The following is a 56370-nucleotide window of genomic DNA, read 5'->3' on the forward strand; positions in this document are numbered from 1 at the left end:
GCGCCGCTTTCGTCGGCGATCTGCTTGAGCAGGCGCGCGTCCTTGATGTTCTCCATAAACACCGCTTTGACCTTGTCCTTGCGAATCTGCGTAATCAGCGCGGCGACTTCGGCTGCGGAAGGCTCCCGCTCGGTGGACAAACCTTGGGGGGCGAGGAACTGAATGCCATAGGCCTGGCCCAGGTAACCGAAGGCATCATGGGAGGTGACGATGCGGCGATTACCCGGCGGTAGCGCGCCGAACTTGGCTTTGGCTTCGGCCAGCAGGCGGTAGATTTGTTTCAGATAGGCTTGGCTGTTGCGCTGGTAATCGGCTTGGTTGGCCGGGTCGGCGGCTATCAGCGCCTTGGTGATGTTGTTCACATAGATTTCGGCGTTGGCCAGGTTGTGCCAGGCGTGCGGGTCGGGGATGGTTTCGCCGTCTTCTTCCATGGTGTGAGAGATCACGCCTTTGCTGGCGGTGACCACGGTGGCCCGGGTTTCGGTACTCGCCACCAGGCGGTCCAGCCACGGCTCGAAGCCCAGGCCGTTCTTGATAATCAGCTTGGCTTTAAGCAGCGCCTTGGCATCGTCCGGGGTGGGCTCGTAGGTATGGGCGTCGGCGTCGGGGCCGACCATATTGCTGATCTGGATGTGATCGCCACCAATCTGGTGGGTGATGTCATCGAGAATACTGAAACTGGTGACCACTTTGAGTTTGTCGGCGGCCTGGGCCATCGACAGCGGTAGCAGCAAACTGAACAGCACGAGTAGAGCGCGCATCGGCAAACACCTCATTGGGATGACAGGAGGGGCGGGCGGCGCAGCAAGCCGTGCACCGGACCGAAGACCACAGACAACAAGTACCCGGCGCCCGCCACCAGCACGATTGCTGGGCCGCTGGGCAACGAGTAGTAGAACGACAGCAACAAGCCAAGCCATACCGACAGGCATCCCAGCACCGCCGATACCGCGATCAACACCGGCAGGCGCCGGCTCCAGAACCGTGAAGCGATGGCCGGCAGCATCATCAACCCCACCACCATCAGCGCGCCGATGGCCTGGAAACCGATCACCAGGTTCAGCACCACCAGGGTCAAAAACAGCCCGTGAGCCAGAGGGCCGAGGCGGCTGACGGTTTGCAGGAACAGTGGGTCGAGTGTGTCCAGCAGCAGCGGTTTGTAGATCAGCGCCATGGCGATCAGGCTGAACCCTGACACCCACAGCATGCCGGTAAGGGTGGTTTCATCCACCGCCAGGGCAGAACCGAATAACAGGTGCAACAGGTCCAGGCGTTTGCCGGCGATGCCGAGGATCAACACGCCGGCGGCGAGGGAAATGGGGTAGATGGCGGCGAGGCTGGCGTCCTCGCGCAGGCCGGTGCGGCGGGTGATCCACGCCGACAATCCGGCCATGCCCAGGCCGGCACCGAGTCCGCCGAGGGTCAGCGCCGGCAGGCTCAAACCGGCGAACCAAAACCCCAGAGCAGCGCCGGGCAGGATGCCGTGGGCCACGGCGTCACCGATCAGGCTCATGCGCCGCAGAATCAGGAACACGCCCAGCGGCGCGGTGCTGCACGCCAGCACCAGCCCGCCAATCAGTGCGCGGCGCATAAACACGAAGTCAAAGAATGGCATCCACAGGTGGGCGGCGAAGTGCATCAGGCCACCTGCATTTGGGGCTGGGGTCGGATCAGCTCTTTGCTCGGGCCCAACAAGCAGCCGGTGCCTTTGATCTGCAACACGGTTTGAGTGTGACGGCGCACGGATGCCAGGTCATGGCAGACCACCACCAAGGTGCGGCCCGACGCGTGCCAGGCATGGATGTGTTTCCAGCACAGCGCCTGGCCCTCTTCATCAAGGGCGGCGTGGGGTTCGTCGAGCAGCAGCACCGGCGACTCCGACAGGCTCATGCGTGCCAGCAGCGCACGCTGCAACTGGCCGCCGGACAAGGCCATTAACGGGCGCTGTTCCAGGCCGCTGAGGCACCAGTCTTCAAGTACGGCTTGCAGGCGCTGGCTGCGCTGTTGCGGGCTGAGTTGCAAACCCCAGAAACCGGCGGCGACCAGTTCTTGCAGGCTGATGGGAAACTGCCGGTCCAAGTGCTGTTGCTGCGGCAGGAACGCCAGGCCGCCACGTCGCGGCACGTTCACGCTGACCTTACCGGTCAACGGCTTTTGCAGGCCCGCAATGACTTTGAGCAGGCTGCTCTTGCCGGTGCCATTGGCGCCGATCACGCCGGTGAGGCTGCCTTTTTCAAGGGTGAAATCCACAGGTGGCGTCAGCGGTTGGCCGGGCGCGCCCCAGCGCAAAGCGGTGCAGGTGATCATGCAGAGTGTCTCGTCCAGCGGCTTTCAGCCACGGCATCGTGCGCGTGCAGGCTTTCGGCGTGGATCACTTTGAGGTGAAAGGCGTTGATCGCGTCCGAGCGTTTCAAGGCGAGGTTTACGCGGCGGGCGGCGTCTTCGCAGAACATCAGGTTCTGCCCGTTGGCGAGGGCGAAGGCTTGCTCGTCGGCGCGTTTCACCGCGGTTTGCACGGCGGTGCCGAGTGCGGCTTCGACGTCGTTGATCAGTTCGACCAAGGGCAGCTGCTCACCTTGTAGGTGCACATGTAGTTGCGCGCTGCTGCGCTGGCTGTGGGGTGTGGCGACAATCCCCTTGGCGCTGCCGAGCCAGGTCAGTACGTCTGCATGCTGCAAAGCTGTGTTGGCGAAATCCTCGATAAATTGCTGCTGAATCAACTGCCTGGCGAGCGCGGCCGAGCATGGGCAGGTCGAGGAGTACGCGACGTCAATTTTTAGTTCCACGTGGAACATCTGGTTTTCCAACTGCGCTTCGATGCTGACCGGATAGCTTTTCCAGCCGGTCAGAGGGCTGACCAACGCTGGGCGCTTGAGCAGCAAATCAGTGTGGATGCGCAGGTAAGCGTTCTTAGATAAACCTTCATGACTGTCGAGAAAACGCTGCAGTACAGTGCGCAGAAGTGCAGGGGTGAGGGGCTGCTGGTCGAGCATCTCCAGTGCCAGGTACAGGCGTGACATGTGGATGCCGCGTGCGGTGCCGTCGTCGAGGCTGACACCCGCGTCGGCGGTGGCGGCCAGGCGCTGGCCGTCTATCAGAATTGGCAGGGCAATGCCGCACATGCCGACCCAGTCGAGTGGCAAGGCTTGGCGTGAAGCCTGCGCGGCAATGTCCGGCAAGGTCAGCGCGTTCATAAGCAGGTCCATCGTTGGAAATAATTCGACATGTTATAGTATAACAATCAAATCGACGATGAATTTTCTACGCCAGCCTTTGTTCAGCCATGTCGAGCAGGGACGCTCCTTTATTCGCGGTATTTGTCATGCACAGACGTCAGCTTCTTAACCTGCTCTTGGCCAGCCCCCTTTTCGTCCTGCCGTTCACGGTTCACGCCACGCAAATCCGCAACGCGCGCTTATGGCGTTCGGACGACAAGCTACGGCTGGTGTTCGACCTTAGTGGCCCGGTGCAGTACAAGACCTTCTCGCTGACCGCGCCGGAGCGTTTGATCATCGACCTGAGCGGCGCCGGGCTCAGTGGGGATTTTTCGCAGATGGTGCTGAAAAACAGCGGCATCACTTCGATTCGTTCGGGACATTTCGGCCAGAACGACACGCGCATCGTGCTGGACCTGGCGGCGCCGATGCAGCTCAACAGCTTTGTGCTGCCGCCCCAGGATGGCCAAGGGCACCGTCTGGTGCTGGACCTGACCCGCGCGACCCAGGCGCCCCGTCAAATCGCAGCTGAATCGGCGCCGTTAGTGGCTTCGGTGGACAAAGCCCATCCCAAGCGCGACATCATCGTAGTGGTCGACCCCGGTCACGGCGGCAAAGACCCCGGCGCCATTGGCTCCAAGGGCCAGCGCGAAAAAGATGTGGTGTTGTCCATCGCCCAACTGCTGGCCAAGCGCTTGAAGCGCGAAAAGGGCTTTGATGTGAAGCTGGTACGCAACGACGACTTCTTCGTGCCGCTGCGCAAGCGCGTGGACATCGCCCGTCGACACAAAGCCGATATGTTCATCTCCGTACACGCCGACGCCGCGCCACGCCTGACCGCGTCGGGGGCTTCGGTGTATGCGTTGTCCGAAGGCGGCGCCACCTCCGCCACGGCGCGCTTTATGGCTCAGCGCGAAAACGGCGCGGACCTGCTGGGCGCCACCACGCTGCTCAATCTCAAGGACAAAGACCCGATGCTCGCCGGGGTGATTCTTGATATGTCGATGAACGCCACCATCGCTTCCAGCCTGCAATTGGGCAGTTCGGTGCTGGGCAGCTTGCAGAGCATCACGTCGTTGCATCAGAAGCGTGTGGAACAGGCGGGGTTTGCGGTGCTCAAGTCACCGGATGTGCCGTCGATTCTGGTGGAGACCGGGTTTATCTCCAATGCCCGGGACGCGCAGCGGCTGGTGACTGCACGTCACCAGCAGGCTGTGGCTGACGGATTATTCGAGGGCCTGAGAAATTATTTCCAGAAGAATCCGCCGATCAACAGCTACATGGGCTGGGTGCAAGACCAGAAAAACGCCCGTGCTTAGCAGCCGGTGAGACGGCTGCAGGTGAAGGTGGCGCCGGCGCCCCCGGAACTGGAGAAGCGGTTGATCGTGGTCCAACCGACTCTGCGTGTGTAACCGACCCACGCTTCACCGTCCGACGCCAGGCCGGTAAAGAACGTCAATTGCCCGTAACGGCTGTTGGTCTGCGCCCAGTAGCGTTTACCGATTACCTCAAAGCCACGCAAATATGTGGTGCTGCCAATCGTCGCTACGCTGTAGGCGTTGCCCAACGGGTCTACGCAGGCCAGCAGGTTGGCGCTGCGCGTGCAGTTAGCCAACAGGCTCGGTGTTTGGGCATTGGCCTGGGTCGCGAAAATCAGCAGCAGGCCATACAGCAGATAGTTCATGGGCGTTCTCGACATCAGCAGGCGCCAGCATTGCCGTCTTCATCACGTTGAGCAAGCGGGGGTTGGCTTATTTGTGTTGTTATACTATAGCATTAATAACAGCCCGATTCGAACGGGCGACCTGATGAGAATGACCTGATGCCCAATCGACTCCCCGTTACCGTGCTGTCCGGCTTCCTCGGCGCCGGTAAAAGTACGCTGCTCAACTACATCCTGCGCAACCGCGACAACCTGCGGGTGGCGGTGATCGTCAACGACATGAGTGAAATCAACATCGACGGCAGCGAAGTGCAGCGCGATGTCACCCTCAACCGCGCCGAAGAAAAACTGGTGGAGATGAGCAACGGCTGCATCTGCTGCACCTTGCGTGAAGACCTGCTGGAAGAAGTCGCCAAGCTCGCCAGGGACGGGCGCTTCGATTACCTGCTGATCGAATCCACGGGTATTTCCGAGCCTCTGCCGGTGGCCGAAACCTTCACCTTCCGCGATGAAAACCAGCAAAGCCTGGCCGATATCGCACGTTTGGACACCATGGTCACCGTGGTCGACGGCATCAACTTCCTGCTCGACTACCAAGCTGCCGAAAGCCTGGCCTCGCGCGGTGAGACGTTGGGTGAAGAGGACGAGCGCTCGATCACCGACCTGCTGATTGAGCAGATCGAGTTCGCCGACGTGATTCTGATCAGCAAGATCGACCTGATCAGCCAGCACGAGCGCGAGGAGTTGATGGCGATCCTTGAGCGCCTCAACGCTCACGCCAAGATCATCCCGATGGTGATGGGCGAGGTGCCTCTGGACCAGATCCTCAACACCGGCCGCTTCGACTTCGAGCGCGCCGCCCAGGCGCCCGGCTGGTTGCAGGAATTGCGCGGCGAGCATGTGCCGGAAACCGAAGAGTACGGTATCGCGTCCACCGCTTATCGTGCGCGGCGCCCGTTCCATCCGCAGCGTTTCTACGACTTTATTGACCGCCCCTGGGTCAACGGCAAATTGCTGCGTTCCAAAGGCTTTTTCTGGCTGGCCAGCAAGCATCAGGATGCGGGCAGTTGGTCCCAGGCCGGTGGCTTGATGCGCCATGGATTCGCCGGGCGCTGGTGGCGTTTCGTGCCGAAAAACCAGTGGCCGCAGGATGAAGAAAGCGTCGCGGCAATCATGGGCAATTGGCAACTGAGCAACGGCGATTGCCGTCAGGAACTGGTGTTTATCGGGCAACACATCGACTTTGCCCAGCTACGCGCCGAGTTGGATGCGTGCTTGCTCACCGATGCAGAAATGGCCCTGGGTGTCGATGGATGGCGCTTGCTGGCCGATCCTTTTGGCCCTTGGTACGACGAGGTGGCCTGATGCTCGCTGCACTGCCGCCCTTGCGCCCGCTGATTCGCCAAACCCGCGGCGAAACCCCGTTGGCGCTGTCTGAAATCCTCGAAGATGGCGTAAATCTGGCGCTGTGGCAGCGGCAATTACCCCTGCACATTGCCGAATTCGGCGCCTTGCTGGTTTCGCTCAACGAGCCCGTAGCCGATTCGTTGGTGGCGGAACTGGGCAGTGATGATGCGGTGCCGAATTTGCAGGGATTGGCGGCCAATTGCCGCGATCTTGAAGGCTATGAGGGATTTATTGCCGATGTGTCCTGGTTGACCAGCGCCTTTGCCTGCCTGCTCGGCGCCCGACGCATTGGCGTGCGCCTGCGCTTGCTGGATAAAGCCATGTGCCCACGGTTTCACGTCGACCACGTACCGGTGCGGCTGATCACCACCTATGCCGGGATCGGCAGCCAGTGGTTGCGGGAGGGGGTCATGGACCGGCGTCACTTGGGACAACCCGAAGCCGAACCCACCGCACGTGTTGAGCAGATCCATTGTGGCGAAGTGGCCTTGCTCAAAGGCAGCAAGTGGCACGGTAACGAAGGCCACGGTTTGATCCATCGTTCGCCGGCGCTCAAAGAAGGCGAGCGCCGGTTGATCCTGACGCTGGATTGGCTGGCATAACCGCGTAGGATCAAGCGCTCTACACGGCCTGAATGATGCCCTCCATGCTGCAGAACATTCCCACTCATGTGATAGCCGGGCCACTAGGTGCCGGCAAGACTAGCCTGATCAGGCAACTGCTGGCCCAACGCCCGGAAGATGAGCGCTGGGCAGTATTGATCAATGAGTTCGGCCAGATCGGCCTGGACGCCGCGCTGCTGACCCAGGATGACGACGGTATTGCCTTGGGCGAGGTCGCCGGTGGCTGCCTGTGTTGTGTGAACGGTGCACCGTTCCAGGTAGGTCTTAGCCGTTTGTTGCGTAAGGCCAAGCCGCATCGTTTGTTTATCGAGCCATCGGGGTTGGGCCATCCGGCGCAGTTGCTCAAGCAGTTGCGCCAAGTGCCGTGGCAGGGCGTGTTGACGGTCCAGCCTTGTGTGCTGGTCCTGGATGCCCAGGCCCTGGCCAGAGGCAACCCCTTGCCGCCGGCACAGCAGGAAACACTGACCAATGCTGGGCTGCTGGTCTTGAACAAGGAGGAGGGGCTGGACGCGGTGCAGCGTCAGGCGATTGAGGCCCGGTTACCCGATTGCCCGCGTTACTGGACCCATCAGGCGCATCTGCCATTGGCCCTGCTGCCGGGGTTGGATCAGCACGCGGGCGAGGCTGTGGATAACGGTCATGAGTCCCCAGGCTTGGCGCATATACCAGCGATCTGGAGCGATCCGGCCGTGCCGATTTGCCTGAGCCACGCCCAGGACGGCGGCTGGAGTGTGGGTTGGCGTTGGCATCCTAGCCAGCAATTCGACACTCAACGCGTGGCGGCGTGGCTGGCAGACCTCGCGTGGCGGCGCGCCAAGCTGGTTATCCACAGCCGCGACGGTTGGGTCAGCGCCAATGCTCTGGATAACTGCTCGCTCGCGTGGCTGCCCAGCGAATGGCGCCGTGATTCTCGTCTTGAATTGATCTTCAGCACGCCACAGGACGTGGCGGCATTGCAGGCCGGGTTGGCGGCCTGCCGTTATTGACGGTGCTTGGTGCTGTGGTCCTGGCGCCATTGGCTCAGCTCGATGATCTCGGCGCTAGGCAAAGGTGTCTTGATCTCGAACGGGTAGGGCGCCAGTTCAATCTGCGCGCTATGGGCGCCGAACTGAGTGATGGTGCCGGGGTGGCGGGTTTCGCCGGTCACGGTGAACTCGAAATTGTAGACCCGCGCCAAACGCCGCCGCCCATTGGCATCCTTTACAAAGCCGATGCGCTTGAGCGCTACCGCGCCGTCCAGCAGCTCGATGTCGAGCTTGGCGCAATGCTGCTTGACCCGCTCCAACGCGCGCTCGCGCAAGCCGTGGTTGTGCCACACCCAGGCGGCACCGGTCGCCAGCAGCATCAACACAAACATGTTTCCCAGGGTCAGCATGCGATGAACTCCAACAAAGTGAGAGCAGCTTAACTGTGTCGCCGGTCTGTCGTACAGGCTGCGTTTAGTCGCATACTGCGCGGCCAGAATCCAAACGGCTTTACGGAAATCCCCTGCATGAAACGCACCCCTCATCTGCTTGCGATCCAGTCTCATGTGGTCTTTGGCCACGCCGGAAACAGCGCCGCCGTGTTCCCCATGCAGCGGGTCGGGGTAAACGTCTGGCCGCTCAACACGGTGCAGTTCTCCAACCACACCCAGTATGGACAGTGGGCGGGAGAAGTGTTGGCGCCGCAGCAAATTCCTGCGTTGGTGGAAGGCATTGCCGCCATCGGCGAGCTGGGTAACTGCGATGCCATCCTGTCCGGTTACCTGGGCAGTGCGGACCAGGGCCGGGCGATCCTCAGCGGCGTGGCGCGCATCAAGGCAGTCAATCCCAAGGCGCTTTACTTATGCGACCCGGTAATGGGGCATCCGGAAAAAGGCTGCATCGTGCCCCAGGAAGTCAGCGATTTCCTGCTTGATGAAGCCGCGGCCATGGCCGACTTCCTGTGCCCCAACCAACTGGAACTGGACAGTTTTGCCGGGCGCAAACCGCGCTCGCTGTTCGATTGCCTGGCCATGGCCAAGGCGTTGCTAGCCCGTGGGCCCAAGGCGGTTCTGGTCAAGCATTTGGATTACCCGGGCAAGTTGCCGGACGGCTTCGAGATGCTGCTGGTAACCGCCGACGCCAGTTGGCACCTGCGCCGGCCGTTGCTGGCCTTCCCGCGCCAGCCGGTGGGGGTGGGAGACCTGACATCCGGGTTGTTCCTGGCGCGTGTGTTGTTGGGGGACAGCTTACTGGCGGCCTTTGAGTTTACCGCTGCGGCCGTCCACGAAGTACTGCTGGAGACCCAGGCTTGCGCCAGTTATGAATTGGAGCTGGTGCGCGCCCAGGACCGTATCGCCCATCCTCGCGTTCGCTTCGAAGCGACACCCATCACTCTGTAAGCACACCTGACCCAATGTGGGAGCAAGCCCGCTCCCACATTGTTGTTGGGTTTACGGCCTCAACCTTACGGCGCGTCGGCCTTGATTTCCTGATAGCGCTTTTCCAGCTCCTGGCGAATCTGCCGACGTTGTTGAGCCTGCACAAAGCGCCGCTTGCTTTCACTGTTATGCGGTTGCAACGGCGGGACGGCAGCCGGTTTGCGCTGGTCGTCCACCGCCACCATGGTAAAGAAGCAGCTGTTGGTATGCCGCACCGAGCGCTCGCGAATGTTCTCGGTCACCACCTTGATGCCCACTTCCATGGAGGTATTGCCGGTGTAATTGACCGAAGCGAGAAAGGTCACCAGCTCGCCGACATGGATCGGCTCGCGGAAAATCACCTGATCCACCGATAACGTCACCACATAGCGCCCGGCGTAACGGCTGGCGCAGGCGTAGGCCACTTCGTCGAGGTACTTGAGCAAGGTGCCGCCATGGACATTGCCTGAGAAGTTGGCCATATCAGGGGTCATCAAGACCGTCATCGACAGCTGGGCGTTTCCGGGTTCCATAGCTCACTCACGGGTTATAGGCATTGGTGGGGAAAGCACCTCTGCGGGTGCTGGACTCTTTACTGCGCTAGCCCTAACGGGACGCCGGCGGGCGGCTTGCCGTCACGCGTGGGCCGATCTGTTTCCATATATTGCACCGGCTTTTCGCCGGAAGTCGCGGTGTTAACCTTCAAAAGCCCGTCTCAGGGCATTTCTTACGATTTAGGTGGACTTTTCCTTCAGCTTTTTAAGGCCAGTTAACGCTGCGAGCTGAAGTGGGAAAAGCGCCGGTACCCTCAAGGAGCCCCTCGCCATGCACGCCATCAGCTTTATCCAGGACTTGGCTGTGATCATGTTGGTGGCAGGGGTGGTTACCATCCTGTTTCATCGGCTTAAGCAGCCTGTGGTGCTGGGGTATATCGTCGCCGGCTTTATCATCGGCCCCCACACGCCGCCCTTCGGGCTGATCCACGACGAAGACACCATCAAGACACTGGCCGAGCTGGGGGTGATCTTCCTGATGTTCTGCCTGGGCCTGGAGTTCAGCCTACGCAAGTTGTTCAAGGTGGGTGCCACTGCGTTTATCGCGGCGTTCCTGGAAATCATCCTGATGATCTGGATCGGCTACGAAATCGGCCGCTGGTTCGACTGGAGCACCATGGACTCGCTGTTCCTCGGCGCGATCCTGGCCATCTCTTCCACCACCATCATCGTCAAAGCCCTCAATGACCTGAAGATGAAAGACCAGCGCTTCGCCCAACTGATTTTCGGCGTGCTGATAGTGGAAGACATCCTCGGGATCGGCATCATCGCGCTGTTGTCGAGCATCGCCGTCAGCGGCACGGTCAGCTCCGGCGAGGTGTTTTCCACGGTCGGCAAGCTCTCGCTGTTCATGGTCGTCGCGCTGGTGATCGGTATTCTGCTGGTGCCGCGCCTGCTGGCCTATGTGGCCAAGTTCGAAAGCAACGAGATGTTGCTGATTACCGTGTTGGGCCTGTGCTTCGGGTTCTGCCTGCTGGTGGTGAAGCTGGAATACAGCATGGTGCTGGGCGCGTTCCTGATTGGCGCGATCATGGCCGAGTCGCGGCAGTTGCTTAAGATTGAGCGCCTGATCGAGCCGGTTCGCGACATGTTCAGTGCGATTTTCTTTGTCGCCATCGGTCTGATGATCGACCCTCGGATCCTGCTTCAGTACGCCTGGCCTATCGCTGTGATCACCGTCGCGGTGGTGCTGGGCAAGATGCTCTCCTGTGGCCTGGGGGCGTTTATCGCGGGTAACGATGGGCGTACGTCATTGCGGGTCGGCATGGGCCTGTCACAGATAGGCGAGTTTTCCTTCATCATCGCGGCGTTAGGAATGACGTTGCAGGTGACCAGCGACTTTCTGTATCCGGTGGCGGTGGCGGTCTCGGCCATTACCACTTTGCTCACCCCCTATCTGATTCGTGGGGCCGACCCGTTGTCATTGAAGATGGCGGCAGTGATGCCTCGGCGCATGAGCCGGGTGTTCGGTATGTATGGCGAATGGTTGCGCAGCATTCAGCCTCAGGGAGAGGGCGCGATGCTGGCGGCGATGATCCGCAAAATCGTCCTGCAAGTAGGGGTGAATCTGGCGCTGGTGGTGGCGATCTTCTTTGCCGGCAGCTATTTCGCCGCACATATCGGCGGGTATCTGGAGGGTTGGATCAGCGATCCCAGCTGGCAAAAGGCATTGATCTGGGGCGGGGCGCTGCTGTTGTCGCTGCCGTTTTTGATCGCGGCGTACCGCAAGCTCAAAGCCCTGTCGATGTTGCTGGCGGAGATGAGCGTCAAGCCGGAAATGGCCGGACGGCATACCCAGCGTGTGCGGCGGGTGATTGCCGAGCTGATTCCGATTCTGTCGCTGCTGGTGATCTTTCTGCTTTTGGCCGCGTTGTCGGCCAGTATCCTGCCGACCAACAAGTTGCTGGTGCTGGTCGCGGTGGTTGCGGCGGCGGTGGCGGCGGTGCTCTGGCGCTGGTTCATCCGCGTGCATACGCGGATGCAGGTCGCGTTGTTGGAAACGCTGGACAACCATAACGATACGCCGGAGCACTAAAGCGCCGAGTACGGGACTCAGCTTTCCAGCCAGACGTCCCGCGCCCAGTGCCAGACCGATTCCCAGGTTTCTTCCTGGACAAGTTCCTCTTCGGCTGACCACAGCACCACAGTGCCGTCTTCCTCAACGCAGTAGTAGTCGTCGCCGTCCTGGCAGATCGGGATCAGGCTACGCTCCACACCGGCATCCCAGGCATTGGCGGCCACGTCCGGCAGGTAGGTATGAGATTGAGGGTCGGTGACGGTCACCGGCTCCAGGCTGCCGTAGACCACGTCGCTGACGGTCAGCAGAAATTCGCGGAAGACAAAGGGGATATCGATGAACAGCTGTTCTTCGATTTCCACCAGCAGGTCTTCGTCAGGCAGTTCCAGCGGAACCGGAACCGGTTCGTTGGCTTCACGCAGTTGTTCGATGATTTCTTCCACGGCCGGGATCCTCTTGCTGATGGCGCGGGTTGATAGGGGCGTTTTATACAGTAGCTCGCTATAAGTGCAACCGTGAAATAGAAAACCCCGGACAGGTCCGGGGTTTCTTTGTTGCGGGCTCAAGCGAGCGGGGATCAGCCGTTCTGGCGGATACCGGCGACCAGCCAAGGCTGGTTATCGCCCTGGGCGCGTTCCATGTTCCAGCTTTCGCTGAACGCTTCGCCCTGGTCGAAACGCGAGGTTTTCGACACACCGCTGAAAGTCAGGGTGGCGATGGTCTTGTCGGCGCGATCATCCACACCGTCAAGCTGGACGCGCAGGTCGTCGATATAGGTCGACTGGAAACCGTCGCCCAAATCGGCGCGTTCGCGCTTGAGGAACTCCAGCAGTTGTGGGGTCACGAACTCGGCGATCTTGTCCATTTCGTTGGCGTCCCAGTGCTGCTGCAGGGACTGGAAGTGGCTGCGGGCCGCTTCGATAAAACGCTCTTCGTTGAACCAGGCCGGTGCATTGATCACCGGACGGGCGGCAGGCGCTGCCGAACCACCGAAGATCGAGCCCATGGCCGGCTTCTGCTCGAACACTTCACGCTGCATCGGCGCGCCGGCCGGAGCCAGGTGCTCCTGCTGCTTGCGGCGACGGGCGGCGATAAAGCGGAAGATCACGAAGGCGATGACCGCGAGGATCAGGATGTCGAAGATCTGCATGCCCTGGAAGCCGCCACCCATGAACATGGACGCCAGCAGGCCACCGGCTGCGATACCGGCCAGAGGGCCCAACCAGCGCGAAGCGCCGCCGGCCTTGGCCGCAGCGCCTGCTGCACCGGCCGCGCCTGCGGTGGCTGCTGCACCGCCCGCACCGGCGGATGGGGCCATTTGGCTGGTCTGGTGAGTGGGGGCTGCGCCCGAACTTTTGCCGCCACCGAAGCGTTTGGCGTTGGCGTCGAGGCTCATCGTCAGGCCGATGCACAACGCCATGGCGATGCTAAGAAAACGTTTCATAAAGGGAATTCCCATTTGTGGATTGCACGCGCGCCATGTTGCACAGGTGTAATGACAGTGGCTAGCGACATAATGTTTCGGGCTTTTGCGTAGGACTGAATCCGAAAGATCTGTAGGACTAATTACAGATATGGGCCCGCGCTCGTTAAAAACAAGGATAACGAGCGGCAAGCCCGCAGTTCAGATCGCTTCGAGTTTGGCGTAACCCATCATCAGCCACTTGCTGCCTTCGGCGAAGTTCACCTGCACGCGGGCCTGGGCACCGGCGCCTTCGAAGTTGAGGATCACGCCTTCGCCGAAGATCGCATGCTTGACCTGCTGGCCAAGGCTGAACGGCGTTTCCGGAATCTCAGAACCGGCGAACATGTTGCTGGAGTTCTGCTGCTGGCCACCGCCGAATGGGCGACTGACGCTGTTGGACAAGCGCACTTCCTGGATCAGACCTTTTGGCACTTCGCGTACGAAGCGCGACACCTTGTTGTAGGTTTCGCTCCCGTACAGCCGTCGGGTCTCGGCGTAGGTCATCACCAGGTTCTGCATGGCCCGGGTAATGCCCACGTAGGCCAGGCGGCGTTCTTCCTCAAGGCGGCCGGGTTCTTCCAGGCTCATCTTGTGTGGGAACAGGCCTTCTTCCATGCCCACCAGGAACACGTACGGGAATTCCAGGCCCTTGGCGCTGTGCAGAGTCATCAGCTGAATGCTGTCTTCGTGCTCGTCGGCCTGGGTATCGCCGGCTTCCAGGGACGCATGGCCGAGGAATGCGGCGAGCGGGGTCAGTTCTTCGTCTTCCTCAGTGTTCTCGAATGCACGAGCCGCGCTGACCAGTTCCTCAAGGTTTTCCACCCGGGCCTGGCCTTTCTCGCCTTTTTCCGCTTCGTGATAGGCGATCAATCCGGACTGCTCGATGACGGTCTGGGTCATCAAGTGCAGGGGCATTTCCGCGCACTTGGCCGCGAGGTTCTCGATCAGTTCGACAAACACGCCCAGCGCCCCGGCTGCGCGACCGGTCAAACCCTTGTTGGCGATCAGCAGGCGCATGGCCTCCCACATCGACACATCGGCGTGGCGGGCATGCTCGCGGATCGCTTCAACGGTTTTCTCACCAATGCCACGGGCCGGGATATTGATCACCCGCTCCAACGCCGCGTCGTTACCACGGCCTTCCAGCAAGCGCAGGTAGGCCATGGCGTTCTTGATTTCCGCACGTTCGAAGAAGCGCTGGCCGCCATAAATGCGGTAGGGGATGCGCTCGCGCAACAAGGCTTCTTCCAGCACCCGCGATTGGGCGTTGGAGCGGTACAGAATGGCGATATCGCTGCGGGCGATGCCGGTTTTCAGGGCGCTTTCGATGGTTTCGACCACATAGCGCGCTTCATCGTGTTCGTTGAATGCGGCGTACAGGTTGATCGCTTCGCCTTCGCCGCCGTCGGTCCACAATTCCTTGCCCAGACGCCCGGTGTTGTTGGCGATCAAGGCGTTGGCGGCCTTGAGAATGCCGGCAGTGGAGCGGTAGTTCTGCTCCAGGCGGATAGTGACCGCGTCCGGGAAATCCTCGGAATACTGATAGATGTTCTCGATTTTCGCGCCGCGCCAGCCGTAGATCGACTGATCGTCGTCGCCCACCACCATCAGGCTGTCGCCGCCCTTGGCCAGCAGGCGCAACCACGCGTACTGCACGGCGTTAGTGTCCTGGAACTCGTCCACCAGAATGTGCCGGAAGCGCTTCTGGTAATGGGCCAGCAAGCCCGGGTTGTCGCGCCACAGGTCAAGGGCGCGCAGCAGCAATTCGGAGAAGTCGATCACGCCGGCGCGTACGCAAGCAGCCTCGTAGGCTTCATAAATGCTGCGCATGGTGGCCAGGAACAGGTCGCCACTGGCCTGAATATGTTGCGGGCGCAGCCCTTCGTCTTTCTGGCCGTTGATAAACCACTGGGCCTGACGCGCGGGCCAGCGTTGTTCATCGAGGCCCAACTCGCGAATCACGCGCTTGACCAGGCGTTGCTGGTCGTCGCTGTCCAGAATCTGGAAGGTCTGGCTCAGGCCTGCTTCCTGCCAGTGGGCACGCAACAGGCGATGCGCCAGGCCGTGGAAGGTGCCGACCCACATACCGGCCGGGCTGATGCCCATCAGCTGCTCGATGCGATGGCGCATCTCGGCGGCGGCCTTGTTGGTGAACGTCACCGACAGGATGGAGTGCGGCGATGCGTTCTCGACCTGGATCAACCAGGCGATACGGTGCACCAGCACTCGGGTTTTACCGGAGCCAGCACCGGCCAGGACCAACTGACGGCCAACGGGGGCCGCTACGGCCTGGCGTTGGGCATCGTTGAGGGAATTAAGCAAAAGAGAGAGATCATCGCGCATCGGCGCATTCTATGGCCCTCGGGGGAGTGGGGCAAATGCCAATGCCGGGCGGTCGGGACAAAACCATCGGCATGCTCCTTAGGGCGGTGAGGCGGATGACCGGTTAGTCAGGCGCCGCAGCCCGCGCGGTGTCTCGCTCAAGCCGTCTGGCCCAAAGGTTTGCGCGGCGCAGCCGTGAGGTTTTTATGACGTGGAGCAGTTTGGCCAGAGCGCTTGCTTGTGTATGCTCCGTCGACGTTTCGGGCTCACCATTATAAGAACACTGCCTATGACCCTCAGCACTGACCTGCCCAGCTCCTCGGCCGCGCCCGCGCCCGCGCAGGTTATTCACAAACAGTACGCCACCGAAATGGCCGTCGAGCGCACACGCCTGTTGTATCAGGGGTCGCTGCTGCCGACCTTGTTGATGCTGGTCAACGGGGTGGTGTGTGCCTGGTTGTTGTGGAACCCCGCCCAATACCTGCTCGACAGCATCTGGCTGGTGTGGCTGCTGGCGTTGGTGGCGCTGCGCGTGATCCAGGTGGCGGCGTTCGATTCGGCCATGCCCAGCCGTCAGGCCAGGCCGATTTGGCGACGCATGTTCATGCTCGGTTCGGCAGTCAGCGGTCTAACCTTGGCCACGGCCGCCATCGCCCTGGCGCCGGTCAACAGTTTCATGCAGCAGGCGTGGGTGTTCGGCCTGATCGGCGCGGCCACGTTGTCGGCCAGCGTGGCGTATGCCGTAAGTTTTCCTGCGTTTCTGTCATTTGCTTTGCCCTGCCTGGTGCCTTCCATTGTCTATCTGTTCTGGAACGGCGAGCCGCAGCAACAAGGTTGGGGCGTACTCGGCCTGATTCTGCTGGCGTCCTTGAGCCTGGTGGCATGGCAGGTCAATCGCCTGATTCAGCGTGGCCTATTGCGCCGCTTTCAAAACCAGGCATTGATCGAGCATCTGCAGCAGGCGCAGCAGCGCAGTGAGCAGTTGAATCAGGACTTGGTGCGTGAAGTCGAGCAACGGCGCCAGGTCGAGCAGGAATTGCGCGACGTACAAGTCGGCTTGCAGGATCGCGTGGCGCAACGCAGCCAGGAACTGGACCTCGCCAGCCAGGCCCTGAATAAAAGCGAAGCACGCCTGGTCATGGCGTTGCAGGCCAGTGAGTTGGGGCTGTGGGACTGGAACCTGCAAACCGACGAAGTGCATCACACCCAGATCAAAGAGCTGTTCGGCCTGGAGCCTGAATGCATCACGGCCATGCTCAGTCACCTCAAGCCGCGCCTGCACCCCGATGACCTGCCGTTGCTCAAGCGCGCACTGGTAGAGCACCTCAAAGGCCGTAGCGAGGACTACCAGGTGGAATACCGTGTGCGGCACGCCGACGGTCGCTGGGTCTGGATCGAAGACCGCGGCCGTGCGGTTGAACGTAGCCCCAGCGGGCGCGTGATCCGCATGCTCGGCACCCGCCGGGATATCAGCGCTGGCAAAGCCCTGGAAGAGCAACAGCGCCTGGCATCGACGGTGTTCGAGGCGGCCAGCGAAGGCATCGTGATCCTCGACCCGAACTACGTACTGATTGCCGTCAATCAGGCGTTCAGCCGTGTCACCGGCTTTGAGCGCGATGACATGCTGGGTCGCAACGTGGTGGAGTTGCCCAGCAGCCGCGATGCGCGGCGTCACTTCCCGATGATCCGTCAGGCATTGCTCATGCACGGCACCTGGCAGGGCGAATTGGTGGAAACGCGCAAAAACGGCGAACTCTACCCGCAGTGGCTGCAACTTAATGTAGTGCGCGATGTTCGGGGAAACGTCAGTCATATCGTGGGGTTCTTCGCCGATTTGTCGGCGCGCCGCGAGTCCGAAGAACGCATGCGTCACCTTACTCACTACGACGAACTGACCGGCCTGGCTAACCGCTCGCTGTTCCGCGAACGGCTGCGTGAAGCCCATCAAAGAGTGCGTAAGGGAGGGCGCAGCCTGGCGCTGCTGCACATCAATCTGGATCGCTTCAAGCTGCTCAATGACAGCCTGGGGCACGAAGTGGCCGACCAGCTGTTGCAGAAAATGGCGCGGCGCCTGATCAACGCCTTGCCCGAGGCCGACACTATTGCGCGCTTGTCCGGCGATGAATTTGCCGTGTTGTTCGATGCCTACGGCAGCCTGTCGAGCCTGGCGCGGGTGGCCACGCGGCTGCTGGCCAAGCTGCGGGTGCCGGTCACGGTGGAGGGGCATGAATTGGTGGTCAGTGCGTCGATGGGTGTCAGCCTTTTGCCGGATAACGCACGGGAAATTTCCGCGCTGGTCAGCCAAGCCAACATGGCCATGCAGCACGCCAAGCATCTGGGCGGCAACAACTTCCAGTTCTACACCGACAGCCTGCAAGCCAGCACCCTGGAGCGCTTGCAGCTGGAAAACCACCTGCGCAAAGCCATCGAAGAGCGCCAGCTCAGCGTGTTCTACCAGCCCAAGTTGTGCCTGGCCACCGGCAAGCTCAACGCCGCCGAGGCGCTGATCCGCTGGGAGCATCCGCAGTGGGGCATGGTGCCGCCGGCCGAGTTTATCGGCCTGGCCGAGGAGACCGGCCTGATCGTGCCGCTGGGGGAGTTCGTGTTGCGTGAAGCCTGCTGGCAGGCGTGCGAATGGCAGCGTCAGGGGTTGGCGCCGATTCGGGTGTCGGTGAATTTGTCGGTGCACCAACTGCGTCAGGGCAAACTGGTCAGCCTGGTGCGCCAGGTGTTGGAGGAAACCGGTCTGGACCCGCAGTACCTGGAGCTGGAACTCACCGAAAGTCAGTTGCTCGACAGCGTCGAACACATCATTGCGACCTTCCGGCAATTACGCGATCTAGGCGTGAAACTGGCGATTGATGACTTTGGCACGGGGTATTCGTCCCTCAGTTACCTCAAGCGCATTCCGGTGGATTACGTAAAGATCGATCAAACGTTTATTCGCGGCCTGGGCCAAGGTCGCGAAGACGCGGCGATTACCCGGGCGATTATCGCCATGGCCCACGGCTTGGCGCTCAAAGTGGTGGCCGAAGGGGTAGAAGATCACCAGCAGTTGGATTTCCTGCGCGCAGAGCAGTGCGACGAGGTGCAGGGCTATCTGATCAGTCGGCCGATGCAGGCCGATGGCATGGCGGATTTGTTACGAAAAAATGCGGATTTTTCTTAGGGACACCGAGGGCGCCATTGTGGCTACAAAGCGTCTGCCCTTTGAATCAGAGGGCAGCAGGGCGATTTAGTGACGTGTTGGACGGGCAAAAGCGCAATTCTTGTAGTATAACTACAAGCTTGCTACATCCCCTGGCCCTGCCAATAACAAGAGTCCTGCCCTTTGAACCTGTTGCAACATATCGCCCAGTCGCGCCACCTGTTACGCAAATCGGAACTCAAGGTTGCCGATCATGTGCTGCTTGACCCTGCGGCTGTGATGCACAGTTCCATGGCCGACCTGGCCCACAGCGTGGGCATCAGCGAACCGACCATCGTGCGTTTTTGCCGCGCCATCGGTTGCTCCGGGTTCCAGGACTTAAAACTCAAACTGGCCCAAAGCCTGGCTGCTGGCGCCAGCTTTGGTCAGTTCGCGATTCACGAAGACGATTCCGTCGCCGACTACAGCCTGAAAATCTTCGACACCACCTTGCACACCCTGATGGAAGTGCGCGAAAAGCTCGACCCGGTGGCGCTGCAAAAAGCCGTGACGGCCATGTCTCAGGCCCAGCGTGTGGAGTTTTACGGTTTTGGCGCCTCCGGTGCGGTAGCGGCCGATGCCCAGCACAAATTCTTCCGTCTATTGCTCACGGCGGCGGCCTACAGCGACCCGCATATGCAGGCGATGTCGGCCGTGACCTTGAAGCCGACCGACGTGGCGATCTGCATTTCTCAGTCGGGCCGCTCCAAGGACCTGCTGATCACCGCCAACCTGGTGCGTGAAAGCGGTGCGTCGTTGATCACCTTGTGCCCGAGTCAGACACCGTTGGCGGAACTGTCCACGGTCAATCTGGCCATCGATGTGCACGAAGACACTGAAATCTACACCCCGCTGACCTCGCGCATTGCCCATCTGGTGGTGATCGATGTGTTGGCCATGGGCGTGGCCATGGCGCGCGGGCCGAGCCTGGTCAATCACCTCAAGAGCGTGAAGCGCAGCTTGCGCAGCCTGCGTCTCTCGCCCAAATCCGTCAAAGCCCTCGACGACTGAACGCTGTAAGTACAGGCAAATGCGGAAGGGGCTTGCCCTCTCCGACATTGGATTGTCCTGTGTGTCCAGAATCTTCATCAGGCTGTCATCGCCCCGTCATCCCCCAAGGCCATCCTGAACTCCCGTACTCGCATTGGGAGATTCCAAATGGCACGTCCCTACGAAGACAGCAACAGCGCCGTCAAGACCCGTCGTCAGCAGGAAGACCAGCGCCGCATGGCGTTTCGTCGCGCAATCGAAGACCGTTGTGAGGAGCGCCAATTGCTCCAGAGCATCAGTGACTACCCGGAACTTCATTGGCAGGCACCCGCGGCCGCCCAGCGAAGCGTTCAGCCAGCGCGCTGATCTGCACCCGTTCGCTGCGGATAAAGCCCAGGAACGCATGGGCCACCGGTGACAGGCGCTTGGCCTTGGCCTGCACCAGGCACCAACTGCGGTAAAGCGGCAGCTCTTCCACCGGCAGCTCTTTGAGCCCGCCGGTGGCCAGTTCCAGGTTCAGGGCGTGGCGGGTCAGCAGGGCGATGCCCAGGCCGGCCACCACGCATTCGCGCTGTGCTTCGGCCGAGGCCACTTCTACCGTCTGGGTGAAGTGCACACGTTTTTCCTTGAAGTACTCTTCGCAGGCCAGCCGTGTACCGGAGCCGGGTTCGCGCAGCAGCAGGGTGTAGGGTTCCAGGTCTTGCAGGCGCAGTGGGCCTTGCAGGCTCAGCGGATGATCCGGCAACGCCACGGCGACGATGGGGTTATTCAGGAAGGGCAGGAATTCCAGGCCCATGTCCTGGGGCACCATGGACATGATCACCAGGTCGTCCCGGTTGTCCGAGAGGCGGCGGATCACCTGGGCGCGGTTGACCACGGTCAGTTGCAGTTGCACCTCTGGGTGCTGGCGCTTGAAGGCGGCGAACAGGTGCGGCACGAAGTACTTGGCGCTGGACTCCACCGCCAGCTTCAACTGGCCTTGCAGCGAACCTTGCATGTCCGACAACTGCATATCGAGGTTTTCCAGGCGCCCGAAGATATCGCGGCTGGCCCGTTGCAGAGCCTCGGCGGCCTCGGTCATATAGAGTTTTTTGCCGACATAGTCGAACAGCGGCTGGCCGATCAGCTCTTCGAGCTGGCGAATTTGCAGGCTGACCGCCGGTTGTGTCAGAGACATTTCCTCGGCGGCGCGGCTGTAAGAACGCAAATCGCACACTTCATTGAAGATTTGCAATTGACGCAACGTCATACGCATCAATGACTTACGCATTATTCCATTCCTTTCGCCCAAGGCAGCTCGGCCAACTATAAGTCTTTACTTATGCACGACCCAATAATTATTGATTTTTGTTAATCCCTTGCGCGGCTTAGTGTGTGTCTCGCGACTGACCTGAAACATTTGGTCACGCGTCGACCCGGCTTCAGCGGGTCGAAGAATGCAGCAATCGGCTCAAGGGAATTTCCAAGTGATAAAAAAGATCCTGATCGCCAACCGCGGTGAAATTGCCGTCCGCATCGTGCGGGCGTGCGCCGAGATGGGTATCCGTTCGGTCGCGGTCTATTCCGATGCCGACCGCCACGCGTTGCACGTCAAACGGGCCGATGAAGCCCACAGCATCGGCGCCGAGCCTCTGGCGGGCTACCTCAACCCGCGCAAGCTGGTGAACCTGGCGGTGGAAACCGGTTGCGATGCCCTACACCCTGGCTATGGTTTCCTGTCGGAAAACGCTGAATTGGCGGATATCTGTGCCGAACGTGGGATCAAGTTCATCGGCCCCGCCGCTGAAGTGATCCGCCGCATGGGCGACAAGACCGAAGCGCGCCGCAGCATGATCAAGGCCGGCGTGCCGGTCACCCCCGGCACCGAAGGCAACGTGGCCGACATCCACGAAGCGCTCACCGAAGGCGACCGTATCGGTTACCCGGTGATGCTCAAGGCCACGTCCGGTGGTGGCGGTCGCGGCATCCGTCGCTGCAACAGCCGCGAAGAACTCGAACAAGCCTTCCCCCGCGTCATCTCCGAAGCCACCAAAGCTTTCGGTTCGGCGGAAGTGTTCCTGGAAAAATGCATCGTCAACCCTAAGCACATCGAGGCGCAGATCCTCGGGGATAGCTTTGGCAACGTGGTGCATTTGTTCGAGCGCGATTGCTCGATCCAGCGCCGCAACCAGAAGTTGATCGAGATTGCCCCCAGCCCGCAGCTGACCCCCGAACAGCGCGCCTACATCGGCGACCTGTCGGTGCGCGCGGCCAAAGCCGTGGGTTACGAGAACGCCGGCACCGTGGAGTTCCTGCTCGCCGAGGGCGAGGTGTACTTCATGGAGATGAACACCCGGGTGCAGGTGGAACACACCATCACCGAAGAAATCACCGGGATCGACATCGTTCGTGAGCAGATCCGCATCGCCTCGGGCCTGCCGTTGTCGGTGAAACAGGAAGACATCCAGCACCGTGGCTTTGCGTTGCAGTTCCGTATCAACGCCGAAGACCCGAAAAACAATTTCCTGCCCAGCTTCGGCAAGATCACCCGTTACTACGCCCCCGGCGGCCCCGGCGTGCGCACCGACACGGCGATCTACACCGGTTACACCATCCCGCCGTTCTACGACTCCATGTGCCTGAAACTGGTGGTCTGGGCGTTGACCTGGGAAGAAGCCATGGACCGCGGCCTGCGTGCCCTGGACGACATGCGCCTGCAAGGCGTGAAGACCACCGCCGCCTACTATCAGGAAATCCTGCGCAACCCGGAATTCCGTAGCGGCCAGTTCAACACCAGTTTTGTGGAAAGCCACCCTGAGCTGACCAACTACTCGATCAAGCGCAAACCCGAAGAGCTGGCCCTGGCCATCGCCGCCGCCATTGCCGCCCACGCAGGCCTGTGAGGAACATTCCAATGTCTAAGAAAATCTTCGTAACCGACACCATCCTGCGTGACGCCCACCAATCGTTGCTGGCCACCCGCATGCGCACCGACGACATGCTGCCGATCTGCGACAAGCTCGACAAAGTCGGCTACTGGTCCCTGGAAGTCTGGGGCGGCGCAACCTTCGACGCCTGCGTGCGCTTCCTCAAGGAAGACCCATGGGAGCGCCTGCGCAAACTGCGCGCCGCGTTGCCCAACACGCGCCTGCAAATGCTGCTGCGTGGGCAGAACCTGCTGGGCTACCGCCACTACAGCGATGACGTGGTCAAAGCCTTCGTGGCCAAGGCGGCTGTAAATGGCATCGACGTATTCCGCATTTTCGATGCGATGAACGACGTGCGTAACCTGCGCGTGGCCATCGAAGCGGTGAAGGCCGCCGGCAAACATGCCCAAGGCACCATCGCCTACACCACCAGCCCCGTGCACACCGTCGAGGCATTCGTCGCCCAGGCCAAGCAGTTGGAATCCATGGGCTGCGACTCCATCGCGATCAAGGACATGGCTGGCCTGCTGACGCCGTACGCCACCGGCGAACTGGTCAAGGCGCTGAAAGCCGAGCAGAGCCTGCCGGTGTTTATCCACTCCCACGACACCGCCGGCCTGGCTGCGATGTGCCAACTCAAGGCTATCGAAAACGGTGCCGACCATATCGACACCGCCATCTCCAGCTTCGCCTGGGGCACCAGCCACCCGGGCACCGAATCGATGGTCGCCGCCCTTAAGGGCAGTGAGTTCGACACCGGCCTCGATCTGGAGCTGCTGCAAGAGATCGGCCTGTACTTCTACGCGGTGCGTAAGAAGTACCACCAGTTCGAGAGCGAATTCACCGCAGTCGACACCCGCGTTCAAGTCAACCAGGTGCCGGGCGGCATGATTTCCAACCTGGCCAACCAGCTCAAAGAGCAGGGCGCCCTCAACCGCATGAGCGAAGTGCTGGCGGAAATCCCGCGAGTACGCGAAGACCTCGGTTTCCCACCGTTGGTCACCCCGACCTCGCAAATCGTCGGCACCCAGGCGTTCTTCAACGTGCTGGCCGGTGAGCGCTACAAGACCATCACCAACGAAGTGAAGTTGTACCTGCAAGGTGGCTACGGCAAAGCGCCGGGCGTGGTGAACGAAAAACTGCGCCGTCAGGCCATTGGCAGCGAAGACGTGATCGACGTGCGCCCGGCTGACCTGCTCAAGCCAGAAATGACCAAGTTGCGTGGGGAAATCGGTGGGCTGGCCAAGTCTGAAGAAGACGTGCTGACCTACGCCATGTTCCCAGACATCGGGCGCAAGTTTCTTGAAGAGCGCGAGGCCGGGACGCTGGCGCCGGAAGTGCTGTTGCCGATCCCAGAAGCCGGCGGCGTGGCCCGTGCCGGTGGCGAAGGGGTGCCGACCGAGTTCGTCATTGACGTGCACGGCGAAAGCTACCGTGTCGACATCACCGGTGTGGGCGTGAAGGCCGAAGGCAAGCGCCACTTCTACCTGTCCATCGACGGCATGCCGGAAGAAGTGGTGTTCGAACCGCTCAATGAATTCGTCAGCAGCGGCGGTAACCAGCGCAAGCACGCCACGGCGCCGGGCCATGTGAGCACCGCGATGCCGGGCAATATCGTCGATGTACTGGTCAAGGAAGGCGACATGGTCAAAGCCGGTCAGGCTGTGTTGATCACCGAAGCCATGAAGATGGAGACCGAAGTGCAGGCCGCCATTGCCGGTAAGGTGACGGCCGTGCATGTGGCCAAGGGCGATCGGGTCAACCCTGGCGAAATCCTGATTGAAATCGAAGGCTGATACAGCCTTCGATACAACCGCTTAATCCTCGGGGGAGCAGGTGCTCCCCTTTTTTTTGCGCCGGATTTGACGCCCTAGAACGCCATCGCCCACTGCCCCATCAAGCCTTGGTTGCGACTGTGGCTGCCGAAGGCGGCGGTGTAAGTCAGGCCCACGCTGTGTTTGGCCGACAGTGCCAGATCCAGGCCGGTGCGCAGGGTCAGGTTATCTCGGTCCAGGGGCGTGCCGCCGATGATGAACTCGCTGTTGAAGTCTTCGCGTTTCTCCTCAACGAACGACTGACGCACGCGACTGCTGACGTCGCCATACAGGTGTTTCCAACTGGCGCTCAGGTTCGGTTTGAGGGTCATCTGGTTATCCAGCGTAAAGTTCTTGGCCACTCGCAGACCCAAGGTGCTGCTGAGGTTTTGTTGAGTCTGAGCCCCGACATTCAGCGCGCTGTAGCCGCCTTTTTCCTGAAAACTCTGACGCTGATAACGCGCGAAGCCGATACCGGAAAACGGTTCGGCGCGTAGGTCGCCGGTGTCCAATCGATAGCCCAATTCGGCAAATACGTTTTGGCTGACGGCCTTGTATTGGCCGGTGAGATGTTCGCGGTAATCGATGAAATTGAAATTGACCTCGCGCTTGTTTTGCCCCGCGTGGCGGCTGTACAGCGCACCCAGGCGCAGTGCAATCGGCCCGTCCTGACGTGCCGCGTAAGCGCCCAGGTGCCAGCTGTCCACGTCGCCCTTGAAACGACCGGCGCTGAGGTCGCTAGCGGATTTGCCGCCCACAAGGCCGATCCGCCAAGCGTGATCGAGGGACCAGTCGGCACCTAGCAGCACGCCTTGGCGACGCTGTTTCAAACCGGCGCTGCCGTGTTGTGCGTCGAGATTGCCGCTGCTTCCAAAGGCCTGCAGCCACACGCGGCCTGCCTCGTCGGTGCTGTTATCCAACTGGCGGATGGCCGAAAGCAGGCTGGCGTTCAAAGGCTCCAAGCTGGCTTGGGTGGCCGTGCCCAGGTTGGCGTTATGGCTGCCCGCCAGTTGCTCAAGCCAAACCCCCAGGCGACCGGGTTCGAGGCTGGCGAGATACTGCGCGTAATGTTCCAGGTGGTATTTCTCCCGTGGGCCGAATTCATCCGATGCCAGCAGATCGTCTACCGCCGCATCCAGCACACGGGCCACGCTCAGGCCGTTGCGGCTGAGGGCACGGTCGGCGAAATAAAAGTCTTCCGGTGCGGGTGTCACCGGCTGATAAGGGTGTTTGGTGCTGCTCATTCTAAGTGGCTGCAGCACTTCATCCTCTGGCGCCATGTCGCCGCGAGCCTGTGCATGTTGAGCCCCGATTGCACCCAATGCCAAGGTGATGGCGAGTGCGAATTGCTTGTGTATGAGCGGCATGTAAACCCACCTCGTGATGTATGAGGCGGGGAATTTAGCGAGGTGTCTGGGGGATAACTGTCAGGCCGGTTGCTGCGGGTTTGCGGGAGATGTCTCTAGTCCGTTGCGATAAAACAATTCGTTAAATCTGCACAGCATTGAGTGCACGGTGAATCAGTCGCGATCGACACCCCTTCACCCGCGCCCCGCATAGCCCTTGCCGTAGTGCCGCTCCATGCGTGCCTGGATCAGTTCCAGGCCCAGGGACATCACCCAGTAGATGATCGCGGCGGTGGTGAGCATTTCGATGTAGCGGTAGCTCGAACGGCCGTAGGACTGCGCCAGGAACATCACTTCCCATACGCCCATCACTGAGATCAGTGACGAGTCCTTGAGCATCGAGATGAACTGGTTGGTGGCCGGCGGGATGATCGTGCGCATGGCCTGGGGCAGGGTGACGTGCCAGAAGATCTCACGGTCGCGCATGCCCAGGGCCAGGGCGGCTTCCCGTTGGCCCTGGGGGACGCCAAGGATGCCGGCGCGGAAAATCTCGCTCAGGTAGGCGCCGTAGTTCAGCGACAGCGCGATGATCCCGGCGACGATTGCGCCCGGCACCAGCCCCAGCTGCGGCAGGCCCAGGTAGATCAGCAGGATCTGAATCAGCAGCGGCGTGCCGCGGAAGAACGAGGCATAGAAACTGGCAATGCCAAAGGCCACGGCGCTTTTCGACAGGCGCCCCAGAGCGGTGATAAAGCCCAGCACCGACGACGCCAGCATCGAGCACAGACACAGAAACAGTGTCAGCGCCGCGCCCTGCAGGAAGCCATTGGGCGCCAGGTGCACGCCGACCAGGTTGGGCAGCTTGTCGAGGATGATCGAGAACTTCAGGTCAAAGCTCAGGAAGAAGCTGGCGAACAGGGCGAACAATGCTGCCCAGGTCAGGTACAGGCGCGTGCGAAAACCGAACAGCCCGCGCGCAGGTTTGGGGAGATGACTCATTGGCTGATGTCGGCACCGATCCATTTTTGCGACAGCTTGCTCAAGGTGCCGTCCTGTTTCAACTGCGCGAAGACTTCACGCACTTTGCTGTCCCACTGCGGGTCGCCTTTTTCGATGGCTACCGAGTTGGGTTCGGCATACAGGGGCTCGCCAGCCAGCTTGAAGCGCTTGTCTTGATTCAGGCGCGGCTGGGCAGTGACCAGGTTGGTGAGGATCGCATCCAGGCGTACGCCCGCGCCCAGGCCGAGGTCCTGGAATGCCACGTTGTCGGTGTCGTACGGTGCGATTTGCACGTCTTCGAACGGGTACTGCAACTGCGTGTCCTCAGCGCCTTCGATCACCAGATTTTTATTCAGGTAGCTTTCATAGCTGGAGGCACTGGTCAGGCCGACCTTTTTGCCGCTCAGGTCCTTGGCGCCGTGGATGCGCTCATCCTTGGCGTTGACCACAATCACCGCAGGCGAGGCGTAGTACTCGACCGGGAAGTCAAACACCTCGGCGCGCGCCTTGCTCGGGGTCATGGAGCAGATGCAGATGTCATAGCGCCCGCTCCAACGGCCGGCGGCGATCACGTCCCAGGACGGCGTTTCCAGGCGCAGCTTCACGCCCAATTTCTGCGCCACGGCCTTGGCCACGTCGACGTCGAAGCCGTCGAGCTGGTTCTGATCGTTGAGAAACGAAAACGGCGGGTAGCTTTCCATCAGCACGCCCACCAGTTCTTTTTTCTGTTCGATCCGATCCAGCGTGGCGCCGCCAAAGGCTTGGGTTGAAGCGGCCAGCATCGTCAGGCCCAGGGCCAATAGCGGTTTGAGTTTCAAAATGAACACCTGAATAAAAAAGAAGTTGTTATTAACCGATTGGTACGCATTAAATAGTTATAAGAACGACTCTCATAGTGAGTTATTTTCATAAGCATATGAGTAAAAGCTATATGGGCGCTAAAAGCACAGTAATTCTCGACGGCGGCATGGGCCGTGAACTGCAACGGCGCGGCGCGCCCTTCCGGCAGCCGGAGTGGTCGGCACTGGCCCTGAGCGAGGCCCCGCAAGCGGTAGAGGCGGTGCACGCGGCCTACATCGACAGCGGCGCCGACGTGATCACCAGCAACAGCTACGCCGTGGTGCCGTTCCATATCGGCGAAGCGCGCTTTGTCGCCGAAGGCCAGGCCCTGGCAGCGTTGGCGGGTGAGTTGGCGCGCCGCGCAGCGGACGCCTCGGGCAAAGCCGTGCGGGTGGCGGGGTCGTTGCCGCCGTTATTCGGCTCGTATCGGCCGGATCTGTTCGAGCCGGCGCGAGTGTCCGAATTGCTCACGCCTTTGGTGCAGGGCCTGGCGCCCCATGTCGACCTGTGGCTGGCGGAAACCCAGAGTTCCATCGCCGAGGCGCGGGCGATCCACGCCGGTCTGCCAAAGGACGGCAAGCCATTCTGGCTGTCCTTCACTTTGAAAGACGAAGACACCGATGAAGTGCCGCGCCTGCGTTCCGGCGAGCCGGTGGCGGACGCGGCCGAGGCGGCGGCGCAATTGGGTGTACAGGTGTTGCTGTTCAACTGCAGCCAGCCTGAAGTGATTGGCGCGGCGATCGATGCGGCGCGTCAGACCTTCGAACGCCTGGGCGTGCAGATCCAGATCGGCGCCTACGCCAATGCCTTCCCGCCGCAACCCAAGGAAGCCACGGCCAACGACGGCCTGGACCCGCTGCGCGAAGACCTCGACCCGCCGGGCTACCTGCATTGGGCGGCCGACTGGCAGGCCCGTGGCGCCAGTCACCTGGGCGGCTGCTGCGGGATCGGACCGGAGCATATTGCGGTGCTGGCGCAGAAGCTGAACTGACGTTTAAAGCGCCTGGCGGCACTCCGCCAGGCTCTTGAGCTGCCCCGAAGCGGTCTGATTGGCCTCCGATAACCATTGCTCAAAAGCCGCCCCCACCACCGGCCATTCCCCGTCCAAAATCGAATACCACGCCGTGTCCCGGTTCTGCCCCTTGACCACCATGTGCTGGCGGAACACCCCTTCAAAACTGAACCCCAACCGTTCGGCCGCGTACTTGGAGCGGGCGTTGCCGTTGTTGCATTTCCACTCCAGGCGGCGATAACCCTGCTCGAAGGCATACTTGGCCAGCAGGTACACCGCTTCGGTGCTTTTCGGCGAACGCTGCATCGGTGCGCCAAAGGTGACGTGGCCGATTTCGATGCGGCCCTGGGCCGGCACGATCGACATCAGGCTGAGGATACCTTGCACCTCGCCGCTGGCGCGGTCGATCACGCTGAAGAAATACGGGTCGCTGTTGGCCGCGTGGTTGTTCAGCCAGGCATCGAACGCGGTGCGCTCGGTAAACGGGCCATAGGGCAAGTAATCCCACAGTTTGGGGTCGGCGCCGGGGCCTTCGAGGGCTTGCCACAGTTGCTCAGCGTGGCGTGCGGGGTCGAGTTTTTCCAGGCGGATAAAGCGCCCTTCGAGCAGTTGAGCGGAGGGGGCCGGGGCACCTTTCCAGTCGGCGAGGGAAGTGGGCATGCTGCGCTCCTTAAAGACCTTGGCGAAATTGAATGAAACCCGGACGTTCGGCGATGCGTTCATACAGTTGGATCGCAGTGGCATTGGTTTCGTGGGTAAGCCAGTGCACCTTGCAGCAACCGTCGGCCTTGGCGGTGGCGTAGACGAATTCGATCAGTTTGCGACCCACGCCGGTGCCGCGTTGGGCGGGGTCCACCAACAGATCCTGCAGGTAGCAGGAGTTCTCGATGCTCCAGTTGGAGCGATGGTAGATAAAGTTGACCATGCCCACCGCCTTGCCGTCCTGCCAGGCCAGCGCCGAATGGGTCGGTTCGCTGGGGTCGATCAGGCGCTGCCAGGTGCTTTGGGTGACGGCGTCCGGCAGTTCGGTGTTGTAGAACTTCAAGTACGCCTGCCACAGCGGCAGCCAGGCGGCGTGGTCGGCGGCGGTGACTGGGCGGATGTCGATCTGGCTCATTCAGCAACTCCTTGGGGAATAAAGCGGGCGAGGGTCTGGTCGCGTACGTCTTCGCTGGCCGCCAGGCCGTTACGCACGCCGTTGATGTCGGCCTCGCTGCGGTTCTGGCTGAGCTTGCGTTTGCCGATCAGGCGCTCGATGGGCAGGGCGAAGCCAACGATGGCCTTGAGCATGCCGTCAATGTAATCGGCCGGCGCATCGCTGACGGCCCACGGCTGCTGGCGGCCGCCTTCGTGGCGATCGGTCAAAGCGCTGACCACGGCCAGCAAGCGCTCGGCATCGGTGAACACCTCGGCCTTGCCGTAGGCGTGCACTGCCAGGTAATTCCAAGTGGGCACGACTTTGCCGTGTTCGGCCTTGGCCGGGTAGAACGCGGGGCTGACGTAGGCGTCGGCGCCGGCAAAGATCACCAAGGCTTCAGCGCCGTTTTGCAAGTCGCGCCACTGTGGATTGGCCTTGGCCATATGCCCGTACAACGTGCCATTGGCGCCCTCATCGGGGTTGAGCAACAGCGGCAGGTGGCTGGCTTGCAAGCCGTGCTCGCCGACGCTGACCAATTGCGCCAGCCGGGTGTGCTGGATCAATTGCTGGATTTCTGGCAAGTCGTCGAGGGCAAAGGCGCGCGGTGTATACATGATTATTTTCCTTGGCGAATGGCTGCATCCTAGGCAGGCTAATGGTCTGTTGTAAGAGCCATCTGTGGCCAATTTCATAGGTCCAATATGTCGCCCATCGCACCACCTTTGTCATTCAACCCCGCCGGTATCGAACTGGACCGCCGCCAGGGCCTGACCCGCCAGCTCTACGACGCCCTGCGCCAGCGTGTATTGGATGGGCGCTTGGTTGGCGGCACGCGCTTGCCCGCCAGCCGCGATCTGGCGGCGGCCTTGGCGATTTCCCGTAACAGCGTGGTGCGCGCCTACGATCAGCTGTATGCCGAAGGCTTTATCGAAGGGCGGGTGGGAGACGGCACCTATGTTGCCCAATTGCCGACCGCTGAAAAACTATCCACAAAACTGTCCACAGGGTTATCACCAGGCTTATCCCCAGCCTTATCCACAAATTGGCTGGATTTACCGGTTAATTCGCTCCCCAAAGTTATCCACAAGGCGGGATTGGATCGTCTGGAAAACAACCATTTGCCGCCACCGCCGGCTGGCCCGCCGAAGGCGTTTCGTGTCGGCGTGCCGGCGTTCGATCTGTTCCCGTTTGAGGTATGGGCCAAGCTCAACGGGGCTTTCTGGCGCAAGCCGAACCTTGAGCAGTTGTGCTACGGCGATCCTGCCGGAGACGGTCGCCTGCGTGGCTTGATCGCGGCGTACCTGCGCAGTTCGCGGGGCATGCAGTGCTGCGCTGAGCAAATAGTGATCACCAGTGGCGCGCAGCAGGCCATCAGCCTTTGTGCACAGCTGCTGGTGGAGCCCGGTGACGGCGTGGCGGTGGAAAATCCGGGCTATCGCGCCGCGGGCCATGCCTTCGCCCTGGCCGGTGCGCACCTGCATGGTGTGCCGGTGGATGCCGACGGCATTGAGTGTGAGGTGCTCGATACCTTGACTGACTGCCGCGTGGCCTATGTCACGCCGTCCCATCAGTACCCGCTCGGGGTGGTAATGAGCCTGGCGCGGCGCCTGGAACTGCTGGCCTGGGCCGAGCGCACGGGCGGCTGGATTATCGAGGACGACTACGATGGCGAGTACCGCTACAGCGGTGCACCGCTGTCGCCCCTGGCGGCGCTGGATCGTAGCGGCCGGGTGCTGTACGTCGGCACGTTCGGCAAAGTCGCATTTCCGGCTTTGCGCTTGGGCTACCTAGTGTTGCCGCCGGGGCTGGTGGATGCGTTCTCGCGGCGCCGCGCCGTGGACATGCGCCACTCGGAAGTCAGTACCCAGGCAGTCATGGCCGAATTCATGGCGGCGGGGCACTTTCAACGGCATATCCGCCGCATGCGCCGCGCCGCGCTGAGTCGGCGCAACACCTTGCTGGCGGGCTGGCCGGCGGCGCTGCCGGGGGTAGGCGAGTTGCCCTCGGTGGCTGCGGGCCTGCACCTGACCGTGCGGGTGGACAGCCTCGCCCGGGAGCAACAGTTGTTGGCACAGGCCCGCGCGGTGGATGTCGAGGTCAATGGCCTGAGCAGCTATTGGCTGCCGCACTCGGCCATTGCGCCGGATCAGCGCGCCGGCCTGGTGCTGGGGTTCGCCGCCGTGCCCGAGGCGGCCATCGCCCAGGCCTTGATGCGACTGCGTAAAGCCTGGTTATGACTGTGGCGAACTTCAGTAAAGGACAGTTCGCACATTGCCCAGGTGGCGGCCGGCTCAGGTGCCGGACTTGATCTTGGTCCAGGCCCGCGTCCTGGCGCGCTCGGCCTTGCTGTCGAGGGGTTTCAAGGTATAGAGCGTGGCCATCGCCGCCTCAGTGGGATAAAGGTTGGGGTTGTTGCGGATCGCCGGGTCGACCTGCTCGGTGGCGTCCTTGTTCGGGTTGGGGTAACCGACGAAATCGCTGATTGGCGCGATCACCTGGGGTTGCAGCAGGTAGTTGATAAAGGTGTAGGCGTCCTGCGGGTTTTTCGCGCCTTTGGGAATGGCCAGCATGTCGAACCAGATCGGTGCGCCTTCCTTGGGCAGGCGCATGTCCACGGTCACGCCGTTATTGGCTTCCTTGGCGCGGTTGGCGGCCTGGGAAAAGCTACCGGAGTAACCCACGGCCACGCAGATGTCGCCATTGGCGATGTCGGCCATGTATTTGGAGGAATGGAAGTAGGTGATGTAGGGGCGGATTTTCAGCAGCAGCGCTTCGGCCTTTTCATAGTCCTTGGGGTTCTGGCTGTTGGGGTCCAGGCCCAGGTGTTGCAGGGCCAGGGGCAGGATTTCCGAAGGCGAGTCGAGCAGGGCGACGCCGCACTGCTTGAGCTTGCTGATGTTTTCCGGCTTGAAGATCAAGTCCCAGCTGTCCACCGGCGCATCGTCGCCCAACGCCGCCTTGACCTTGGCCGGGTTGAAGCCGATCAGGATGGTGCCGTACATGTAGGGCACGGCGAATTTGTTGCCGGGGTCGTTGGCCTCGATCAGCTTCATCAGCTTGGGGTCCAGGTGGTTCCAGTTGGGTAACTGGCTACGGTCCAGGGGCTGGAACACCCCGGCTTCGATCTGTTTGGCCAGGAATACGTTGGACGGTACCACCACGTCATAGCCGGAGTTGCCGGTCAGCAGCTTGGCTTCCAGGGCTTCGTTGGTATCGAAGATGTCGTAGATCAGCTTGATCGCCGGGTTGGCGGCCTTGAAGTCATCCAGCGCCTTGGGCGTGATGTAGTCGAACCAGTTGTAGACCCGCAGGGTTTTTTCTTCGGCGTGCACGGCGCTGCTCGCCACGGCGGCGCAGAGCAACAGAGACCTGAATATGTTCATTCGGCTGACCCCTCAAAACCTTCGAGAACGTTGACGGCATTGATGCCGATTTCTTCCACCGCATAACCGCCTTCCATCACGAACAGCGTCGGCTTGCCGAGTTGGGCGATACGTTGCCCCATGGCCAGGTAGTCCGGGCTGTCGAGCTTGAACTGTGAGATCGGGTCGTCTTTGAACGTATCGACCCCCAGCGACACCACCACAATATCGGCGCCATAGCCTTCGATCTCGGCGCAAGCGCTGTCCAGTGCAGCGCTCCAACGCGCCCAGCCGGTGCCGGCCGGCAACGGGTAATTGAAGTTGAAGCCTTCGCCGGCGCCTTCGCCGCGCTCATCGGCATACCCGAGGAAAAACGGGAACTCGGCTTGCGGGTCGCCGTGGATGGAGGCGAAGAGCACGTCGTTGCGGGCGTAGAAAATCGATTGGGTGCCATTGCCGTGGTGGTAATCCACATCGAGGATCGCGACTTTGCGATGGCCCTGGTCGAGGAACGCCTGGGCGGCAATGGCCGCGTTATTGAGATAGCAATAACCGCCCATGAGGTCGGCGGCGGCGTGGTGTCCGGGCGGGCGGCACAAGGCAAACGCACTGTGGGCACCGTTTTGGATCGCCTGCTGCGCGGTGAGCGCTACCTGAGCCGCACTGTACGCCGCCTGCCAGGTGCCGGCGGTGATCGGCGCGCCGCCGTCGAAGCTGTAATAGCCCAATTGCCCGTGCAGGCTGGTGGGCATTACCTGGCGCAACGTGCGGGCGGGCCAGGTGTAGGGCAGCAAGTCGCCCTCCTGACCCGACAGGGCCCAGCGTGCCCACGCGCCTTTGAAGAATTCCAGGTACGCCGGGTCATGAATGCGTGCCAGCGGCGCCAGGCCAAAGTCGTGGGGCGCCTGCACCGGGCCGAGTTCGCGTTGCTGGACTCGCTGCAATACATGGTCGGCGCGAGAGGGCATTTCGAAACAGGGCATCAGTTGCCCATCCATCAGTTCGCAGCGGCCGTGGTGCAGGTGATGATCGTCCGAGTAGATCGTCAGCATGTTGTTGTTCTCGCGGGCTGAGGGTGATGCCTTGCAGTGTTGCCGGGCCGGCGCGGCAAGAGAACGACAGGAGCGGCCAAAAGGGGATAAATATGGCCAGGCGCGCTGTCCAGTCTGGCCTCTTTTGCCCCGTTCATGGCCGGAACTGGCTCGGCGCGACCCCGCTCCAGCGCACGAAGGCATGCCGGAAACTCGCGGTTTCACTGAAACCCAACTGCTCGGCGATGCAATGGATCGGCATCGCATCCTCTGCCAACCATTGCTTGGCGCGCTCGAACCGCAATTCGTCGAGCAACTCCTGGTAGCTGCTGCCTAGATCGTGCAGGTGCCGCCGCAAGGTGCGTGACGAGCAGTTCAGCTGTTCGGCCAGCCGATCCAGCCCCGGCGCGGCGTGCAGTTGCGAGGCCAGTAACTGGCGCACACGCCCCAGCCACGCCTGGCGCCCGGTGAATTCGGTGTTCTGTTTGCGGCAGCGTTCGGCCATGGCGCGATGGGTGATGGCATCGGCCAGCGGCAACGGTTGGTCGAGCCAGTGACGGTCGAAGGCAAACGCGTTGCCGGCGGCCTGGAACTGCAAAGGGCAGGTGAAACGTTCGCGGTAGCGTGCCTGATAGGCCGGCGCCGGATAGTCGAAGCGCGCCCCCAACAGTGGCAGCGGCTGGCCGAGCAGGTCGTCGCAGATGACTTTGAGCGACACCAGGCACAGCTCGATATTGAACGCGGCCAGCGCCGGGTCCTCCCGATAATCACTGGCGGTGAACCAGATCCGTTGGCCGTCCTCTTCAAGGCTCAGCTCGAAAAGTGTTCCCAGCAATGCGGGGTAGCGCAGCGCCAGGCGCAAAGCGTCACCGAAGGTGGCACTGGTGAGCAGCGCATAGCCCAGCATGCCGTAGGAGGACACGTGCATGCGCTGGCCCAGGTCCAGCCCCAGGTCGCGGCGCAGCGCTACGGCATTGGCGCAGACCCGCATCTCCTGACGCGTGGTGATTCGCGTGTCGGGCTGGTGCAGGTCCGCGCTCGCAATGCCGCTGCCGGCCAGCAGCACCTGCTGATGGATGCCGTCGGCGCTGAAGGCGTCGAGTACCAGCGAAACGGCGTTGAGGGTGGTCAGGTGCGAGTGCAGCATGGGGTAAGTCCTTGGGACGATTGCCAAAAGCGAGCAATTCCCATGCCGCGTGCAATGCCTGATCAGAGGTTAAAGAACAACCGACGGGCTTGCTCCAGATTGATTTCGCTGCGGTAGTAATCCAGCCGCTGCTGAGCGTTCAGCCCATTGACGGTGTCGGCGGCCAGCCCCAGACGGCGCTCGGCCGGGGTTTTCAACCGAGCGGAAATAAACGCCTTGGCCGGCGTCCATGACGTTGAGTAGTGGAAGTGGGCGTACCAGAGCACTTCATGGGTGGTGCGATCGGCGACGGTGTATTCATCCAGATAATCGGGCCTGGCGCTCTTGAGTCGGCGGCGGCTCATGGTTTTCTTCAAGGTGACTTTGTGGCGTTGCAGCAGCCAATCCACACCGGCAATGGTCGGCGGCTTTTCGCGGATCATGCGCAGCATATGTTGCGTGGCCTCTTGGTAGAGTTCGGCGGTGGCCTCTTTGAGTTTGCGGCTGAGAATCGCGGCGGCGCGGTGCTGGTCGGCGGTAAGGCTGGCCGACGCCAAGCCATGCTCGATGGCCTGGTCGGTCTCTTCCAGCCGCAGGGCGTGCTGGTGGTACAGGTACTCAATGCCCATTGCGGTGCGGGGGGGCTTGGCCGCCTGTTCGTCGGCGCGGGTCTTGAAGCTGTGCAAATCGTCGAGAAACCCCTTGGCTTTATCGAGGGCAACCTGGATATCCGGCACGGCGGGCAGCGTTGGCGTCGGTGTGCTGATGCGCTGCACGTACACATCCTGACCTTTCTGGTGATAGGTCGCGATCACCTGCTGTGTGATCGGCGACTTGATATCTACCAGGCCAGTTTCCAGCCCGACCGGCGTCAAGCGCGGTTCGCCGATCAATACGCCGTTGTAGCGGGTGTGGATGAATTTCATCTTGGGCTTGGGCGGCGTGGGCGGCGGCGTGGGGCGGTTCCTGAGGGCATCGCGGTCCAGGTGCAGGAGGGCCAATTGCACCTGCGTGTCTTGTGAGTATTGGCGTATTTTGCTGCGCAAACTGGCCAACTGCTCGGGAATGATGGCGTCGGCAAAATCTTGCGGCAGGTCTTCGAGGCGTTCATCGATCACGGCAAATTGTTCAATCAGACTCCCCAGCGCCTCGATGCGCTCATCCAGGCGTGTTTCGCTGCGTTCGTGCAAGGTGTCGCGCAGGGCCTGGATCGCGATATCGGCGGCATTGACGATCTGGTCCAAGGCCTCCCACGCATCGGGCGCGCTGCTTAGCGAGGCTTCACGCATGCACAGGTTGCGCGCCATGGTCACTTGCATGGCCCGTAGATCGCTGCTGTTGTAGGCGGGCAGGCGTTTTTTCCGTTCCTGGATCTGGCGCAGCCCTTCGGAGGGCAATTGGCGTAACTGTTCGAAGCGCGACTGCACGTAGTCCAGGCGTTCGATCATGTCTCGGTTCATTTCGGTAAGGGTTCGAGCGTCTTCGATATGCCGCTCTTGGGGTGCATGAGCCTGCTGTTCGATCTGGTCCAACACGCGGCGGAACACCGGGGTAAAGCTGCGCTGGGTCTCGCTGATGCTGGCTTCGGATAAATCCAGCTGTGCCTTGAGGTAGGCCATGGCCCTGGGCTGGTAATCGGGCAAGGGGTCAAACACGTTCAGTTCTTTGAGCTGTTGCAGTGCGGTTTCATAGTCCACGCGCTGGCTGGCGAGCTTTTGCAGGTAAAGCTGGCGCTTGGCCTCGGTCGAGGTGCCGGGGGCATCGGTCATGGCTGTGTGCGCTTGCTGCAATTCCACCTGTGCGGTTTTTTTGGCTTTCTCGAAGGCTTGCAGTTTGTCGCGCAGTTGCTTGGCTCTTACCGCGGCTTCAAGGCTGGCTCGCTTGATCGCCCGTTTGGGGCCACCACCGCGCAGGCGCAAGCGGGTATCGATAAACCATTGGCCGGCGGCATTGTGCACCAGCATCGGCCCGCTACGTTCCGGTTGTTTCGGATCGATGATGTGCACCGGCTCGTCCGGTTGAGCCGAGACCTGAAACCAGCGTGCGCCCACGGGCACGTAATAGTGCTGCCCTGAACGGTAGAGGTGCTGATACGTACCGGCTTCGGTGATGGGAGCATTCAGGTCTGAGGGCTTATCCACTTTGAAGCGGTCCAGGACGGTGCCGAGTTTTTCGGGCAGGCGATTGACGGCGCCGAGGATGTTCAGCGGGGATCCACGTTCGGTCAACGGGTCGCTCGTCGGGGTAGCAAGCACTTGTTGGATGACGAGTTTCTTGACTGGCGGTTCCGCCTCCGGCCCCCGGCGCGCTGCCAGCGTCGGGCCTGTACGCGAATGGCGTGTGGCGATGTGCAGGGTAATCGCCAGGCCGAGGTTGAGCAGCACATCGGTGAGGGTGGCTTGTTGCGTCGCGGTGTCGTGTTGCTGTTCGGCCTCGGCCAATTGCTTGAGTTGATCGAGGATCTGCCAAATCCACGCCGCGGTGCCAAGCGTCGGGCTGAGAAAGGGCAGCACGGCATTGAGCAGGGTCCAGCCGGCCTGCTTGAACGTTGCCCAGCGGCTTTCGGCGTTGGACACCGACGTGCGGTCCGCCAGGGCGATCAGTGCCTGCGCGTTGGCATTGAACAACGTCCCCAGCAGGTCGCCGTCCAACACGGTGTTGGCCAGGGTCATAGGGCCGCTCAGGGTCCAGAGTTTATCGGGCTCGACCAGGTACTCGGCAACCGCCCACGGCGACGGCAGGTCCCCTGGGAATACGTAGTTGGCGTAGTCCTCGCGCACCGCGTCGGGCAGCCAGGCCAGGACCGAGCTGCGCAGCGATTCCGATTGCGCGATCGCATAGATCAGGTTGGCGGGCGAGGCGTATTGAACCAGCGGTGGGTCGAATAGTGGGCGATACAGCAGGCAGGGTCCGGCCGTGAGGCTTTGCGGGCCGATCACGTACATGTTTTCCACCGTGTCATACGCGCCATCCGAGCGGCGTTTGGGCGCGAACGCCAACGGGCGCATGACAATCGTCTGGTTATCGACTTTGCGCTCGTGGGCCTCGGCATTCATCAGCGCGGCGATGTAACGGTAGCCTTGCTCGTCGATTCCGTTCTGTTGGCGAAGTTTGCTTTGCAGCGCCATCAGCGGCAGTTGGATACGCACCTGTTCGGTGTACAGATTCCTGCGCCTCGTGGCTTCCTGGCGAATATCCACCAATTGGGCTTTGATCAGCTCGGGGTAGTTCTTGCCGATATCCACCTCTTGGATCAGTTGCTCCACGTAATCGACGGTCAGCCAGGCGGGCAGCTGTGCGCCGTTGGGCAGTTGAACCGTCTTGGTGCCCAGGGGCAGTGCGATCAGGTTCTGCAGCGCCAGCTCCACCAGGGTAAAGGTGGTGGTCTCGGTGGCGCCGGGCACGATGAACGTGCCCCAGGTGACGACGCTTTGCACCCTCACCACGACTTTGTCCAAGGGCAGATGCTGGGCGTCCGGGTGGTCGATCAGCACCTGTTGCTTGAGCTGGGCCAGGGTGTACTCCTCGATGCCGGGGATGCCATCGAGGTAGGACTGGCCGGCATGCTGGCTATTAAGGGCCGCGAGGTCTTTGAGGTGCCGCGCGTAGTTGTTCAAGTCTGCGGTGGAGCCGGCGCTCAGCCAGTCGGGCAGGGCATCGCGATACCACTCCAAGCCTGGGCCTTTCTGCGCCGCCGCATCATCCGCGCCAGGGGTTGAGTTCAACGCGCTGTTAATTCGGCTGGGGCTGCCCTGGCGCAGATCGGAGAAATCCATCGCGCCAACGGCGTCCACCTGTTGAGCGATGAAGGTGCAGGCCAGGTAATCGAAAAAGTGACCGTCGGGCTCATACAGGCGCCATTGCAACCCTGACAGCTGCGCCTGTGGCCCAACGTGATCGGCCAATGACTGGCCTAACTGCTGCAAAGAGTCGAACTTCTCATAGCCCTTGAGCAGGGAGTAACTGAGGATGACCGGGCGCCCTTGAACCTGCCCCGACAGCACCGCGAACATCAGCGGAGCGAACCCCTGTGCCGATTCGCCATGCAACTGCTGGACCTCCACGATGCTGGCGGTGCTGGTGTACGGGTCGTCGACCTGCCGAGTGGCGCGCTCGGGCAAGCGGAACAGCCGACGTGCCATGGCGTGGTCGGTCTCGTCCCAGCCTTCGACGTCTTGCACGTTCCAGCCATTGCGCAGGGTGCTGGACAGTTCCTGCCAGCGCGGGCCCAGGGTATTGCTCTCGTTCCAGTACTCGACCAGGTATTCCTGAAACACACTGAGCATCACCGGGGCACGGGTGTTGAGGATTTTTGCGATGTCGGTCATGCGCACGGGCAAATGCACCGGCGGGTCGGTCACCGGTTGGCGGGTGAGAAAATGTTCGCCCTCGATACACTGCGCCGGTACGGCAAGCACTGCCTGGCGCGCCAGCAGATCGCTCAGCGCGTGATAGTCGGGCGGCCCGGCCACAAGTTCATCGCCTACCAGGGTCCAGGTTGGCGACCCCATCAGGGTGCTGCCGGGGTCGATGTTCAGGTTCGGATAGTGTTCGTTCAGCGCCTGGCGCAACGTTGCGGTGGCGGCTTCGCGGAAGGAGGGGCCTGCGTAGAACTGCGCGATCAGCTCCAGGCTGGGGTCATTGCCCGTGGGCTGTTGCGTGGAAGTGGAGGTTGAAGAGGTCATGGGGGCATTCCTGTGGTGCCGGCTGATGGAAAAAACCCGAGCGAGGGCTCGGGTTTTCCATGCTAGGCACCGCCAGGTCAGCGGCGGGAGTGACTATGTATCGGACGTCAGCTCAGTTCGCCGCACAGGTCCAGTTCGACCAGACGACGGACCTCGGCAGTGGGCAGCCCCGCCCCGAGCAGGGCGTTGAGCTTGCCGAACGCCGCCTCACGGGTCATGCCGCCACCGGACAGCACACCGACACCGCGCAAGCGGCTGCCGGCTTCATACACGTCCAGCTCCACGCCGCCTTCATGGCATTGGGTGATTGCCACCACCACCACGCCCTGATTCTGTGCGCGCTGCAGGCTGGCGAGGAAGGCCGGATTGTCGCTGGGCCCGGTGCCGCTGCCGTAGCATTCCAGGATCAGCGCTTGGATGCCGCTGTCGATCAGGCTGTCGAGCAGCGCCGCCGAAAGACCGGGCACCAGAGGCAGCACGCCGACGTTCGCCAGCGCCTTGGGCTGGCGATAGCCCAAGGTATCGGCAATGGCATCGACCTTGGCTGCGCCGCCCTGACGCTGTAGCGCGGCGAAAGGGTGACGGCCGAAGCTGCGGATTTTCGCGCAGCGGGTCGGCGCCATCAGCGCGCCGTGGAAGTACAAATGCACGCCCGGTGCCAGGCCCGCGCCCAGCGCCAGCAGGGCGCCGCGGACGTTTTCCCAGGCATCGCTGTCGGGCACGCCCGCCGGCAGCATGGAACCGGTGAACACCACCGGCGCCGGCAGGCCCAGCAGTTGGAACGCCATGGCCGCCGCGCTGTAGGCCAGGGTGTCGGTGCCGTGCAGGATCAGCACCGCGTCGCAGCCGTCGTCCACGGCCTCGACCACGGCGCAGCGCAGGTGCTGCCAGTAGGTCGGGGTCATGTTGGCGCTGTCGATCAGCGGGGACATTTCACGGAAACGCCAGGTGGGCACCTTCACATCGGCAAACTGTTCGCGCATGCGCGCTTCGAAACCCGACGCGGGCGCCAGGCCGTTGGCGCTGGCCTGCATGCCGATGGTGCCGCCGGTGTAGAGCACCATGATGTTGTTGGCTGGGGACATCGAGAATTCTCCTGAACGAAAAACGCCGCCGGGCCCCGAGCATGCCCAAGGCCGGGCGGCGTGTCATCTACCTACGCTCAACGTTGCGTTTGAGCGTTCAGTTCAGCGCTCGCTTGAGCGGCTGGCTCGGACTTGACCGGGTTGGCCGGCCAGGCCTTGCGGTCCAGGTCCAGGTCCGGGAACTGGCTGGAGTCGAACACCGGGGTCTTGATGCCCGCTGCGCGCTGGTCGTCGTAGTCCTTGAGGATGCGCATGGCGATCTTGAACAGGAACGCCAGGGCGAACAGGTTGACGAACGCCAGCATGGTCATGGTGATGTCAGCGAAGGCGAACACGGTGCTCAGGTTCTCGATCGAACCCCAGAAAATCAGCACCAGTACCAAAGTGCGGTAGCCCATCAGCACTTTGCGGTTGTTGCCCACCAGGAAGCGCAGGTTGCTCTCGCCGAGGTAGTAGTTGTACATGATCGAGGTGAACACGAACAACGCCAGGGCCACCGAGATGAACATGCGGCCCCAATCGCCGACCACTGCCGCCAGGGAGTTCTGGGTCAGGGCAATGCCGTCGCCTTCAAAGCCTGGGGTGTAGAAACCGGAGAGCAGGATCAGCAGCGCGGTGCAGGTGCAGATCACGAAAGTGTCGAGGAACACGCTGAACGCCTGAACCACGCCTTGGGCGATCGGGTGCTCGACCGAGGCAACTGCCGCCACGTTAGGCGCACTGCCCAAACCGGCTTCGTTGGCGAACACGCCGCGTTTCACACCCATGATGATCGCGCTGCCCACCAGGCCGCCGAAGGCTTGGTCGAGGCCGAAGGCGCTCTTGACGATGGTCGCGAGCATGGCCGGTACGTGATCGAATTGCAGCACGATCACGTACAGAGTCACGGCGATGTAGACCAGGGTCTTGACCGGCACCAGCAGGTCGGCGATCGACGCGATGCGCTTGATCCCGCCGATAAACACCAGGCCCAGCAATACCGCCAGCGCCAGGCCGGTGTAGGTGGTGTCCAGGCCGAAGGCGTTGTTCAGCGAGTGGGTCACGGCATGGGCTTGCAGGCCGTTGAAGGCAAAACCGAAGGTCACCAACAACAGGAACGCCATGACCATGCCCAGCCAGCGTTTGTGCAGACCGTGCTGGATGTAATAAGCCGGGCCGCCACGGAAGGTGCCTTCCGCGTCGGTACGCTTGTACAACTGGCCGAGGGAGCACTCGATAAAGCTCGAAGACATGCCCACCAATGCGGTGACCCACATCCAAAACACGGCACCCGGGCCGCCGAGGGTAACGGCAATGCCGACACCGGCGATGTTGCCGGCACCCACGCGCCCGGCGAGGCTGAGCATCAGCGCCTGGAACGAGCTGAGCTGGCCGGCGCTGCTCTTGAGGCTGTCGCGAAACACCGAAAACATGTGGAAAAAGTGGCGCAGTTGTACGAAACGCGAGCGGATCGTGAAATAACCGCCGAGCCCGACAATGAGCACGATCAGTACTTTCCCTGAGAGGAAGTCGTTGATGACTTCGAGCATGGAGTGTTCCTCGCTGATTTTTCTAATGGCAAACGCAGGACGGCTCAAAGACGTCGCATCGCACCAGGCAGTGCGCGACGGTTCGACCCCAATCCTTTTGCGGGTTGTTATTCATGCGGTTTCGCGGATTTCCGGGCGTCGTTACCGACAGCCGCAGATGCGAAGAGGGGCGGCACTATACCTAGGCGAACGTGATCCGTCTGCTCGGCCTGATTAAAGGTTTCAGCCAAGCTGTTGCAGGCAAGGTGAGTTTGCAGGGCGATATTGGATTTTTTATGGGCTTCATTTCACAACCTTGAGGCAAAAAAAAGGGCCTGAAGAACGAGCCTTCAGGCCCTCAAAAGGTGAGAGGTGTCTAGTCCCTCAACCTGGTGAGCGGTGCATCTGACGCTTAGGCCTTCAGCGGGACCAAGCGTGGGGCAATCATGTTTTCGGGGCGCAGGATGTCGTCGAGCATGGCGTCGTCGAGCAAGCCTTCTTCGCGCACCAGTTCCAGCACACCGCGGCCGCTTTCCAGGGCGATACGCGCAATGCGGGTGGCGTTTTCGTAGCCGATGTACGGGTTCAGCGCGGTGACCAGGCCGATGGAGTGCTCCACCAGTTCGCGGCAGCGTGCTTCGTTAGCAGTGATGCCGACGATGCAGTGCTCGCGCAGCATGTCCATGGCGCGTTGCAGCAGGCGGATCGAGTCGAAGATCTTGAAAGCGATCAGCGGCTCCATCACGTTCAGTTGCAGCTGGCCGCCTTCGGCCGCCATGGTCAGGGCCAGGTCGTTGCCGATGACTTGGAACGCCACCTGGTTGACCGCTTCCGGAATCACCGGGTTGACCTTGCCGGGCATGATCGAGCTGCCTGGCTGGCGTGCCGGCAGGTTGATCTCGTTGATGCCGGTGCGTGGGCCGCTGGACAGCAGACGCAGGTCGTTGCAGATCTTCGACAGCTTCACCGCGGTACGCTTGAGCATGCCGGAGAACAGCACGAAGGCGCCCATGTCGGAAGTGGCTTCGATCAGGTCGGCCGCCGGAACCACGGGTTGGCCGCTGATGACGGCCAGACGCTGTACGGCCAGGGCCTGGTAGCGTGGGTCGGCGTTGATGCCGGTGCCGATGGCGGTGCCGCCCAGGTTCACTTCGGTCAGCAGCTCTGGCGCCAGGGTTTTCAGGCGGGCCAGGTCTTCACCGAGGGTGGTGGCGAAGGCGCGGAATTCCTGGCCGAGGGTCATCGGCACGGCGTCTTGCAGTTGGGTGCGGCCCATTTTCAGTACGTGGCTGAACTCTTCGCCCTTGGCGGCGAACGCCTGGATCAGGCTGTCGAGGCTGGCCAACAGCGCGTCATGGCCCAGCAGCAGACCCAGGCGGATCGCGGTCGGGTAGGCGTCGTTGGTCGACTGCGCCATGTTCACGTCGTTGTTGGGGTGCAGGTACTGGTATTCGCCCTTCTGATGGCCCATGGCCTCCAGCGCGATGTTGGCGATGACTTCGTTGGCATTCATGTTGGTTGAAGTGCCGGCGCCGCCTTGAATCATGTCCACCACGAATTCTTCGTGGAAATCGCCGCGGATCAGACGGGCACAGGCTTCGCTGATGGCAGCGTGCTTGGCTTCGCTGAGCTGGCCCAACTCGCGGTTGGCATCAGCGGCGGCTTGCTTGACCATTGCCAGGCCGACCACCAATTTCGGGTAATGCGAAATCGGAACGCCCGAGAGGCGGAAGTTGTTCACCGCTCGCAGGGTCTGGATGCCGTAATACGCTTGAGCGGGTACTTCGAGTACGCCAAGCAGGTCTTTTTCTGTGCGGAATGATGCAGCGGAGGACATGACGGAAATCATCTCGATATGGACCCGGGCTAAGCCGGAACGCTGTGAATCCTAGGCTTCTGGACGTTTCAGGGCCAATGCTGTTAAACACTATCCTATGCACAAACGGCATAATGAGCGTGTGACCCGGCTAACGTGGCGGGCGTGTGTGCCAAAATGGTGCATATCCGTGGGAGGAAGTGATGAACCTTGAGAGCAAATGGCTGGAAGACTTCAGTGCCCTGGCGGCGACCCGCAGCTTTTCCCAGGCGGCGGAGCGGCGCTTCGTCACCCAGCCGGCGTTCAGCCGACGCATCCGCAGCCTGGAAGCCGCGTTGGGCCTGACCCTGGTCAACCGCTCGCGCACTCCCGTGGAACTGACGGCGGCGGGGCAGTTGTTCCTGGTCACCGCGCGCACCGTGGTCGAGCAACTCGGCGAAGTGCTGCGCCATTTGCATCACTTGGAAGGCGGGCAGGGCGAAGTCATGCAGGTGGCGGCCGCCCACTCCCTGGCGCTGGGGTTCTTCCCACGCTGGATCGCGCAACTGCGCAACGAAGGCCTGAACATCGCCACGCGGCTGGTGGCCACCAACGTCGGCGATGCCGTGCATGCCCTGCGTGAAGGTGGCTGTGATTTGATGCTGGCGTTCTACGACCCGGACGCAGCGATGCAGATGGACGCCGAGATCTTCCCGTCCCTGCACCTGGGCAACACCGAAATGCTGCCGGTGTGCGCCGCCGATGCGGATGGCAAGCCGCTGTTCGATCTGGAAGGCGAGGGCAGCGTGCCGTTGCTGGCCTACAGCGCCGGTGCCTTCCTGGGCCGCTCGGTGCATTTGCTGCTGCGCCAGCGCGCCTTGCGCTTTACCACTGTGTACGAAACCGCCATGGCCGACAGCCTCAAAAGCATGGCGCTGGAAGGCTTGGGTATTGCGTGGGTGCCGCAACTGAGCGTGCGTGCCGAACTGGCCCGCGGCGAGTTGGTGGTCTGCGGTGGGCCGCAATGGCATGTGCCGCTGGAAATTCGTCTGTACCGCTGTGCGTTGGTGCGTAAGGCGAATGTGCGGTTGTTGTGGCGTAAGTTGGAAGGTGGGGCGGCGCAGAATACTTGAGCCAACACAGATCAAATGTGGGAGCTGGCTTGCCTGCGATAGTGGTGTATCAGCCGGCATTATCAGGCACTGACCTTCCGCCATCGCAAGCAAGCCGGCTCCCACATAGTTTGTAGTGTTTTCGCTGACCTGAAAGTCAATAAAACCGCCGGTTTGCGCCACTGGACAGATGGTCGTTCCAGGGGCTGTTTATCTGAATTATTACGGTATACTGCGCGGCCTTCGGCCGGTCCAACCGGCCACCATTCGTACAACAAGCCACGCCGGATTTCCCGCGTGGCTTGTTGTTTTTTGACGCGCCTGCGGGCGCCCAGAGAGAAGAGGCGCGACGATGAGTGCATTGGTTGGCGTGATCATGGGCTCCAAGTCCGATTGGTCCACCCTTAGCCACACCGCCGATATGCTGGAAAAACTCGGCATTCCGTACGAAGTGAAGGTGGTCTCTGCCCACCGCACCCCGGACCTGCTGTTCCAGTATGCCGATGAAGCAGAATCCCGAGGCATCGAGGTGATCATCGCTGGCGCCGGCGGCGCAGCGCACCTTCCCGGCATGTGTGCGGCCAAGACCCACCTGCCGGTGCTCGGCGTGCCGGTGCAATCGTCGATGCTCTCGGGCGTAGATTCGCTGTTGTCCATTGTGCAGATGCCGGCCGGCATCCCGGTGGCGACCCTGGCGATCGGCAAAGCCGGCGCGATCAACGCCGCGTTGCTGTCTGCCAGCATCCTGGGCGCCAAGCACCCGCAGTTCCACGCGGTGCTGAAAAAATTCCGTGCTGAACAGACAGACAGCGTGCTGGACAATCCAGACCCACGCATCGCCTGAGGTTGTAGACCATGAAGATCGGTGTAATCGGTGGCGGCCAGCTGGGCCGCATGCTCGCCCTGGCGGGCACCCCGCTGGGGATGAACTTCGCTTTCCTGGACCCGGCGCCGGACGCCTGCGCCGCGGCCTTGGGTGAGCATCTGCGCGCTGACTACAGCGACCCGGATCACCTGCGCCAACTGGCCGACGAAGTGGACCTGGTGACCTTCGAGTTCGAAAGCGTCCCGGCTGAAACCGTGGCCTTCCTTTCGCAATTCGTGCCCGTGTACCCGAGCGCCGAAGCCTTGCGCATCGCCCGCGACCGTTGGTTCGAGAAAAGCATGTTTAAGGACCTGGGCATCCCGACCCCGGACTTCGCCGATATCCAGTCCCAAGCGGACCTGGAAGCCGCCGTCGCCCGCATCGGCCTGCCGGCCGTGCTGAAAACCCGCACCCTGGGTTACGACGGCAAGGGCCAGAAAGTGCTGCGCACCGAAGCGGATGTGGTTGGCACCTTCGCTGAACTGGGCAGCGTTGCCTGCCTGCTGGAAGGCTTTGTGCCCTTCACCGGTGAGGTCTCGCTGATCGCTGTGCGCGCCCGCGATGGCGAAACCCGTTTTTACCCACTGGTGCACAACACCCACGACAGCGGCATCCTCAAGCTGTCGGTAGCCAGCACCGATCACCCATTGCAGGCCCTGGCCGAAGACTATTCCAGCCGTGTGCTCAAGCAACTGGATTACGTCGGCGTGATGGCGTTCGAGTTCTTTGAAGTCGACGGTGGCCTCAAGGCCAACGAGATCGCCCCACGCGTTCACAACTCCGGGCACTGGACCACCGAAGGCGCCGAGTGCAGCCAGTTCGAGAACCACCTGCGGGCGGTAGCGGGCTTGCCGCTGGGCTCCACGGCCAAGGTGGGCGAGAGCGCGATGCTCAATTTCATCGGCGTGGTCCCGCCGGTAGAGCGCGTGATTGCGATCGACGACTGCCACCTGCACCACTACGGCAAGGCCTTCAAGGCCGGGCGCAAGGTCGGCCACGCCAACCTGCGTTGCCAGGACCGCGCGACGCTGCAGGCGCAGATCCTCAAGGTCGAAGCGCTGATCGCCGAGCAATAAGCCTCGGCACGGCGGGAACCATTGGGGCCCGCCGTCTCTCTGAATGCAGGATGGTGAAGCCTGGCTAGGCTTTGCCATGACACACATTCATTCAGAGGGAAATGCCATGGGTATCATCGGAACCATTTTTATCGGCCTGATCGTCGGTCTGCTCGCGCGTTTCCTCAAGCCAGGCGACGACAGCATGGGCTGGATCATGACTATCCTGCTGGGTATCGCCGGCTCCCTGGCCGCGACTTACGGTGGCCAGGCGCTGGGTATCTATCAGGCAGGTCAAGGTGCTGGCTTCATCGGTGCGCTGGTCGGCGCAATCGTCTTGCTGGTGATCTACGGCCTGATCAAAAAGAAGTAATCAGCCGACAAAGTCCTCTGCGCTGCGCAGGCGCAGAGGGCTAGAATGCTCGGCACTTGTACTTGCCGAGCCTCTCCATGCGCCGTTTTCTATTGATTTTTCTCCTGCTGGGCACTGGCCTGGCACACGCCGGCGAACTGCCGGAAACCGACTGGCTCGACCTCATGCCGCTGTCGGACCAAAAGGCCCTTGAGGCCATGCCCGAGATCGATCACAACTCCCCCGAAGCCCAGGGCACCTTTACCGACAAAGGCGGCTTGAAGCAGAGCAAAGGCTTGCCGGCGGTGATGTATTCCACCAAGACCGTGGCCGCCATGAACGGCAAGAATATCCGCATCGGCGGTTACCCGGTTCCGCTGGAAACCGACGCCAAAGGCCGCAGCACGCTGTTCTTTCTGGTGCCGTACCCAGGCGGCTGCATTCACGTACCGCCACCGCCGCCCAACCAACTGGTGCTGGTGCGTTATCCCAAAGGGTTGAAGCTGGACGACATCTACACGCCGCTGTGGGTGACCGGCACGTTGAAGGTGGAGACGGTGAATAACGATTTGGCCGACGCGGCCTATGCGCTGGATGCGGGCAAGGTGCGAGTAGTCAAGGAATCCGATCTCTAAGCCTCAACACCAATCAATGTGGGAGGGGGTTTGCCCCTCCCACAATGGGTTCTTTATCTACAGGGCGATGCCGGTGATGCTTACGCCCAGGGTATGGCGTTCGTTGGGCGCCAGCGTTACCACATCGTCCAGCACGTTCGCCGTCTCGATGCACAGCATGTTTTGCCAGCCGTCATCGGCCATATCGTCGAAGGCTTTGGCCCGCTCGGTCCAAGGGTTCCAGATCACTGTCGATTTAGAGCCCTGGGCCGTGAGTTGGATGCGGCGCTGCCAGTCTTTGTCGACGATGCTCACCTGCGCGGGCGTGTCGAGGTAGATGCGGTCGGTCTCGGCATTGAAGCGCAGCGGGCCGGACTGGGTCTTACTGGTCCAGCCGTCGGCGGTGTCGATGTATGTCGTGCCGTCCAGGCCTTCAACCTGAACCTGACGCACATCGCTGACGGCGAAGTAGGTATGCAGCGCCTGGCTCAGAGTGACGGTGTCGGTGCCACGGTTGTGGCTGGTCAGGCGGATGTGCAGTTGCTCGTCCAGCAGCAGGCTCAGGGTGAGATCGACCTGATGGGGCCAGCCGGGGAAGCCGCCCGCGGGTACCGGTAGCACCAGGTCGATGCGCAAGGCGTCACCTTCAAGCTCGGCTCCGGCCAACTCCCAGCGTGCGGTGCGCGCAAACCCGTGAGCGCCGGCCGGTTGGTCACTCTGGCGCATCGCTTTGACGCTGTCCGGGTTACGGTCGAAGACGCCAAACCATGGCCAACACACCGGCACGCCGGTACGAATGCCTTTGCCCTGCTTGAATACCGCTTCGGGGTTCGGCCAGATCAACGGCTGCTCACCATCGCGCTGGTAGCTGAAGATATGCGCACCCTGCCGGGCCACCTGCAGCTCGGCGCCGTTGTGGCGGATGCGCCAGCAGTCCAGCTCGTCGATCGTCACGGTTTCAACGTGGGGCGTAGGCATACGAAGCACTCTCAATGGCAGGTAATGGGGCAATTGACCGTCAAAACCCGATGAGGTTTAACGCGCGCGCGACGGTACCGAACGCGTGCGGCCGCTGCCGTCGATGGCGACGAACACGAAGACCGCCTCGGTCACCTTGCGCCATTCGCTGGACAGAGGGTCGTCGCTCCACACTTCGACCATCATCTGGATCGAGCTGCGGCCGATTTCCAGGGCCTGTGTATAAAAGGACAATTGCGCGCCCACCGCCACCGGCACCAGAAACGCCATACGATCGATGGCTACCGTGGCCACACGCCCGCCAGCGACCTTGCTGGCCATGGCGGTGCCGGCCAGGTCCATCTGTGCGACTAGCCAGCCGCCGAAGATGTCGCCAAAGCCGTTGGTTTCACGCGGGAGCGCAGTGATTTGCAGGGCGAGATCGCCTTGCGGGATAGGATCTTCTTGTTCGAGTTCGATCATGCCGAGGGTGCCTCTGACCCGTGACGCTTCATGGGTGTTTCAAGTGGATAGCCGTCTTCTGGAAAAACGTTTCAGCACCATACCCCGCCTGATGCGTTTCTCGTAAGGCGTACTAAAGGGAAACTCTGCCAAAGCGGCTGGGTGGCGCCAACGTCGTTTTGGCACAGCAGCCCTCAAGACTGCGGGTCTGGCGCGTGCAAGGGCCGAGTATATCGACACCCATGCGCCGCGACGACCTCCCGGCGCTCATTTGGTCGGCATTTAGCGGCTGTAATGCGGCTTTTTCCGTCAACTGTGCTTCTGATGTGCTTTTCCAGGCGATTTGCTATCTTGCCGAACCCGTCCTGGCGCAGCCAGCACTTGGGTTCTGCCGTTCTGACTAATAAGAGAAGCCTTGCCATGTCCTCCGTGCCCGCAAGCAGTGCGCAACCCTCGCGCCCGCTGACCCGCAACGACTACAAAACCCTGTCGCTGTCCGCCTTGGGCGGGGCGCTGGAGTTCTACGACTTCATCATTTTTGTGTTTTTCGCCACCGTGGTCGGAAAACTCTTCTTTCCGGTCGACATGCCCGAATGGCTGCGCATGATGCAGACCTTCGGCATCTTCGCCGCCGGCTACCTGGCGCGTCCGCTGGGGGGCATCATCATGGCGCACTTCGGCGACCTGCTGGGGCGCAAGAAGATGTTCACCTTGAGCATCTTCATGATGGCGGTGCCGACCTTGATCATGGGCTTGCTGCCGACCTACGCGCAGATCGGTTTGTGGGCGCCGCTGTTATTGCTGCTGATGCGCATCATCCAAGGCGCGGCAATCGGCGGGGAGGTGCCGGGAGCATGGGTATTTGTGTCCGAGCACGTGCCGCCACGGCATATCGGCTATGCCTGCGGCACCCTGACCAGCGGCCTGACCGCCGGTATTCTGCTGGGGTCGCTGGTGGCCACTGCCATCAACACTCTGTATAGCCCGGAACAGGTGTCGGATTACGCCTGGCGTATCCCGTTCCTGCTCGGCGGTGTGTTCGGCCTGTTGTCGGTGTACCTGCGTCGCTGGTTGCATGAAACGCCGATTTTTGCCGAGATGCAGCAACGCAAGACCCTGGCCGCCGAGTTGCCGTTGCGCGCGGTGCTGCGCGATCACCGTGGCGCCATCGTGCTGTCGATGCTGCTGACCTGGCTGCTGTCGGCCGGCGTGGTGGTGGTCATCCTGATGACGCCGACCGTGCTGCAGACCATATATCACTTCAGCCCCACCGTGGCGCTGCAAGCCAACAGCCTGGCCATCGTGACCCTGAGCCTGGGCTGCATCGCCTCCGGCGCCCTGGCCGACCGCTTCGGCGCCGGGCGCGTGCTGACCGCCGGTTGCGCGTTGCTGCTGGCGACCTCCTGGACGCTCTACCACAGCCTTCTCGACCACCCCGACTGGCTGTTCCCGCTGTACGCCCTGACCGGCCTGTTCGTCGGCACCATCGGCGTGGTGCCTTACGTGATGGTCAAAGCGTTCCCACCGGTGGTGCGCTTCAGCGGCCTGTCGTTCTCCTACAACGTGGCCTACGCAGTGTTCGGCGGGCTGACGCCGTTGGTGGTGTCGCTGCTGATGAAGGAAAGCCCGATGGGCCCGGCGTACTACGTGGCCGTGCTGTGTGTGATGGGGATTTTGGTGGGTGGGTATCTGTGGAAGCGTGGGCGCTGATCCCTGCTGATATGCACCGATAACCTGTGGCGAGGGAGCACGCTCGCCACAGGGTTTGATTGTTACAACGATTACAGGGTATTTCAAAACCGTCCGCTTGCTTAACCCCTCGCCTTACATTCCCCGTATTCAGGGGGCCTGCACGCCGCGCTCGATCTCCTCGTTCCATACTGGCCTTTCATCTAATTGTCACATTCCAGACATAGAGTGTTCACACGGCCTACCGATACTTGGCCCCGATCCAACTATCCCTATCTGCTAGGAGCAAGGCATGAAACTGAAACGTTTGATGGCGGCAATGACGTTTGTCGCTGCTGGCGTTGCGACCGCCAACGCGGTGGCCGCTGGTGTTGACCCGGCAATTCCGGCGTATGTGAAGACCACTGGTGTGTCGGGCAACTTGTCCAGCGTCGGTTCTGACACCCTGGCCAACCTGATGACCCTGTGGGCTGAGGGTTACAAAAAGGAATACCCGAACGTCAACATCCAGATTCAAGCTGCCGGTTCCGCCACTGCGCCACCTGCGCTGACTGAAGGCACCTCCAACCTGGGCCCGATGAGCCGCAAGATGAAGGACACCGAACTGGCGGCCTTCGAGCAGAAGTACGGCTACAAGCCAACCGCTATTCCGGTGGCCGTGGACGCCCTGGCCGTGTTCGTACACAAGGACAACCCGATCCAGCACCTGACCATGGAACAAGTCGACGCGATCTTCTCCTCGACTCGCCTGTGCGGTGCTAAAGCCGACGTGAAAACCTGGGGCGACCTGGGTGTGACCGGCGACCTGGCCAACAAGCCGGTGCAGCTGTTCGGTCGTAACTCGGTATCCGGTACCTACGGCTACTTCAAAGAAGAAGCCCTGTGCAAAGGCGACTACAAGCCTAACGTGAACGAGCAACCAGGCTCGGCGTCGGTTGTCCAGTCGATCAGTTCCTCGCTGAACGGCATCGGTTACTCGGGCATCGGCTACAAGACCGCCAGCGTGAAAACCGTACCGTTGGCCAAAAAAGGCAGCACTGAGTTCATCGAAGACAGCGAAGAAAACGCCCTGAACGGCAAATACCCGCTGTCGCGCTTCCTCTACGTGTACGTCAACAAGGCCCCGAACAAGCCTCTGGCTCCGCTGGAAGCTGAGTTCGTGAAGCTGGTGCTGTCCAAGCAGGGCCAGGAAGTGGTGGTCAAAGACGGTTACATCCCACTGCCAGCCAAAGTTGCCGCCAAGGCACTGGCTGATCTGGGTCTGAAAGAAGGCGGCAAGTAAGCCACCGGTCAAATCGCCTTGAACCCGCCGCTTGGCTGGGTTCAAGGCCCGGGCAGGTCCGAAGGAGCTGGACCTCGCCTCCTAATTTCTAGTCCGCTGCCAGCACTGCTACGCGGCGGATTTCCTGCGTCACTGCATTGTCATCTTTCTGTCATACAGGATCGCTAGGGTGTGCGCATGAATGATCTGGCCAATTCCACCATGACGACGACTTCTCCTCCCAAGCGCATTGATTTCAATACGCCTGAGCTGCAACGCAAGCGCCGCATCCGCGCGCTCAAAGATCGCTTCACTCGCTGGTATGTGCTGGTCGGCGGCCTTGCCGTGCTGGCCGCCATTACCCTGATCTTCTTCTTCCTGGCCTACGTGGTAGCGCCGTTGTTCCAAGGTGCTTCGCTGACCAAGGAAGACGCGCTCACGCCCGCGTGGATGCAAGACGCTGGCAAGCCGTTGCTGATCTCTCTGGAAGAACAGAATCAAGTCGCCATGCGGGTTTCCGACAAAGGCCAGGCGTTGTTCTTTGAAGTGGACACCGGTGCCGAACTCAAGCGCATCGACCTGCCGCTGCCGGCCGGTGTGAGCGTGGCGTCCATCGGTAAGGATCAACCGGGCAGCCCGTTGGTGATCCTCGGTTTGTCCAATGGCCAGGCCATGGTGTTCCGCCACACCTATAAGGTGTCCTACCCGGACGGTAAGAAAACCATCACCCCCGCGATCGAATACCCCTACGGTGAAACTCCGATCGTGCTGGACGAGGCCGGTCGCCCACTGGAGCATGTCGCGCTCAACGCCACCGACTCCTCGTTGGTGGCCGCTGGTTCGTCCGGTTCGTACTTGAACGTGCTGACCCTGAGCCGCGAAGAAAACATGATGACCGGTGAAGTCACCAGCGAGCAGAAGCGTATCGAGCTGCCGCAAATGACCGAGCCGGTGAAGGCGATCTTTATCGACCCACGCCAGCAGTGGTTGTACGTGATCAACGGCCGCGCCCTGGCCGACGTGTTCAGCCTGCGCGACAAGAGCCTCAACGGTCGATACAAATTGTTGGAAGATGGCAACGCCGAAATCACCGCCAGCACGCAGTTGGTGGGCGGCATTTCGCTGATCTTCGGTAACTCCAAGGGCGGCCTGGCCCAGTGGTTCATGGCCCGCGACCCGGACGGCGAGCAGCGCTTCAAGCAGATCCGTACCTTCCAGATGGGCAGCGCGCCGATTGTGGAAATCACCGCCGAAGAACGTCGTAAGGGCTTCACCGCCCTGGATGCTTCCGGCAAGTTCGGTGTGTTCCACAGCACCGCGCACCGCACCCTGCTGGTGGACCCGGTAGTCGACGGCCAAGGCCTGTTCGGTATGTCGCCACGGGCCAACCGCGTGATCGTGGAAGCCGGCGGCAAGCTGCAACCGCTGCTGCTGGATAACCCGCACCCGGAAGTCTCCTGGAGCGCGTTGTGGAGCAAGGTCTGGTACGAGAACTACGACGAGCCTAAGTACGTCTGGCAATCGACCGCCGCCAACACCGATTTCGAACCCAAGATGAGCCTGGCGCCGCTGACTTTCGGCACGCTCAAGGCTGCGTTCTACGCCATGCTGCTGGCCGCGCCGCTGGCCGTTGCGGCGGCGATTTACACCGCTTACTTCATGGCGCCGAGCCTGCGTCGCAAGGTCAAGCCGGTGATCGAGCTGATGGAAGCGATGCCGACGGTGATCCTGGGCTTCTTCGCCGGTCTGTTCCTGGCGCCGTATGTCGAAGGGCATCTACCGGGGATTTTCAGCCTGCTGATGCTGTTGCCGATTGGCATCCTGGTGGCCGGTTTTATCTTCAGTCGCCTGCCTGAATCCCTGCGTCTGCGTGTACCCGACGGTTGGGAAAGCGCGATCCTGATCCCGGTGATCCTGTTCGTGGGCTGGCTGTCGCTGTACATGAGCCCGTACCTGGAAACCTGGTTCTTCGGCGGCGACATGCGCATGTGGATCTCCCACGACCTAGGCATCACCTACGACCAGCGCAACGCTCTGGTGGTGGGCTTGGCCATGGGTTTCGCGGTGATTCCGAACATCTACTCCATCGCCGAAGACGCCGTGTTCAGCGTGCCGCGCGGGCTGACCCTGGGCTCCCTGGCCCTGGGCGCCACGCCGTGGCAGACCATGACTCGCGTGGTGATCCTCACCGCTAGCCCGGGCATCTTCTCGGCGCTGATGATCGGCATGGGCCGCGCCGTCGGCGAGACCATGATCGTGCTGATGGCCACCGGCAACACCCCGGTGATGGAGATGAACCTGTTCGAAGGCCTGCGCACCCTGGCGGCCAACGTCGCGGTGGAAATGCCCGAGTCGGAAGTGGGCGGCAGTCACTACCGTGTGCTGTTCCTCTCGGCGCTGGTACTGCTGCTGTTCACCTTCATCATGAACACCCTCGCGGAGCTGATTCGTCAGCGTCTGCGCAAGAAATACTCGTCGCTTTAAGAAAGGTAGAAGTCTGTGAAACAGAACTCCCTGAATGGATGGTTCAAGAGCGGCGCCCCTGGCGTCTGGATCAGCGGTGGCGCGGTGTCCATCGCGGTCATCATGACCATTGGCCTGTTGGCCGTGATCGCGGTGCGGGGCCTGGGCCACTTCTGGCCGGCCGACCTGATCCAGGCCAACTACAGCGTGCCTGGCCAGGCCAACCACATCGTCATAGGCGAAGTGGTGCAGAAAGAAGAAGTGCCGCGCGAGCGCCTTAAAAGCGCCGGTCTGCCGGTGCCCGACGAAGGCCCGGAGTTCATGACCCGCGAGCTGATCAAGGTCGGTAACCGCGACCTGAACGGCAACGACTTCACCTGGATCGTCGGCGAGTGGTTGAAGGACCAGACCAAGCCTAAAGAGCTGATGGCGATTGAGCGTCGTGAGTGGGGCAACTTCTACGGCACCCTGGTCAACGTCAAGCAGGACGGCAAGGTCATCGCAGAAGGCGAGGCCGCGTGGCCGGAGCTGCAGGCCCGGGTCGACCGCGTCAACAAGCTGGCCGCTCAGCTCAAGAGCCTGGAAAAAACCGACATCGGCGCAATCAACGCCGGCCTGGAACGTATCCGCCTGCACGGCCGTAAACTGGAACTGGAAGGCAAGCTCGACGCCGCCGCCCAGGCCGACATGGACGCCGACCGCGCCGAGCTGAATGCGCGCTACCAAGACATCGAAGCACGCCTGGCCGACCTGCACGCCCAGTTCAACCGCGATGCGCTGACGGCCCGTGACGCCAACGGCAAGGAAGTGGAAATCGGCATCGGCAAAGTGGTGCACGCTTACCAGCCGAACGCCATGGGCACCATGACCAAGATCGGCTTCTACTTCAGCAAGGTCTGGGAATTCCTCAGCGATGACCCACGGGAAGCCAACACCGAAGGCGGGATCTTCCCGGCTATCTTCGGCACCGTGATGATGACGCTGATCATGGCGATGATCGTGACCCCGTTCGGTGTGCTGGCAGCGGTGTATCTGCGCGAGTACGCCAAGCAGAACACCCTGACCCG

Annotated in this window: 48 protein-coding genes (2 of these 48 running past the window's edge); 22 read left to right on the forward strand and 26 right to left on the reverse strand. The window is 61.6% G+C overall.

Annotated elements, in window-relative coordinates; translation table 11 throughout:
• The 4 genes in view from YA0848_RS26050 to folE2 are tightly spaced (at most 11 nt apart) and all read right to left on the reverse strand, a layout consistent with a single transcriptional unit that may run on beyond the window.
• A protein-coding gene (locus YA0848_RS26050) for a metal ABC transporter substrate-binding protein (protein WP_034101564.1) crosses the window boundary here: on the reverse strand, positions 1-761 show its 5' portion. The gene continues 118 nt to the left of window position 1, outside the view; the window shows 761 of its 879 coding nt (coding positions 1-761); its start codon is at positions 759-761; its stop codon lies off the left edge, out of view.
• 11 nt (positions 762-772) lie between these two features.
• Positions 773-1639 (reverse strand): metal ABC transporter permease, encoded by an 867-nt coding sequence (locus YA0848_RS26055; protein ID WP_034115491.1) that lies wholly within the window; start codon positions 1637-1639, stop codon positions 773-775.
• On the reverse strand, positions 1639-2307 hold the full coding sequence (locus tag YA0848_RS26060; protein WP_169902294.1) for a metal ABC transporter ATP-binding protein: 669 nt from the start codon (positions 2305-2307) through the stop codon (positions 1639-1641). Before YA0848_RS26060 ends, YA0848_RS26055 begins: the two co-directional genes overlap by 1 nt.
• Complete coding sequence (folE2, locus tag YA0848_RS26065) at positions 2304-3194, reverse strand: GTP cyclohydrolase FolE2 (protein WP_047882288.1); 891 nt, start codon at positions 3192-3194, stop codon at positions 2304-2306. Before folE2 ends, YA0848_RS26060 begins: the two co-directional genes overlap by 4 nt.
• Positions 3195-3322: 128 nt before the next feature.
• On the opposite strand from folE2, the gene YA0848_RS26070 reads away from it, so the two are divergent.
• On the forward strand, positions 3323-4534 hold the full coding sequence (locus tag YA0848_RS26070; protein ID WP_169902295.1) for an N-acetylmuramoyl-L-alanine amidase: 1212 nt from the start codon (positions 3323-3325) through the stop codon (positions 4532-4534).
• On the opposite strand, the gene YA0848_RS26075 is transcribed toward YA0848_RS26070, so the two are convergent.
• Positions 4531-4899, reverse strand: coding sequence for a hypothetical protein (locus YA0848_RS26075; RefSeq protein WP_034101559.1), 369 nt, complete (start codon positions 4897-4899; stop codon positions 4531-4533). The genes YA0848_RS26070 and YA0848_RS26075 overlap by 4 nt on opposite strands.
• A gap of 138 nt (positions 4900-5037) precedes the next feature.
• On the opposite strand from YA0848_RS26075, the gene zigA reads away from it, so the two are divergent.
• From zigA to YA0848_RS26090, 3 genes are read left to right on the forward strand one after another with little or no spacing between them, the layout of a single operon-like run.
• Positions 5038-6243 carry a zinc metallochaperone GTPase ZigA gene (gene zigA, locus YA0848_RS26080; RefSeq protein ID WP_034101558.1) on the forward strand — a complete coding sequence of 402 codons (1206 nt, stop codon included), beginning with the start codon at positions 5038-5040 and terminating at the stop codon, positions 6241-6243.
• A complete protein-coding gene (locus YA0848_RS26085; RefSeq protein WP_099312944.1) occupies positions 6243-6887 on the forward strand; it encodes a DUF1826 domain-containing protein in 645 nt (214 codons plus the stop codon). The genes zigA and YA0848_RS26085 overlap by 1 nt, the downstream gene beginning before the upstream one ends.
• Before the next feature lie 44 nt (positions 6888-6931).
• Positions 6932-7894: a CobW family GTP-binding protein gene (locus YA0848_RS26090; RefSeq protein WP_169902297.1), complete on the forward strand. Its 963-nt coding sequence runs from the start codon at positions 6932-6934 to the stop codon at positions 7892-7894.
• Here YA0848_RS26090 and YA0848_RS26095 read toward each other — a convergent pair.
• The gene (locus tag YA0848_RS26095) at positions 7888-8283 is read right to left on the reverse strand and encodes a DUF3301 domain-containing protein (protein ID WP_034101555.1); all 396 of its coding nucleotides are present in this window, start codon (positions 8281-8283) and stop codon (positions 7888-7890) included. The two genes, YA0848_RS26090 and YA0848_RS26095, sit on opposite strands and share 7 nt — an antisense overlap.
• Before the next feature lie 117 nt (positions 8284-8400).
• Between YA0848_RS26095 and pdxY the strand changes: the two genes are divergently transcribed.
• Positions 8401-9273, forward strand: coding sequence for a pyridoxal kinase PdxY (pdxY, locus tag YA0848_RS26100; protein WP_034101554.1), 873 nt, complete (start codon positions 8401-8403; stop codon positions 9271-9273).
• A 65-nt stretch (positions 9274-9338) separates the two neighbouring features.
• Here pdxY and YA0848_RS26105 read toward each other — a convergent pair whose 3' ends face one another.
• Positions 9339-9824, reverse strand: a complete 486-nt coding sequence (locus tag YA0848_RS26105; RefSeq protein WP_034101553.1) for an acyl-CoA thioesterase — start codon at positions 9822-9824, stop codon at positions 9339-9341.
• 292 nt (positions 9825-10116) lie between these two features.
• Here YA0848_RS26105 and YA0848_RS26110 point away from each other — a divergent pair, with 292 nt between their 5' ends.
• Positions 10117-11880, forward strand: coding sequence for a cation:proton antiporter (locus tag YA0848_RS26110; protein WP_169902298.1), 1764 nt, complete (start codon positions 10117-10119; stop codon positions 11878-11880).
• A gap of 17 nt (positions 11881-11897) precedes the next feature.
• On the opposite strand, the gene YA0848_RS26115 is transcribed toward YA0848_RS26110, so the two are convergent.
• The 3 genes from YA0848_RS26115 to uvrD form a co-directional block, all read right to left on the reverse strand.
• The gene (locus tag YA0848_RS26115) at positions 11898-12305 is read right to left on the reverse strand and encodes an SMI1/KNR4 family protein (RefSeq protein WP_034101551.1); all 408 of its coding nucleotides are present in this window, start codon (positions 12303-12305) and stop codon (positions 11898-11900) included.
• Positions 12306-12439: 134 nt separating this feature from the next.
• On the reverse strand, positions 12440-13306 hold the full coding sequence (locus YA0848_RS26120) for a Tim44 domain-containing protein (protein ID WP_034101550.1): 867 nt from the start codon (positions 13304-13306) through the stop codon (positions 12440-12442).
• A gap of 180 nt (positions 13307-13486) precedes the next feature.
• Positions 13487-15670 (reverse strand): DNA helicase II, encoded by a 2184-nt coding sequence (gene uvrD, locus YA0848_RS26125; protein WP_034101549.1) that lies wholly within the window; start codon positions 15668-15670, stop codon positions 13487-13489.
• A 268-nt stretch (positions 15671-15938) separates the two neighbouring features.
• On the opposite strand from uvrD, the gene YA0848_RS26130 reads away from it, so the two are divergent.
• The 3 genes from YA0848_RS26130 to YA0848_RS36175 all read left to right on the forward strand — a co-directional run bounded on the left by YA0848_RS26130 (position 15939) and on the right by YA0848_RS36175 (position 20192).
• Entirely contained in the window at positions 15939-18818 is a 2880-nt protein-coding gene (locus tag YA0848_RS26130; RefSeq protein ID WP_034101548.1) for a GGDEF domain-containing phosphodiesterase, read from the forward strand.
• Positions 18819-18980: 162 nt separating this feature from the next.
• Positions 18981-19847 carry a transcriptional regulator HexR gene (gene hexR / locus YA0848_RS26135; protein ID WP_003187110.1) on the forward strand — a complete coding sequence of 289 codons (867 nt, stop codon included), beginning with the start codon at positions 18981-18983 and terminating at the stop codon, positions 19845-19847.
• 147 nt (positions 19848-19994) lie between these two features.
• A complete protein-coding gene (locus tag YA0848_RS36175; protein WP_080758807.1) occupies positions 19995-20192 on the forward strand; it encodes a PA3496 family putative envelope integrity protein in 198 nt (65 codons plus the stop codon).
• Here the strand turns inward: YA0848_RS36175 and YA0848_RS26140 are convergent.
• On the reverse strand, positions 20122-21096 hold the full coding sequence (locus YA0848_RS26140) for a LysR family transcriptional regulator (RefSeq protein ID WP_034101547.1): 975 nt from the start codon (positions 21094-21096) through the stop codon (positions 20122-20124). The genes YA0848_RS36175 and YA0848_RS26140 overlap by 71 nt on opposite strands.
• 196 nt (positions 21097-21292) lie before the next feature.
• Between YA0848_RS26140 and YA0848_RS26145 the strand changes: the two genes are divergently transcribed.
• Positions 21293-22708: an acetyl-CoA carboxylase biotin carboxylase subunit gene (locus tag YA0848_RS26145; protein WP_034101546.1), complete on the forward strand. Its 1416-nt coding sequence runs from the start codon at positions 21293-21295 to the stop codon at positions 22706-22708.
• A gap of 11 nt (positions 22709-22719) precedes the next feature.
• A complete protein-coding gene (oadA, locus tag YA0848_RS26150; protein WP_169902299.1) occupies positions 22720-24528 on the forward strand; it encodes a sodium-extruding oxaloacetate decarboxylase subunit alpha in 1809 nt (602 codons plus the stop codon).
• Positions 24529-24602: 74 nt separating this feature from the next.
• Here oadA and YA0848_RS26155 read toward each other — a convergent pair whose 3' ends face one another.
• The 3 genes from YA0848_RS26155 to YA0848_RS26165 form a co-directional block, all read right to left on the reverse strand.
• Entirely contained in the window at positions 24603-25913 is a 1311-nt protein-coding gene (locus YA0848_RS26155; protein WP_169902300.1) for an autotransporter outer membrane beta-barrel domain-containing protein, read from the reverse strand.
• 174 nt (positions 25914-26087) lie between these two features.
• On the reverse strand, positions 26088-26891 hold the full coding sequence (locus YA0848_RS26160; RefSeq protein WP_034101543.1) for an amino acid ABC transporter permease: 804 nt from the start codon (positions 26889-26891) through the stop codon (positions 26088-26090).
• On the reverse strand, positions 26888-27709 hold the full coding sequence (locus YA0848_RS26165) for an ABC transporter substrate-binding protein (protein ID WP_034101542.1): 822 nt from the start codon (positions 27707-27709) through the stop codon (positions 26888-26890). The genes YA0848_RS26160 and YA0848_RS26165 overlap by 4 nt, the downstream gene beginning before the upstream one ends.
• A 113-nt stretch (positions 27710-27822) precedes the next feature.
• Between YA0848_RS26165 and YA0848_RS26170 the strand changes: the two genes are divergently transcribed.
• Positions 27823-28722 carry a homocysteine S-methyltransferase family protein gene (locus YA0848_RS26170; protein ID WP_169902301.1) on the forward strand — a complete coding sequence of 300 codons (900 nt, stop codon included), beginning with the start codon at positions 27823-27825 and terminating at the stop codon, positions 28720-28722.
• A 3-nt stretch (positions 28723-28725) separates the two neighbouring features.
• Here the strand turns inward: YA0848_RS26170 and YA0848_RS26175 are convergent, their stop codons facing one another.
• Genes YA0848_RS26175 through YA0848_RS26185 form a run of 3 tightly spaced genes read right to left on the reverse strand, consistent with a single transcriptional unit; the run spans position 28726 to position 30495 of the window.
• Positions 28726-29403, reverse strand: a complete 678-nt coding sequence (locus YA0848_RS26175) for a GNAT family N-acetyltransferase (RefSeq protein WP_034115480.1) — start codon at positions 29401-29403, stop codon at positions 28726-28728.
• A 10-nt stretch (positions 29404-29413) separates the two neighbouring features.
• Positions 29414-29860, reverse strand: coding sequence for a GNAT family N-acetyltransferase (locus YA0848_RS26180; protein WP_034115479.1), 447 nt, complete (start codon positions 29858-29860; stop codon positions 29414-29416).
• A complete protein-coding gene (locus YA0848_RS26185; protein WP_099312937.1) occupies positions 29857-30495 on the reverse strand; it encodes an FMN-binding negative transcriptional regulator in 639 nt (212 codons plus the stop codon). The genes YA0848_RS26180 and YA0848_RS26185 overlap by 4 nt, the downstream gene beginning before the upstream one ends.
• Positions 30496-30582: 87 nt before the next feature.
• Here YA0848_RS26185 and pdxR point away from each other — a divergent pair, with 87 nt between their 5' ends.
• On the forward strand, positions 30583-32118 hold the full coding sequence (gene pdxR / locus YA0848_RS26190) for a MocR-like pyridoxine biosynthesis transcription factor PdxR (RefSeq protein WP_034101537.1): 1536 nt from the start codon (positions 30583-30585) through the stop codon (positions 32116-32118).
• Positions 32119-32172: 54 nt separating this feature from the next.
• Here pdxR and YA0848_RS26195 read toward each other — a convergent pair whose 3' ends face one another.
• The 7 genes from YA0848_RS26195 to aspA form a co-directional block, all read right to left on the reverse strand.
• Positions 32173-33264 carry a polyamine ABC transporter substrate-binding protein gene (locus YA0848_RS26195; protein ID WP_034101536.1) on the reverse strand — a complete coding sequence of 364 codons (1092 nt, stop codon included), beginning with the start codon at positions 33262-33264 and terminating at the stop codon, positions 32173-32175.
• Positions 33261-34295 (reverse strand): histone deacetylase family protein, encoded by a 1035-nt coding sequence (locus YA0848_RS26200; protein WP_034115476.1) that lies wholly within the window; start codon positions 34293-34295, stop codon positions 33261-33263. The genes YA0848_RS26195 and YA0848_RS26200 overlap by 4 nt, the downstream gene beginning before the upstream one ends.
• A gap of 133 nt (positions 34296-34428) precedes the next feature.
• Positions 34429-35421: an AraC family transcriptional regulator gene (locus YA0848_RS26205; protein WP_034101534.1), complete on the reverse strand. Its 993-nt coding sequence runs from the start codon at positions 35419-35421 to the stop codon at positions 34429-34431.
• 62 nt (positions 35422-35483) lie between these two features.
• A complete protein-coding gene (locus YA0848_RS26210; protein ID WP_169902302.1) occupies positions 35484-40085 on the reverse strand; it encodes a hypothetical protein in 4602 nt (1533 codons plus the stop codon).
• Positions 40086-40192: 107 nt separating this feature from the next.
• The gene (locus YA0848_RS26215) at positions 40193-41170 is read right to left on the reverse strand and encodes an asparaginase (RefSeq protein ID WP_034115473.1); all 978 of its coding nucleotides are present in this window, start codon (positions 41168-41170) and stop codon (positions 40193-40195) included.
• A gap of 77 nt (positions 41171-41247) precedes the next feature.
• The gene (locus tag YA0848_RS26220) at positions 41248-42699 is read right to left on the reverse strand and encodes an alanine/glycine:cation symporter family protein (RefSeq protein ID WP_034101531.1); all 1452 of its coding nucleotides are present in this window, start codon (positions 42697-42699) and stop codon (positions 41248-41250) included.
• A 391-nt stretch (positions 42700-43090) separates the two neighbouring features.
• A complete protein-coding gene (gene aspA / locus YA0848_RS26225; protein ID WP_034101530.1) occupies positions 43091-44515 on the reverse strand; it encodes an aspartate ammonia-lyase in 1425 nt (474 codons plus the stop codon).
• Between the two features lie 182 nt (positions 44516-44697).
• Here aspA and YA0848_RS26230 point away from each other — a divergent pair, with 182 nt between their 5' ends.
• From YA0848_RS26230 to YA0848_RS26250, 5 genes are all read left to right on the forward strand, one after another.
• A complete protein-coding gene (locus tag YA0848_RS26230; RefSeq protein WP_010566930.1) occupies positions 44698-45606 on the forward strand; it encodes a LysR substrate-binding domain-containing protein in 909 nt (302 codons plus the stop codon).
• 331 nt (positions 45607-45937) lie between these two features.
• Positions 45938-46429, forward strand: a complete 492-nt coding sequence (gene purE, locus YA0848_RS26235; RefSeq protein WP_003195648.1) for a 5-(carboxyamino)imidazole ribonucleotide mutase — start codon at positions 45938-45940, stop codon at positions 46427-46429.
• 11 nt (positions 46430-46440) lie between these two features.
• Complete coding sequence (locus tag YA0848_RS26240) at positions 46441-47526, forward strand: 5-(carboxyamino)imidazole ribonucleotide synthase (RefSeq protein ID WP_034101529.1); 1086 nt, start codon at positions 46441-46443, stop codon at positions 47524-47526.
• A 106-nt stretch (positions 47527-47632) separates the two neighbouring features.
• Positions 47633-47878: a GlsB/YeaQ/YmgE family stress response membrane protein gene (locus tag YA0848_RS26245; protein WP_005792540.1), complete on the forward strand. Its 246-nt coding sequence runs from the start codon at positions 47633-47635 to the stop codon at positions 47876-47878.
• A 77-nt stretch (positions 47879-47955) separates the two neighbouring features.
• On the forward strand, positions 47956-48492 hold the full coding sequence (locus YA0848_RS26250; protein ID WP_184316018.1) for a DUF3299 domain-containing protein: 537 nt from the start codon (positions 47956-47958) through the stop codon (positions 48490-48492).
• 57 nt (positions 48493-48549) lie between these two features.
• Here the strand turns inward: YA0848_RS26250 and YA0848_RS26255 are convergent, their stop codons facing one another.
• The gene (locus YA0848_RS26255) at positions 48550-49449 is read right to left on the reverse strand and encodes a D-hexose-6-phosphate mutarotase (protein WP_034115471.1); all 900 of its coding nucleotides are present in this window, start codon (positions 49447-49449) and stop codon (positions 48550-48552) included.
• Between the two features lie 57 nt (positions 49450-49506).
• Positions 49507-49911 carry an acyl-CoA thioesterase gene (locus tag YA0848_RS26260; protein WP_003176975.1) on the reverse strand — a complete coding sequence of 135 codons (405 nt, stop codon included), beginning with the start codon at positions 49909-49911 and terminating at the stop codon, positions 49507-49509.
• Between the two features lie 399 nt (positions 49912-50310).
• On the opposite strand from YA0848_RS26260, the gene YA0848_RS26265 reads away from it, so the two are divergent.
• From YA0848_RS26265 to pstA, 4 genes are all read left to right on the forward strand, one after another.
• Complete coding sequence (locus YA0848_RS26265) at positions 50311-51600, forward strand: MFS transporter (RefSeq protein ID WP_034115470.1); 1290 nt, start codon at positions 50311-50313, stop codon at positions 51598-51600.
• A 271-nt stretch (positions 51601-51871) separates the two neighbouring features.
• Complete coding sequence (locus YA0848_RS26270) at positions 51872-52861, forward strand: phosphate ABC transporter substrate-binding protein PstS (protein ID WP_034101525.1); 990 nt, start codon at positions 51872-51874, stop codon at positions 52859-52861.
• Positions 52862-53290: 429 nt separating this feature from the next.
• On the forward strand, positions 53291-55324 hold the full coding sequence (locus YA0848_RS26275; protein ID WP_169867694.1) for an ABC transporter permease subunit: 2034 nt from the start codon (positions 53291-53293) through the stop codon (positions 55322-55324).
• Between the two features lie 15 nt (positions 55325-55339).
• Positions 55340-56370, forward strand: partial view of a phosphate ABC transporter permease PstA gene (gene pstA / locus YA0848_RS26280; RefSeq protein ID WP_034101523.1) — the 5' portion only. 640 nt of this gene lie beyond the right edge of the window; only the first 1031 of its 1671 coding nucleotides appear in the window; the start codon lies at positions 55340-55342; its stop codon lies off the right edge, out of view.

It is taken from the genome of Pseudomonas sp. S4_EA_1b (genome assembly GCF_016307435.1).
GTDB lineage: Bacteria > Pseudomonadota > Gammaproteobacteria > Pseudomonadales > Pseudomonadaceae > Aquipseudomonas > Aquipseudomonas rhodesiae.

Excerpts from the sequence above, each read along its gene's own strand:
- zigA (WP_034101558.1), top strand. The coding sequence starts at position 5,038 with ATGCCCAATCGACTCCCCGTTACCGTGCTGTCCGGCTTCCTCGGCGCC.
- YA0848_RS26245 (WP_005792540.1), top strand. The coding sequence starts at position 47,633 with ATGGGTATCATCGGAACCATTTTTATCGGCCTGATCGTCGGTCTGCTC.
- YA0848_RS26185 (WP_099312937.1), bottom strand. The coding sequence starts at position 30,495 with ATGTATACACCGCGCGCCTTTGCCCTCGACGACTTGCCAGAAATCCAG.
- YA0848_RS26105 (WP_034101553.1), bottom strand. The coding sequence starts at position 9,824 with ATGGAACCCGGAAACGCCCAGCTGTCGATGACGGTCTTGATGACCCCT.
- YA0848_RS26180 (WP_034115479.1), bottom strand. The coding sequence starts at position 29,860 with ATGAGCCAGATCGACATCCGCCCAGTCACCGCCGCCGACCACGCCGCC.
- YA0848_RS26155 (WP_169902300.1), bottom strand. The coding sequence starts at position 25,913 with ATGCCGCTCATACACAAGCAATTCGCACTCGCCATCACCTTGGCATTG.
- oadA (WP_169902299.1), top strand. The coding sequence starts at position 22,720 with ATGTCTAAGAAAATCTTCGTAACCGACACCATCCTGCGTGACGCCCAC.
- YA0848_RS26085 (WP_099312944.1), top strand. The coding sequence starts at position 6,243 with ATGCTCGCTGCACTGCCGCCCTTGCGCCCGCTGATTCGCCAAACCCGC.
- YA0848_RS26055 (WP_034115491.1), bottom strand. The coding sequence starts at position 1,639 with ATGCACTTCGCCGCCCACCTGTGGATGCCATTCTTTGACTTCGTGTTT.
- YA0848_RS26210 (WP_169902302.1), bottom strand. The coding sequence starts at position 40,085 with ATGACCTCTTCAACCTCCACTTCCACGCAACAGCCCACGGGCAATGAC.
- YA0848_RS26090 (WP_169902297.1), top strand. The coding sequence starts at position 6,932 with ATGCTGCAGAACATTCCCACTCATGTGATAGCCGGGCCACTAGGTGCC.
- pdxY (WP_034101554.1), top strand. The coding sequence starts at position 8,401 with ATGAAACGCACCCCTCATCTGCTTGCGATCCAGTCTCATGTGGTCTTT.
- YA0848_RS26130 (WP_034101548.1), top strand. The coding sequence starts at position 15,939 with ATGACCCTCAGCACTGACCTGCCCAGCTCCTCGGCCGCGCCCGCGCCC.
- YA0848_RS26250 (WP_184316018.1), top strand. The coding sequence starts at position 47,956 with ATGCGCCGTTTTCTATTGATTTTTCTCCTGCTGGGCACTGGCCTGGCA.
- YA0848_RS26260 (WP_003176975.1), bottom strand. The coding sequence starts at position 49,911 with ATGATCGAACTCGAACAAGAAGATCCTATCCCGCAAGGCGATCTCGCC.
- YA0848_RS26160 (WP_034101543.1), bottom strand. The coding sequence starts at position 26,891 with ATGAGTCATCTCCCCAAACCTGCGCGCGGGCTGTTCGGTTTTCGCACG.
- purE (WP_003195648.1), top strand. The coding sequence starts at position 45,938 with ATGAGTGCATTGGTTGGCGTGATCATGGGCTCCAAGTCCGATTGGTCC.
- YA0848_RS26195 (WP_034101536.1), bottom strand. The coding sequence starts at position 33,264 with ATGAACATATTCAGGTCTCTGTTGCTCTGCGCCGCCGTGGCGAGCAGC.
- YA0848_RS26175 (WP_034115480.1), bottom strand. The coding sequence starts at position 29,403 with ATGCCCACTTCCCTCGCCGACTGGAAAGGTGCCCCGGCCCCCTCCGCT.
- YA0848_RS26060 (WP_169902294.1), bottom strand. The coding sequence starts at position 2,307 with ATGATCACCTGCACCGCTTTGCGCTGGGGCGCGCCCGGCCAACCGCTG.
- YA0848_RS26110 (WP_169902298.1), top strand. The coding sequence starts at position 10,117 with ATGCACGCCATCAGCTTTATCCAGGACTTGGCTGTGATCATGTTGGTG.
- YA0848_RS26070 (WP_169902295.1), top strand. The coding sequence starts at position 3,323 with ATGCACAGACGTCAGCTTCTTAACCTGCTCTTGGCCAGCCCCCTTTTC.
- YA0848_RS26255 (WP_034115471.1), bottom strand. The coding sequence starts at position 49,449 with ATGCCTACGCCCCACGTTGAAACCGTGACGATCGACGAGCTGGACTGC.
- YA0848_RS26265 (WP_034115470.1), top strand. The coding sequence starts at position 50,311 with ATGTCCTCCGTGCCCGCAAGCAGTGCGCAACCCTCGCGCCCGCTGACC.
- pdxR (WP_034101537.1), top strand. The coding sequence starts at position 30,583 with ATGTCGCCCATCGCACCACCTTTGTCATTCAACCCCGCCGGTATCGAA.
- YA0848_RS26275 (WP_169867694.1), top strand. The coding sequence starts at position 53,291 with ATGCAAGACGCTGGCAAGCCGTTGCTGATCTCTCTGGAAGAACAGAAT.
- YA0848_RS26095 (WP_034101555.1), bottom strand. The coding sequence starts at position 8,283 with ATGCTGACCCTGGGAAACATGTTTGTGTTGATGCTGCTGGCGACCGGT.
- folE2 (WP_047882288.1), bottom strand. The coding sequence starts at position 3,194 with ATGAACGCGCTGACCTTGCCGGACATTGCCGCGCAGGCTTCACGCCAA.
- YA0848_RS26120 (WP_034101550.1), bottom strand. The coding sequence starts at position 13,306 with ATGAAACGTTTTCTTAGCATCGCCATGGCGTTGTGCATCGGCCTGACG.
- YA0848_RS26215 (WP_034115473.1), bottom strand. The coding sequence starts at position 41,170 with ATGTCCCCAGCCAACAACATCATGGTGCTCTACACCGGCGGCACCATC.
- YA0848_RS26240 (WP_034101529.1), top strand. The coding sequence starts at position 46,441 with ATGAAGATCGGTGTAATCGGTGGCGGCCAGCTGGGCCGCATGCTCGCC.
- YA0848_RS26230 (WP_010566930.1), top strand. The coding sequence starts at position 44,698 with ATGAACCTTGAGAGCAAATGGCTGGAAGACTTCAGTGCCCTGGCGGCG.
- YA0848_RS26205 (WP_034101534.1), bottom strand. The coding sequence starts at position 35,421 with ATGCTGCACTCGCACCTGACCACCCTCAACGCCGTTTCGCTGGTACTC.
- YA0848_RS26270 (WP_034101525.1), top strand. The coding sequence starts at position 51,872 with ATGAAACTGAAACGTTTGATGGCGGCAATGACGTTTGTCGCTGCTGGC.
- YA0848_RS26170 (WP_169902301.1), top strand. The coding sequence starts at position 27,823 with ATGGGCGCTAAAAGCACAGTAATTCTCGACGGCGGCATGGGCCGTGAA.
- YA0848_RS26140 (WP_034101547.1), bottom strand. The coding sequence starts at position 21,096 with ATGCGTAAGTCATTGATGCGTATGACGTTGCGTCAATTGCAAATCTTC.
- YA0848_RS26220 (WP_034101531.1), bottom strand. The coding sequence starts at position 42,699 with ATGCTCGAAGTCATCAACGACTTCCTCTCAGGGAAAGTACTGATCGTG.
- YA0848_RS36175 (WP_080758807.1), top strand. The coding sequence starts at position 19,995 with ATGGCACGTCCCTACGAAGACAGCAACAGCGCCGTCAAGACCCGTCGT.
- YA0848_RS26200 (WP_034115476.1), bottom strand. The coding sequence starts at position 34,295 with ATGCTGACGATCTACTCGGACGATCATCACCTGCACCACGGCCGCTGC.
- uvrD (WP_034101549.1), bottom strand. The coding sequence starts at position 15,670 with ATGCGCGATGATCTCTCTCTTTTGCTTAATTCCCTCAACGATGCCCAA.
- YA0848_RS26075 (WP_034101559.1), bottom strand. The coding sequence starts at position 4,899 with ATGAACTATCTGCTGTATGGCCTGCTGCTGATTTTCGCGACCCAGGCC.
- aspA (WP_034101530.1), bottom strand. The coding sequence starts at position 44,515 with ATGTCCTCCGCTGCATCATTCCGCACAGAAAAAGACCTGCTTGGCGTA.